At 52.6% G+C, this 57,671-nt stretch carries 48 protein-coding genes and 1 pseudogene (1 of these 49 running past the window's edge); 19 read left to right on the forward strand and 30 right to left on the reverse strand.

The genetic code is table 11. The annotated features are described in order from the left end of the window. The 5 genes from ACLJR2_RS18635 to torC form a co-directional block, all read right to left on the reverse strand. A partial coding sequence (locus ACLJR2_RS18635; protein ID WP_024139840.1) for an ATP-binding cassette domain-containing protein occupies window positions 1–288 on the reverse strand: 288 nt, incomplete at its 3' end. 5 nt (window positions 289–293) lie between these two features. Continuing rightward, entirely contained in the window at window positions 294–1,694 is a 1,401-nt protein-coding gene (locus ACLJR2_RS18640) for a cytochrome c peroxidase (RefSeq protein WP_000724480.1), read from the reverse strand. A 189-nt stretch (window positions 1,695–1,883) separates the two neighbouring features. Beyond that, window positions 1,884–2,516 carry a molecular chaperone TorD gene (torD, locus tag ACLJR2_RS18645; RefSeq protein ID WP_000595420.1) on the reverse strand — a complete coding sequence of 211 codons (633 nt, stop codon included), beginning with the start codon at window positions 2,514–2,516 and terminating at the stop codon, window positions 1,884–1,886. Further along, window positions 2,509–5,061: a trimethylamine-N-oxide reductase TorA gene (torA, locus tag ACLJR2_RS18650; RefSeq protein WP_000790672.1), complete on the reverse strand. Its 2,553-nt coding sequence runs from the start codon at window positions 5,059–5,061 to the stop codon at window positions 2,509–2,511. The genes torD and torA overlap by 8 nt, the downstream gene beginning before the upstream one ends. Further along, a complete protein-coding gene (gene torC / locus ACLJR2_RS18655; RefSeq protein WP_001230254.1) occupies window positions 5,051–6,235 on the reverse strand; it encodes a pentaheme c-type cytochrome TorC in 1,185 nt (394 codons plus the stop codon). Before torC ends, torA begins: the two co-directional genes overlap by 11 nt. A 129-nt stretch (window positions 6,236–6,364) precedes the next feature. Here torC and torR point away from each other — a divergent pair, with 129 nt between their 5' ends. Continuing rightward, window positions 6,365–7,057 carry a two-component system response regulator TorR gene (gene torR, locus ACLJR2_RS18660; RefSeq protein ID WP_001562512.1) on the forward strand — a complete coding sequence of 231 codons (693 nt, stop codon included), beginning with the start codon at window positions 6,365–6,367 and terminating at the stop codon, window positions 7,055–7,057. On the opposite strand, the gene torT is transcribed toward torR, so the two are convergent. Then, a complete protein-coding gene (gene torT, locus ACLJR2_RS18665; protein WP_001202037.1) occupies window positions 7,030–8,070 on the reverse strand; it encodes a TMAO reductase system periplasmic protein TorT in 1,041 nt (346 codons plus the stop codon). The genes torR and torT overlap by 28 nt on opposite strands. 79 nt (window positions 8,071–8,149) lie before the next feature. On the opposite strand from torT, the gene torS reads away from it, so the two are divergent. Further along, the gene (torS, locus tag ACLJR2_RS18670) at window positions 8,150–10,885 is read left to right on the forward strand and encodes a TMAO reductase system sensor histidine kinase/response regulator TorS (protein ID WP_000106963.1); all 2,736 of its coding nucleotides are present in this window, start codon (window positions 8,150–8,152) and stop codon (window positions 10,883–10,885) included. A 25-nt stretch (window positions 10,886–10,910) separates the two neighbouring features. Here torS and ACLJR2_RS18675 read toward each other — a convergent pair whose 3' ends face one another. The 6 genes from ACLJR2_RS18675 to yidA all read right to left on the reverse strand — a co-directional run bounded on the left by ACLJR2_RS18675 (window position 10,911) and on the right by yidA (window position 16,749). Continuing rightward, the gene (locus ACLJR2_RS18675; RefSeq protein ID WP_000253524.1) at window positions 10,911–12,248 is read right to left on the reverse strand and encodes an MFS transporter; all 1,338 of its coding nucleotides are present in this window, start codon (window positions 12,246–12,248) and stop codon (window positions 10,911–10,913) included. A gap of 84 nt (window positions 12,249–12,332) precedes the next feature. After that, window positions 12,333–13,481, reverse strand: coding sequence for a galactonate dehydratase (dgoD, locus tag ACLJR2_RS18680; RefSeq protein ID WP_000704735.1), 1,149 nt, complete (start codon window positions 13,479–13,481; stop codon window positions 12,333–12,335). Beyond that, window positions 13,478–14,095, reverse strand: a complete 618-nt coding sequence (locus ACLJR2_RS18685; protein WP_001198744.1) for a 2-dehydro-3-deoxy-6-phosphogalactonate aldolase — start codon at window positions 14,093–14,095, stop codon at window positions 13,478–13,480. The genes dgoD and ACLJR2_RS18685 overlap by 4 nt, the downstream gene beginning before the upstream one ends. Continuing rightward, complete coding sequence (locus tag ACLJR2_RS18690) at window positions 14,079–14,957, reverse strand: 2-dehydro-3-deoxygalactonokinase (RefSeq protein ID WP_001533869.1); 879 nt, start codon at window positions 14,955–14,957, stop codon at window positions 14,079–14,081. Before ACLJR2_RS18690 ends, ACLJR2_RS18685 begins: the two co-directional genes overlap by 17 nt. Continuing rightward, complete coding sequence (gene dgoR, locus ACLJR2_RS18695) at window positions 14,954–15,643, reverse strand: D-galactonate utilization transcriptional regulator DgoR (RefSeq protein WP_000174317.1); 690 nt, start codon at window positions 15,641–15,643, stop codon at window positions 14,954–14,956. The genes ACLJR2_RS18690 and dgoR overlap by 4 nt, the downstream gene beginning before the upstream one ends. Window positions 15,644–15,903: 260 nt before the next feature. Next, window positions 15,904–16,749 (reverse strand): sugar-phosphatase, encoded by an 846-nt coding sequence (yidA, locus tag ACLJR2_RS18700; protein ID WP_000985577.1) that lies wholly within the window; start codon window positions 16,747–16,749, stop codon window positions 15,904–15,906. A gap of 304 nt (window positions 16,750–17,053) precedes the next feature. On the opposite strand from yidA, the gene ACLJR2_RS18705 reads away from it, so the two are divergent. The 3 genes from ACLJR2_RS18705 (at window position 17,054) to ACLJR2_RS18715 (ending at window position 20,534) form a co-directional block, all read left to right on the forward strand. Next, window positions 17,054–18,316 carry an MFS transporter gene (locus ACLJR2_RS18705; RefSeq protein WP_000061248.1) on the forward strand — a complete coding sequence of 421 codons (1,263 nt, stop codon included), beginning with the start codon at window positions 17,054–17,056 and terminating at the stop codon, window positions 18,314–18,316. 13 nt (window positions 18,317–18,329) lie between these two features. Further along, window positions 18,330–19,523, forward strand: a complete 1,194-nt coding sequence (locus tag ACLJR2_RS18710; protein ID WP_000975839.1) for a mandelate racemase/muconate lactonizing enzyme family protein — start codon at window positions 18,330–18,332, stop codon at window positions 19,521–19,523. A 114-nt stretch (window positions 19,524–19,637) separates the two neighbouring features. Then, the gene (locus tag ACLJR2_RS18715; RefSeq protein WP_001054591.1) at window positions 19,638–20,534 is read left to right on the forward strand and encodes a LysR family transcriptional regulator; all 897 of its coding nucleotides are present in this window, start codon (window positions 19,638–19,640) and stop codon (window positions 20,532–20,534) included. 18 nt (window positions 20,535–20,552) lie between these two features. Here ACLJR2_RS18715 and gyrB read toward each other — a convergent pair whose 3' ends face one another. The 4 genes from gyrB to dnaA all read right to left on the reverse strand — a co-directional run bounded on the left by gyrB (window position 20,553) and on the right by dnaA (window position 26,772). Further along, window positions 20,553–22,967: a DNA topoisomerase (ATP-hydrolyzing) subunit B gene (gene gyrB, locus ACLJR2_RS18720; RefSeq protein ID WP_000072047.1), complete on the reverse strand. Its 2,415-nt coding sequence runs from the start codon at window positions 22,965–22,967 to the stop codon at window positions 20,553–20,555. A 28-nt stretch (window positions 22,968–22,995) separates the two neighbouring features. Next, window positions 22,996–24,069: a DNA replication/repair protein RecF gene (recF, locus tag ACLJR2_RS18725; protein ID WP_000059373.1), complete on the reverse strand. Its 1,074-nt coding sequence runs from the start codon at window positions 24,067–24,069 to the stop codon at window positions 22,996–22,998. Between the two features lie 197 nt (window positions 24,070–24,266). Beyond that, the gene (gene dnaN, locus ACLJR2_RS18730) at window positions 24,267–25,367 is read right to left on the reverse strand and encodes a DNA polymerase III subunit beta (RefSeq protein WP_000673474.1); all 1,101 of its coding nucleotides are present in this window, start codon (window positions 25,365–25,367) and stop codon (window positions 24,267–24,269) included. 4 nt (window positions 25,368–25,371) lie between these two features. Next, complete coding sequence (gene dnaA / locus ACLJR2_RS18735) at window positions 25,372–26,772, reverse strand: chromosomal replication initiator protein DnaA (RefSeq protein ID WP_000059093.1); 1,401 nt, start codon at window positions 26,770–26,772, stop codon at window positions 25,372–25,374. 660 nt (window positions 26,773–27,432) lie between these two features. On the opposite strand from dnaA, the gene rpmH reads away from it, so the two are divergent. The 12 genes and pseudogenes from rpmH to ACLJR2_RS18795 all read left to right on the forward strand — a co-directional run bounded on the left by rpmH (window position 27,433) and on the right by ACLJR2_RS18795 (window position 39,434). After that, window positions 27,433–27,573 carry a 50S ribosomal protein L34 gene (gene rpmH / locus ACLJR2_RS18740; protein WP_000831330.1) on the forward strand — a complete coding sequence of 47 codons (141 nt, stop codon included), beginning with the start codon at window positions 27,433–27,435 and terminating at the stop codon, window positions 27,571–27,573. Window positions 27,574–27,589: 16 nt separating this feature from the next. After that, a complete protein-coding gene (rnpA, locus tag ACLJR2_RS18745; protein ID WP_000239725.1) occupies window positions 27,590–27,949 on the forward strand; it encodes a ribonuclease P protein component in 360 nt (119 codons plus the stop codon). Continuing rightward, window positions 27,913–28,170 carry a membrane protein insertion efficiency factor YidD gene (yidD, locus tag ACLJR2_RS18750; RefSeq protein WP_001307474.1) on the forward strand — a complete coding sequence of 86 codons (258 nt, stop codon included), beginning with the start codon at window positions 27,913–27,915 and terminating at the stop codon, window positions 28,168–28,170. The genes rnpA and yidD overlap by 37 nt, the downstream gene beginning before the upstream one ends. 2 nt (window positions 28,171–28,172) lie before the next feature. Further along, complete coding sequence (gene yidC / locus ACLJR2_RS18755; protein ID WP_000378283.1) at window positions 28,173–29,819, forward strand: membrane protein insertase YidC; 1,647 nt, start codon at window positions 28,173–28,175, stop codon at window positions 29,817–29,819. A gap of 140 nt (window positions 29,820–29,959) precedes the next feature. After that, window positions 29,960–31,324 carry a tRNA uridine-5-carboxymethylaminomethyl(34) synthesis GTPase MnmE gene (gene mnmE / locus ACLJR2_RS18760; RefSeq protein ID WP_024134186.1) on the forward strand — a complete coding sequence of 455 codons (1,365 nt, stop codon included), beginning with the start codon at window positions 29,960–29,962 and terminating at the stop codon, window positions 31,322–31,324. A gap of 255 nt (window positions 31,325–31,579) precedes the next feature. Then, window positions 31,580–32,798 (forward strand): annotated as a pseudogene (locus tag ACLJR2_RS18765) (tyrosine-type recombinase/integrase). A 324-nt stretch (window positions 32,799–33,122) separates the two neighbouring features. Further along, window positions 33,123–34,085: a retron St85 family effector protein gene (locus tag ACLJR2_RS18770; protein ID WP_000461379.1), complete on the forward strand. Its 963-nt coding sequence runs from the start codon at window positions 33,123–33,125 to the stop codon at window positions 34,083–34,085. Next, entirely contained in the window at window positions 34,085–35,020 is a 936-nt protein-coding gene (locus tag ACLJR2_RS18775; protein WP_000353755.1) for a retron St85 family RNA-directed DNA polymerase, read from the forward strand. The genes ACLJR2_RS18770 and ACLJR2_RS18775 overlap by 1 nt, the downstream gene beginning before the upstream one ends. Before the next feature lie 801 nt (window positions 35,021–35,821). After that, window positions 35,822–37,009 carry an MFS transporter gene (locus ACLJR2_RS18780; protein ID WP_000819616.1) on the forward strand — a complete coding sequence of 396 codons (1,188 nt, stop codon included), beginning with the start codon at window positions 35,822–35,824 and terminating at the stop codon, window positions 37,007–37,009. Then, window positions 36,978–37,937: an HTH-type transcriptional regulator YidZ gene (gene yidZ / locus ACLJR2_RS18785; RefSeq protein ID WP_000749365.1), complete on the forward strand. Its 960-nt coding sequence runs from the start codon at window positions 36,978–36,980 to the stop codon at window positions 37,935–37,937. The genes ACLJR2_RS18780 and yidZ overlap by 32 nt, the downstream gene beginning before the upstream one ends. Before the next feature lie 157 nt (window positions 37,938–38,094). Next, window positions 38,095–38,850 (forward strand): 4'-phosphopantetheinyl transferase family protein, encoded by a 756-nt coding sequence (locus ACLJR2_RS18790; RefSeq protein ID WP_000190678.1) that lies wholly within the window; start codon window positions 38,095–38,097, stop codon window positions 38,848–38,850. Then, window positions 38,850–39,434 carry an NADPH-dependent FMN reductase gene (locus tag ACLJR2_RS18795; protein ID WP_077905137.1) on the forward strand — a complete coding sequence of 195 codons (585 nt, stop codon included), beginning with the start codon at window positions 38,850–38,852 and terminating at the stop codon, window positions 39,432–39,434. The genes ACLJR2_RS18790 and ACLJR2_RS18795 overlap by 1 nt, the downstream gene beginning before the upstream one ends. Window positions 39,435–39,478: 44 nt before the next feature. On the opposite strand, the gene adeP is transcribed toward ACLJR2_RS18795, so the two are convergent. Continuing rightward, window positions 39,479–40,816 (reverse strand): adenine permease AdeP, encoded by a 1,338-nt coding sequence (adeP, locus tag ACLJR2_RS18800; protein ID WP_001535076.1) that lies wholly within the window; start codon window positions 40,814–40,816, stop codon window positions 39,479–39,481. 168 nt (window positions 40,817–40,984) lie between these two features. Between adeP and yieH the strand changes: the two genes are divergently transcribed. Beyond that, window positions 40,985–41,650: a 6-phosphogluconate phosphatase gene (gene yieH / locus ACLJR2_RS18805; RefSeq protein WP_000078082.1), complete on the forward strand. Its 666-nt coding sequence runs from the start codon at window positions 40,985–40,987 to the stop codon at window positions 41,648–41,650. Between the two features lie 94 nt (window positions 41,651–41,744). Here the strand turns inward: yieH and phoU are convergent, their stop codons facing one another. From phoU to ACLJR2_RS18840, 7 genes are all read right to left on the reverse strand, one after another. After that, the gene (phoU, locus tag ACLJR2_RS18810; RefSeq protein ID WP_000377800.1) at window positions 41,745–42,470 is read right to left on the reverse strand and encodes a phosphate signaling complex protein PhoU; all 726 of its coding nucleotides are present in this window, start codon (window positions 42,468–42,470) and stop codon (window positions 41,745–41,747) included. A gap of 14 nt (window positions 42,471–42,484) precedes the next feature. Beyond that, the gene (pstB, locus tag ACLJR2_RS18815; RefSeq protein WP_000063118.1) at window positions 42,485–43,258 is read right to left on the reverse strand and encodes a phosphate ABC transporter ATP-binding protein PstB; all 774 of its coding nucleotides are present in this window, start codon (window positions 43,256–43,258) and stop codon (window positions 42,485–42,487) included. An 86-nt stretch (window positions 43,259–43,344) separates the two neighbouring features. Further along, window positions 43,345–44,235 carry a phosphate ABC transporter permease PstA gene (gene pstA, locus ACLJR2_RS18820; protein WP_000212197.1) on the reverse strand — a complete coding sequence of 297 codons (891 nt, stop codon included), beginning with the start codon at window positions 44,233–44,235 and terminating at the stop codon, window positions 43,345–43,347. Further along, window positions 44,235–45,194, reverse strand: a complete 960-nt coding sequence (gene pstC / locus ACLJR2_RS18825) for a phosphate ABC transporter permease PstC (protein ID WP_000741630.1) — start codon at window positions 45,192–45,194, stop codon at window positions 44,235–44,237. Before pstC ends, pstA begins: the two co-directional genes overlap by 1 nt. 135 nt (window positions 45,195–45,329) lie before the next feature. Next, window positions 45,330–46,370 (reverse strand): phosphate ABC transporter substrate-binding protein PstS, encoded by a 1,041-nt coding sequence (gene pstS / locus ACLJR2_RS18830; RefSeq protein ID WP_000867131.1) that lies wholly within the window; start codon window positions 46,368–46,370, stop codon window positions 45,330–45,332. Window positions 46,371–46,536: 166 nt separating this feature from the next. Then, entirely contained in the window at window positions 46,537–47,910 is a 1,374-nt protein-coding gene (locus tag ACLJR2_RS18835) for a fructose-specific PTS transporter subunit EIIC (protein ID WP_000162545.1), read from the reverse strand. Window positions 47,911–47,958: 48 nt separating this feature from the next. Further along, complete coding sequence (locus ACLJR2_RS18840; protein ID WP_000166709.1) at window positions 47,959–48,777, reverse strand: shikimate 5-dehydrogenase; 819 nt, start codon at window positions 48,775–48,777, stop codon at window positions 47,959–47,961. A 94-nt stretch (window positions 48,778–48,871) separates the two neighbouring features. On the opposite strand from ACLJR2_RS18840, the gene ACLJR2_RS18845 reads away from it, so the two are divergent. Further along, window positions 48,872–50,629 (forward strand): SgrR family transcriptional regulator, encoded by a 1,758-nt coding sequence (locus ACLJR2_RS18845; protein WP_000235490.1) that lies wholly within the window; start codon window positions 48,872–48,874, stop codon window positions 50,627–50,629. Between the two features lie 149 nt (window positions 50,630–50,778). On the opposite strand, the gene glmS is transcribed toward ACLJR2_RS18845, so the two are convergent. From glmS to atpG, 6 genes are all read right to left on the reverse strand, one after another. Next, window positions 50,779–52,608 carry a glutamine--fructose-6-phosphate transaminase (isomerizing) gene (glmS, locus tag ACLJR2_RS18850; protein WP_000334061.1) on the reverse strand — a complete coding sequence of 610 codons (1,830 nt, stop codon included), beginning with the start codon at window positions 52,606–52,608 and terminating at the stop codon, window positions 50,779–50,781. A 188-nt stretch (window positions 52,609–52,796) separates the two neighbouring features. Continuing rightward, window positions 52,797–54,167, reverse strand: a complete 1,371-nt coding sequence (gene glmU, locus ACLJR2_RS18855; protein WP_000934841.1) for a bifunctional UDP-N-acetylglucosamine diphosphorylase/glucosamine-1-phosphate N-acetyltransferase GlmU — start codon at window positions 54,165–54,167, stop codon at window positions 52,797–52,799. Window positions 54,168–54,486: 319 nt separating this feature from the next. Further along, window positions 54,487–55,185 (reverse strand): Bax inhibitor-1 family protein, encoded by a 699-nt coding sequence (locus ACLJR2_RS18860; protein ID WP_000009900.1) that lies wholly within the window; start codon window positions 55,183–55,185, stop codon window positions 54,487–54,489. A gap of 229 nt (window positions 55,186–55,414) precedes the next feature. Then, entirely contained in the window at window positions 55,415–55,834 is a 420-nt protein-coding gene (locus tag ACLJR2_RS18865) for a F0F1 ATP synthase subunit epsilon (RefSeq protein WP_001251971.1), read from the reverse strand. Between the two features lie 20 nt (window positions 55,835–55,854). Beyond that, on the reverse strand, window positions 55,855–57,237 hold the full coding sequence (gene atpD, locus ACLJR2_RS18870) for a F0F1 ATP synthase subunit beta (protein ID WP_000190499.1): 1,383 nt from the start codon (window positions 57,235–57,237) through the stop codon (window positions 55,855–55,857). A gap of 26 nt (window positions 57,238–57,263) precedes the next feature. Then, on the reverse strand, window positions 57,264–57,671 hold the end of the coding sequence (atpG, locus tag ACLJR2_RS18875; protein WP_000896506.1) for a F0F1 ATP synthase subunit gamma. It continues 456 nt past the right edge of the window; 408 of the gene's 864 nt are visible here — the last part of the coding sequence; the start codon falls outside the window, past its right edge — the gene reads right to left on this strand; the stop codon is at window positions 57,264–57,266.

Here is a 57,671-nt window from a genome sequence, read left to right on the forward strand (position 1 = left end):
GTGCAGGTTCTCCCGCGCCGTCAGGCGGGATTTAATCCCCGGCTGGTGCCCTATCCACAGCAGGCTGCGATGGAAGCTGTCGCGCACGCGGCGCAGGGGCTCGCCCTGCCAGTACACCTCGCCGCCGTCCGGGCGCGCCAGCCCGGTCAGCAGGCGCAGCAGGGTGGTTTTTCCGGCGCCGTTGCCGCCGGTGACCTGCACCCACTCCCCGGCGTCCACGGTGAACGACAGCCCGCGAAACAGCGTCCTCTCGTCCCGCTCGCAGTACAGATCTCTGGCTTCAAGCATCATCGTCATTGCGCATATTCAGGTTGATATGGCGTATAAACACCGGTCAGGCTTTCCAGGAAGGCGACGATATCGTCAATATCGTTTTGCGGCAGATCGGTGCCAACCTGATAACGCAGCATCAGTTTTACCGCGCCATCCAGCGTCGGTACGTCGCCCCGATGGAAATAAGGCGCCGTTAACGCGACGTTGCGTAAGCCCGGGACTTTTTGCCGTAATTTATCGCGAACCTCTTTGGTGACGTTCATACGACCAATATCCGCTGCGGTAATTTCGCCAAAATTAAAGTCTCGCTTTAATCCCAATGGTTCAAAAGAGCGCCCGCCTAAAATGATACCGCCGTGACAGGTTGCACATTTATTTTCTTTAAATAATTGATAACCGTGTTTCTGTTGCGCGGTCAGCGCATTTTCATCTCCACGTAGCCATTTATCAAAGGCGGAATCCGGCGTTATCAACGTTTTTTCGAATTCGGCGATCGCATCAGTAATATTTTCCCCGGTAAATCCTTGCGGATAAACCGCCTGAAAATCTTTTTTCAGGACAGGATCTTTATCAAGCTTGCTAATAATTTCATCCCAGGATTTAGAGGCCATTTCGATAGGATTTAACGGTGGTCCGCCTGCTTGCTCCTGCAGGGTTGCAGCACGACCATCCCAAAATTGTTCGATATTAAATACGGAGTTGAATACCGTCGGCGCATTTATTGGTCCTACCGCACCGCCAACGCCAATTGAGGTTTTTCTGCCATCGACACCGCCCGCATTTAACGCGTGACAATGCGCACAGGATATTGTGCTGTCGCCGGATAAACGTTCATCATGATAAAGACGGAAACCTAAGTCGACTTTTTTCGCATCGACGGGAATATTGCGCGGAATAGGCTGAACGGGTTCATTCCGGTGCGCGGGGTCGGTATCGGCGCTGGCATAGTTGCGCTCACGCTGATCGGCTATCCAGTTCAGGATGTCAGTACGCTCTTTATCGCTGACGCCCCCCGCCCAGTGCAGCGCGACATAGCGGGTTGGCGGCATAGTCTGATGTTGCATAACCCATTCAATTTTATTCAGTTCGCTTTGCGGCACCGGCGTATCCGCAATCAGGGCGGCCCGTACCGCCTCCAGGTTAAACGATTTGTAGCCAAGCTGGATATCGTAATCCATTAGCTGCTTTGCCACCGGAAAAGAGGAATAAAGAGGTAATTCAGCGGAAGGCGTATGACAATAATCACATCCTTTCTCCCTGAAATAACCCAGTATTTTATTATTTTCACCCACAACCGAGGCCTGCACATCGCTTTTTTTACTGCGCTGTTTGTCGTAATACCATACATACCCGGACAAACCTAAATAACATAACAGCCCAACGGTGATAACCGTTGTCGCATAGAGGGTAATTTTTTTCATATCACTATCCTTATGGGGTATTGCGGCATGATTAATTAAATTTTATTTTTTTACTCATGAGGCCCGTCAATACTAAATACAAACCCATCATGGATATTGATTGGTATCAATAATTACAATTGGCTAAACCTATAGATATGATAACCCCCGACTATCGTAAGATTTATTTTGCGATGCCCGTCACAGGGTTTATTCAGCCGCAACAATGGATAAATCCTCTTTTCCGTCATCAAAACGAACGATAGCCAACAATAATTGACTTAACGCAGCATAAAAACCATAGGGATCATGCTTAAGGCAATTATTTGTAAATTCCGGAAGCCATTCCAGTAATGACGACAATGTTTTCTGGCGTAATTTATTCATTCTCCGTTGTTGGAACGATTCACCCAATGAAAAATGTAAATGGCTGAGTAATTCCAGATAAATCGCCAGGTGGTCGTTCGGCTCTTTAAAATCGTCGTTGACTTCCATCCCGGCTTCAAGCAATAAATGTTTAATCATGCCGGGTTCCTGCTGCGGGTATTGCGAGGCGTAGGGCAAGGCCGATTTTTTATCCGTCATGAGGAACAATCCGCAAAAATCTGCGGCCAGCTCCAGCTGCGCATCCTGGCGCAGGCTAAGCGCGGCAATTTTTTGTTCGAGTAACGCCACCGACGCCGCCAGCGCTGGCTGACGCTTTAACAGCGCCAGCCAGTCCGCGATTTCCGCGGACTGTAATTGTATTAACCCTTCATCATCCACTTCCCGGAAAAAGAGTAACGCCAGCCATGCATATACGCAGGCGTACTGTTCCTGAGCAAGCGCTGGCTGCTTAATCATGCGGATTCCCCTGCGATGCGGGTACATATTCACACTGCGCGACCATCTCGACCGGACCGTTAAATGCCGTGACGTTAGCAATAGGGCCGGTATATTTTTCAATTTCCACCAGCGTCGTATGCGCGCTGGTCGCCTGCGCGAGCTGTGATGTACCGATATCCAGCGTTAATACGTTAGGGTTGCCGTACTTACATAACGCGTTGAGATCGCCGCCTTTATCAGGATCGTACCAGGCGCCTTCATGAATTCGCGCCACGCCCGGCGCATAGCGATCGGAAACTACCGCCCCCGCCAGTACCTGCCCGCGTGCATTGAATACCCGCACGATGTCACCGTTGCGGATCCCGCGCGCGCTGGCATCCTGTGGGTTAATAAAGACCGGCTCCTTGCCGCCAACGGCATATTGCTGACGCAGCGTTTCCGACTCGCACAGTTGGGAATGCAGACGGAAATCAGGGTGGACGGATTGTAAGTGCAACGGCCAGCGCTGCGATCCCGGCCCGCCATGCGAGCGTTCGATTTTTTCGAACCACATGGGATGGCCCTGACAATCGTCGTATTGCATGTCGGCGATCGTTTTGGAGTAAATCTCGATCAAACCGCTTGGCGTGCCCAACGGCTCCAGGTCCGGATCTTCACGGAAAGCCTGATGGCGCACAAACATCTGCGGATGATCAAACTCGATGTACTCCTGTTGATTCCAGAACACCTCGAAAGTCGGTAAGTGGATACCGCGACCTTTTCCCTGCTGGCTCCCTTCCTGCCAGATGCGTTTCAGCCAGCCCATTTCATCAAGACCTTCCGTGAATGCCGCTTCACGGTTAAAGCGTCGGCAGAGATCGCGGAAAATATCAAAGTCGTTACGCGCTTCAAACTGCGGCGACACCACCTGTTTCATGGCGATAATCCCGCGGTTAGAGTGATTGCCGAACTGATCGAGGTCGTTACGCTCAAATTGGGTGGTAGCCGGCAAAACGATATCCGCAAAGCGGCAGGTCGACGTCCACTGGTTATCAATGGCGATGACCGTTTCCAGCTTGCGCCAGCCTTCAATTATGCGGTTAATTTGTTGGTGTCGGTGGAACGGGTTGGTCCCGGCGAACACGCACATCTTCAGCGGCGGTAATTTAACCGATTTGCCGTTCCAGTTAATGACCTTGCCCGGTTCAAGAATGGCATCCATAAAACGCGCAATAGGAATGGTGCTGCTGTAGCCTTTGTAATCCGTGCTGTCGTGTACTGGCGGAACGGTCGTCGAACCGGAAAAGCCGCTTAAAATGATCCCTTTACGGCCAGGCGTCCCGGCGCCGTTGTAGTGCCAGCCAAAACCAAAGCCGCCGCCCGGTAAACCAATCTGTCCCAGCATTGCCGCCAGCACGACGACCATCCATGACCACTGTTCGCCATGCTGCATACGTTGTACGCACCAGCCAGCGATGATTTGCGTTCTGTCGCCCGCCATCTGCCGCGCCAACGCGCGGATGGTGTCGGCATCAATACCGCACAGTTTTTCCGCCCAGGCGGCATCTTTGGGCTGTCCATCTTTCTCGCCCAGCAAATAGGGGAGGAACTGGTCAAAACCGACGCAATAGTTATCGAGGAAATTTTTATCGTACAGTTTCTCGCTGTACAGGGTATGCGCCAGCGCCAGTTGTAACGGGACATCCGTCTGCGGGTTAATAGCGATATGTTTGACCTTATCGCGCCCCAGATAATCGTGCGTGGAGGTGACGACCGGGTCGATGCTGATGACCGAGATAGCGCCGCTGGCAACTTTCTCTTTTAATTGTTCATAGTACTGATAGACATCGTGATCCGGGCACCACCAGTTTGCCTGCTGGTTTTTCACCATATCAGAACCCCATAGCACAATCGTTTTACTGTTCTGTAAAACCAGAGGCCATGACGTTTGCTGCTCGTACACTTCCATTGAACCCACCACACGCGGCAGAATCACCTGCGCCGCGCCGGTCGAATAGTCCCCTCCCGTGCTGACGCTATTGCCATGTAGCGCAATCGCGCGCGCCAGCATCCCGGAGGCGTTATGGAACATGCCGGTAGATTGCCAACCGCTCGCCGTCAGTAACGCGCTCGGCCCGTAGGTTTTTTGCACCCGCTCCAGTTCCTGATAGAACAGATCCAGCGCTTCATCCCAGGAGACGCGCACAAAACGATTATCGCCGCGCTGCGAGGTGTCGCTTTGATGACCTTTGCGCATCCAGTCGACGCGCACCATCGGATAGCGAATACGCGCCGCGTTGTGGACGTGATCGGGCAGACCGGCGATCATTTTGGACGGGTATTTATCCTGTTCAAACGGTTTTGCCGCCACAAATCGACCGTCAACCACCGTGGCGCGAATCGCCCCCCAGTGAGAACCGGTAAGGATACCCTCTTTCGTCGCGGCGCCTGGCGCAACGGCATCCGCTGCGCGGGCGCTACGGGGCGTCAGTAGTGACGGCCCCAGCATTCCTGCCACCGTCAAGCCGCCAAGCTGCGCCAGAAAACGTCGACGAGAGACGTGTAACGAGTCCTTATTTTTCATTGTGTTCTCCCTTATCGCTGTGCGGCGTGTTGGTGGTATCAGACGCATTCATCTGGAGATATTTCAACAAGGTACGTTCTTCACGCTTATCCAGACTGGTGAAACCGATCATGCCGTTGAGCGTGCCGATCCAGCCGTTAGCGTCAAAGTGCGCTTTGTCCGGCGCGCCGTGACACTGATTACAGGTGCCGTTATAGAGGGAGTCGGCATAGGCCCAAATCGGTTTAATGTCATTTACCATGTCGCCTTTTTGCATCCACGCAGTTGCCTGTAATTTGCTCCACTGAGTATTAGTCGCCGCGACGGTGGTCTCTTCCAGCGTTTTCACATGCTGTTGCACATCGCCGCGAATCGAGGCGACAAAAATACGTTTACCGGGCAACTGCGTCAGCACGCGCTGGCGACCGTCCGTCTCCGTCCAGCCTTCGATTTGCACTTGCAGCCAGTCACCATCCCGTTTAAGGACTTTCACTTCAGAAGCAGGTAACAGCGAACCTGCCGGTTCTTTATCGCCTTTAGCGGCGTAAATCGGCTTGATATCCAGCGAATAGAGCGTATCGCCGTCATTATGCGTACTGGCGCTGGCACGCAGTTCATCAAACTGTTTGCGGAAACCGCTGCTCATATCCGGTAGCTGGTGGGCAATCCCTTTATGGCAGTCGATGCAGGACTGATTTTCTTTCGCGGCGATTTTCATTTGCCGCGCCGCTTCCGGGTTCTGTTTCGCGTGATCCATCGCATCGTAGTTATGGCAGGAACGACAGGTCGCGGAGTTATTCTCTTTCATGCGCGCCCATTCACGCTCGGCAAGCTCGGCGCGTTTGGCTTCAAATTTTTCCGGGGTATCAATCGAGTGGGCGATAAATGTCTGGTAAAGATCGTTGCTGGCTTCCAGCTTACGTTTCACCATGCCTGGAATATCAGGGGGGATATGGCAATCGTGGCATTCCGCGCGTACGCCGGAAGCGTTCTGGAAATGTACGGACTGTTTATATTCCTGATACACCGGCTGCATACTATGGCAGCTGACGCAAAACTCTGTCGTACTGGTCAGTTTGATACCGACGTGAGGTAACACGATCAGCGCAACGCCGATCACAATCCCGACAATGACCAGCGCCAGTATCGACCAACGGGCGCTTGGCCTGAGTAGCGCTCTCCAGAGTTTTCGCATAATAGCCCCTGTAATTATATGGTTTAATGCGCAGATCTTATTCCGCAAATATGAACAGCGTCACTGGTCAGGATGAACGGGATACGGCAATATATGAACAGATATGAACAGAAAGAGACCGCGCGCAGGATGTCACATCACATTGTTATTGTTGAGGATGAACCTGTTACTCAGGCCAGATTACAGGCCTATTTTGAGCAGGAGGGGTATCGCGTTTCGGTGACCGACAGCGGCGCGGGCCTGCGCGACATCATGGAGCATGAGCACGTTTCGCTGATCCTGCTGGATATCAACCTCCCCGATGAAAACGGGTTGATGCTGACCAGGGCGCTACGCGAACGTTCCACGGTGGGCATTATTCTGGTGACGGGGCGTTGCGACCAAATAGACCGCATCGTCGGACTGGAGATGGGCGCGGACGACTACGTCACCAAGCCGCTGGAACTGCGCGAGCTGGTAGTACGGGTGAAAAATCTTTTGTGGCGCATCGATCTGGCCCGCCCCACGCCGCAAAATGCCAGTGAAAACTGCTATATGTTTTCCGGTTACTGCCTGAACGTGATGAATCACACGCTGGAGCACAATGGTGAAGCCATTAAGCTTACGCGCGCGGAGTACGAGCTACTGCTGGCCTTTGTGACCAACCCAGGCAAAGTGCTGCATCGTGAACGCCTGCTGCGAATGCTTTCCGCCCGCCGCGTAGAGACTCCGGATCTCCGCACGATTGATGTCCTGGTTCGCCGCTTACGCCATAAAATTACGCCGGAACTGTTGGTCACACAGCATGGCGAAGGCTACTTTTTAGCCTCGGAGGTGTATTGATACAGATAGACGGGCCGAAATCCCGGAGGCGATAGCGAACGACGAACGCGCGCGCTGTCAGCGTTGTTATGCGTCAAAATAAGCACCGGCGGGCTGATATTTTCAGGCACCGGCTGCCCCTGTAAGACCTTAATCGACTGCGTTATCGCTAATTCTCCCTGCCAGGCCATCTGATCGCTGAGCGCCATCAGGATATGGCCGCGTTTTAAACCGCGATAAACCTGATGCGTCAGATAAAATGAGACAATCGTGAGCGGAGTCGTCAAATTTCGCCCTTCGCCCATCGCCGCCTCCGCCGCTATCGCCGACCCGGCGACTACATTAGCGTCCGGATGGCGCTCCAGCATTTCCTGGAGTAAGTTTCGCTGCACTTCAATGTCGTTATCGCCCCAGGCGATATCCACAATGTTGATGGCGCTGCCTTTAATTGCCTGACGAAAACCCGCCACCATCTCCTGACTGCCGCCAGCTTCTTCCGGCCCCGGGAAGAGTAAAACGTTAAGCGCTTTTCCTTTGTTCCACTGCACCAGGAAACGTCCCGGCAGATACCCCATCTGAAACCACGGCAGACCAACGCGGGTTGCGACGCTGGCATCGTGAATCATGTTCACCAGTTCAATAACCGGCACATTACCGGCATACCGTTCCAGTTCCGGGAAACGATCGGTACTGCTGCCAAGCAGAATAGCGTCGGCGCCCCACTCCCGGCATTGCATCATTTGCTGTTGTTGCGTCGCCAGTTGCCGATAGCCATTCGCTTCCAGCACTTTTAAATCAACGCCATACAATTTGGCCGCTTTTTGCATCCCGTAGTTGACGGACAACCAGTAAGAATCTTTCAGGCTGGGGTATAATGCGCACAGTTTCCAGGGTTTACTCGCATTGACTGACGTTTGCCGCCAGGGAATCGCCCGATCGGCGCGCGTCCAGTGTAGCAGTCCGGTTTCGGCTGACGCCGTTTCTACATTCGAGACGATGATTATCAAAAAAAAGAACGAAATAAGCGCGCGCATGATAGCCCCACCAGCAACAAGGTTTTATCCTAATGGTTTTTCCGGCGGCAACTCAACCCATTTCACCCGCGGCGCATAAATGTCAACGCCTTCACTGACCCGCAGATTATGGCTGGCCTTCGCCCTGATGGCGGCACTCACCCTGCTCAGCACCGTGATCGGCTGGATAAGCCTGCGCGTCATTAGTCAGGTGGAGCAAACCAATACGCAAGCACTGCTCCCCACGATGAATATGGCCAGGCAGTTAAGCGAAGCCAGCGCTTACGAGCTCTTTTCTGCGCAAAATCTGACCAATGCCGACAGTGAGGGCGTTTGGCTGGCGCAGGGGAAGATGCTGAAAGCGCAAAGCCTTAAAATTAACCATCTTTTGCAGGCATTAAGCGAGCAGGGATTTAATACCTCGGCCATCGCCCGGCAAGAAAAAGAGATTGCGCAAACGCTTGGGCAACAGGGAACGCTGGTCGGTGAAATTCTCACGCTGCGCACACAGCAACAGCAGTTAAGCCGCCAGATTGCGGAGGCGGCGGAAAGCATTGCCGCCCAGGCTCACGGTCAGGCCAATAATGCAGCGACATCTGCGGGCGCCACCCAGGCCGGTATTTACGATCTTATCGAAAGCGGTAAAGGGGATCAGGCTGAACGCGCGCTTGACCGATTGATTGATATCGACCTTGAGTATGTGAATCAGATGAATGAGTTGCGGGTCAATGCCCTGCGGTTTAAGCAGCTCATTGTGACCTTAAAAGACGCGCAAGGGCTGAGCGATGCCGAGGACACCGATGAAAAACTTAATCAGTTGGTTAAAATTTTATCCCGCCGCCAGCAGCGTATAGAAGATCCTACCGTTCGCGCCCAAATCGCCGACGCGCTGGAGACAATAAACCAGTACACCACACTGGTTACCCTGTTTCGTAAGGAAAACGCCATCCGCGACCAGCTTCAAACGCTTATGGCCAATAACCTCTTTCAGTTTACCCGCTTCAGTACGGAAGTGTCGCAGTTGGTGAACGCCATCGAAAAACGAAACGAGGCTGGGTTAGCGCGTCTTACACACGCCAGTCAGCGTGGGCAAATAGGGTTAGTGATCTTAGGCATTCTGGCGCTGTGCTCATTAAGTTTTATTCTTTGGCGAGTGGTTTACCGTTCCGTATCCCGCCCGCTGGCGCAACAAACGCAGGCCTTACAGCGGCTACTGGAGGGCGATATTGACTCACCGTTTCCGGAGGCGGCTGGCGTCAGCGAACTGGATACCATCAGCCGTCTGATGGAAGCGTTTCGCGCCAACGTGCGCAAATTAAACCGCCATCGTGAGGATTTGGCGGAACAGGTGCGTTCGCAAACGGCGGAGCTTCATGCGCTGGTGCTGGAACACCGGCAGGCGCGCGCCGAAGCGGAAAAGGCCAACGAGGCGAAATCGACGTTCCTTGCCGCCATGAGCCATGAAATTCGCACGCCGCTTTACGGCATTCTCGGTACGGTACAATTGCTGGCCGATAAACCGCTCATGGCAAACTACCGCGACGACTTACAGGCCATTAATGATTCAGGCGAATCGCTACTGGCGATTCTTAACGATATTCTTGATTACTCGGCGATTGAAGTAGGCGGCACCAACGTTTCTATTAGCGAGGAGCCGTTTGAACCGCGACAATTGTTGAATAGCGCGCTGCATTTAATGCACAGCCGCGTGCAGGTGGCGCTCATCGCCGACTTTAGCGAGCAACTCCCCTCCACGCTACAAGGCGATCCGCGCCGGATACGTCAAATTGTGATTAATCTTTTAAGTAATGCGGCGAAATTTACCGATCGCGGCAGCATAGTGCTGCGCACGTTTTGCGACGATCAGAGCTGGTTTATTGAGGTTGAAGATACCGGGTGCGGTATCCCTGAAGCGAAGCTGACGGCTATTTTCAAACCGTTTGTGCAGGCGACAGGACGCCGGGGCGGGACGGGCCTGGGGCTGGCTATCAGCGCCAGCCTGGCAGAGGCAATGGGCGGGACGCTAACCGTCACCAGTACGCTTCATGTTGGCAGTTGTTTTCGTTTACAACTACCGGTTCGCCACCCCAAACCCGCAAGCAAAAGTGCGTTCAGGGAACCGATAAATCTTAACGGGCTACGTCTGTTGCTGATTGAAGATAATATGCTGACGCAGCGTATTACCGCTGAAATGCTCACGGGTAAAGGGGTGAAGGTCTCAGTAGCTGAAAGCGCGAATGACGCGCTACGCTGTTTAGCCGAAGGCGAGCCCTTTGATGTGGCGCTGGTGGATTTTGATTTACCGGATTATGACGGCTTAACCCTGGCGCAGCAGTTGATGAGTCAGTATCCCGCCATGAAACGCATTGGTTTTAGCGCGCATGTGATAGACGATAATCTTCGTCAGCGTACCGCCGGTCTTTTCTGCGGGATTATTCAAAAGCCCGTTCCCCGCGAGGAGCTTTACCGCATGATAGCGCACTATTTACAGGGCAAATCTCACAACGCGCGGGCGATGCTGAATGAACATCAGCTTGCCGGCGATATGGCGTCTGTCGGCCCGGAAAAACTCCGGCAATGGGTCGCGTTATTCAAAGACAGCGCGCTGCCTTTAGTCGAGGAGATCGAGGCGGCGCGCGCCATGAATGACGACGTTAACATTAAGCGGCTGGCGCATAAATTAAAAAGCGGCTGCGCCAGCCTGGGGATGACGCAGGCAACCGAAGCCTGTCGGGAGCTGGAATTGCAACCGCTAAGCGATATAGATATTAAAACTATCGTGACGCAGGGAGTGACGGCGCTCGACGCATGGATAGCCGGTCATCCTTCGCCATAATAGCTTCCGGCTCGCCACGGCCAACTTATCCGACGCGTTTCACATCACCCACTAACAGGATGTAAGACAGCGCACCCAGCAGAGCCACAACGGAGATATAGACCAGCGCCGGAGCAAAACCGTAGCTTTGCGCCAGATAACCAATCACTAACGGTACGCTAATCCCGCCCAACCCACCGATAAAGTTAAACATACCGCCGGTAAGGCCAATCAACCGCATCGGCGCAAGGGAAGAGATTAACGACCAGGTAATGGACGCAAATCCATTGCCGAAGAAAGCTATCGCCATCAATGCCATAATCCACAACGGATCGTTAGTGTAGTTAGCGCCCATAATGCACGTGGAGATGAGCAAACCGCAAATAATCGGCGTTTTGCGCGCCACGCCCAGCGAGAAGCCTTTTTTCACCAGTTTATCCGCCAGCCAGCCGGAGAGCAGTACGCCAAAAAAGGCAGCCAGGAACGGTACGGTCGTCATAAAGCCCGCTTTTAGCGCGGTAATGCCTTTTTCCTGGGTCAGATAATTAGGGAACCAGGTCAGAAAGAACCATAGCGTAGAGTTTACGGCGAACTGACCGAGGTAGACGCCCACCAGCTTACGATGGAACACCAGTTTCCAGTCGGCTTTCGTCAACGGCTGGCGGGCCTCTTTTTTCGCTGGCGCATCGCCATCCACCAGACCGCCGCCATCGCGAATATACTCCAGCTCCGCCTGGCTAAGGCTTTTCGTCAAACGCGGCGGTTGATAAACCTTAAACCAGACCAATGACCAGATAATCCCGATACCGCCGGTGACGATAAAGACCCAGTGCCAGCTCAGCATTTCCTGAATCCAGATCAGCAGCGGCGTAAGGAATGCCAGTCCGACGAACTGTCCGGAGGTGTAGAACCCGACTGCGGATGCGCGCTCATGCTCCGGAAACCAGCTAGTGACCATCCGGTTATTTGCCGGAAAGGCTGGTGCCTCGAAAATCCCGGTAATAGCGCGCAGGCCGATAAGCGACAATAGTCCCGTCGCAAACCCCTGCAATAGCGTCGCGACTGACCAGCCGAAGATAGCGATAAAATAGGTCAGCCGGGACCCAATACGGTCGAGAAACCAGCCGCCAGGGATCTGGCATAACGTATAGAGCCAGGCAAAAGCGGAGAAGACATAGCCCATTTCCGCTTTGGTAATGCCGAATTCTTTTTGAATATGCATGGAAGCCACGGCAAGGTTGGCGCGATCGACGTAGCAAATTACCACGGTAATAAAGATCATCACCAGCGTCAGATAGCGGCGACGCCCCGGCTGTGCTGCTGTAACTGAAATATCCATCGTCATCTGTCTCCAGATTCTGGGCATAGCGAGGCCGCTCACCATGCCCTGTAAATTACAGAGGGTGTGTTTTTATATTTAAATTGGGTTGCCCGGAGGGCGACGTTTGTTGAGCCTACTGCGTGGCGATCACCACTCGGCTACCGATCCGTCAGCGTGCCGCCACAACGGATTACGCCAGTCCGGCGCGCTTTTGCTAAGTTCAATCACCCTGGCCTCGTCAATGTCTACGCCAAGACCCGGTTTGGTTAAGGGTTTAAAGAAGCCGCCGTCCATGCTGAAGTCTTCTTTGTTTTTCACAAAGTCGAGCAGTTCCGCGCCCTTGTTATAGTGAATGCCCATGCTCTGCTCCTGGAATACCGCGTTGCGCGAAACAAAATCGATATGCAGGCAGGCAGCCAGGGCGATTGGACCCAGCGGGCAATGCGGTGCCAGCGCCACGTCATATGCTTCCGCCATTCCGGCGATTTTATAGCATTCGGTAATGCCGCCCGCGTGGGATAAATCCGGCTGTAGAATCGCCAGCCCGCCCGCGTCCAGCACGCGTTTAAATTCAAAACGCGAGAACATACGCTCGCCTGCGGCAATCGGAATATGCGTTTGCGCTGCCAGGCGCGGATAATATTCCGCCTGTTCCGCCAGCACCGGCTCTTCAATAAACAGCGGACGATAGGGTTCCAGTTCTTTAATCAGCACCTTAGCCATCGGCGCGCTAACGCGACCGTGGAAATCGAGCCCAAACTCAATTTCACTGCCGAAAGCTTCGCGGATTTGCGCCACGGTATTGACCGCCGCATCCACCGCACGGGAATTATCAATCACGCCCATCTCTTCACAGCCGTTCAGCTTGAAGGTGTCAAAACCAATACCGCGCAATTTTTCAATACCGTCAATGACGTCTGCCGGACGATCGCCGCCCACCCAGCTATAGGCCTTGATTTTGTCGCGCACCAGGCCGCCCATGAGCTGCCAGACCGGCGCATTCAACACCTTGCCTTTGATATCCCACAATGCCTGGTCAATACCGGCGATGGCGCTCATCATAATCGGGCCGCCGCGATAAAAACCGGCCCGGTACATTACCTGCCACAGGTCGTTGATACGCGCCGGATCTTTCCCTATCAGGTAATCGGCAAACTCATGTACTGCCGCCTCTACAGTACGTGCCCGACCTTCAATGACCGGCTCTCCCCAGCCAACCACGCCTTCATCCGTTTCGATTTTCAGGAACATCCAACGTGGAGGTAAACGGTACGTGGTGATGTGAGTTATTTTCATTTCACTGCCTCTCGATACGCATTAACAAATGCCGCAGCCTGCTGCGCGGTGCGTTCAACGGATTGCCCGGCGCGATAGAGATCGCTACCCAGTCCCGCGCCCACACAGCCGGCTTTAATCCATTGCGCCAGGTTTTCCGGCGTCACGCCGCCGACGGCAAATAGCGGAACATCCGGCGGAAGTACCGCTTTCAGCGCGCTGATGTAGCCCGGACCAAACGCCGATGATGGGAAAATTTTTAACGCCTGTGCGCCTGCATCCAGCGCAGCAAAGGCTTCTGTTGCCGTGGCGCAGCCCGGACACACGGTCATGCCATAGCTCACTGCCCGGCGGATCACCTCCGGTTGGATATTTGGCGTGACGACCAGCTTGCAGCCCATCCCGGCAAGCTGGTCTACCTGTTCCGGTTTCAGTACGGTACCAGCGCCAATAAGCGCCCTGCCGCCATACGCCTTCACCACGGAAGAAATGCTTTTTTCCCACTGTGGGGAGTTAAGCGGAATTTCTATAGCGTCAAATCCCGCATCCACCACCGCGCCAACGTGCGCCAGGGCATCGTCGGGCGTTATACCGCGTAAGATTGCAATGAGAGGGAGATTAGTTTGCCACTGCATGAGCGATGCTCCTTATTCCAGCCTGAAATGCCATATCGCCATCCACGGTTGAAACATCACGCCCAATAGCACGAAACGCCTGTTGGTAACGTGAGATCAGCGCGGGTCCAGCGACGAGAGTGATAGCCTGTTGCGCCGCGAAGGATTCGCTCATGCTGGCGACTTCCGCGCCAATCAACAGGCCGGAGAGGAAGTCGCTGACCTGCTCACGCGCAAGGTGTCCTAACACGTGCGAGGCGCGAACCTCAAAAAGAGAAGGCAGGACGGCAGGAGAATTAAGACCGCGCTCCAGCCCCGCGGCATAGGCGTCGCCAGAAGCTTCCTGTTCCGGCAAACCAGCCCCGACCAGCGAGTGACGCAGCAACAAGTGATGGAGTTCGCCTGTCATCACAGTACGAAAATCATGAATTTGTTGCGTATCAGTCTGTACCCATTTGCAATGCGTGCCGGGCATGACATAGACAGAAGAAGGAGAAAGTTCGCGGGCGCCAAGCAGTTGCGTCTCTTCGCCGCGCATCACGTTGTGGTTATCCTCGCGTGAGACACACAATCCGGGGATGATCCAGATGTTGTCGCCAACGGCGGTTAACTGTTCGCCAATAGCGGAGAACAGGGCGGGAACCGGCAGATAAGGCGCATTTTGCCAGCCTACGTTACTGCCGATCATGCCCGCCATTACCACGGGGGTGGCGCTGTTGCGCCAGTGTGTTGTGATTTCTGCTAACACCGCGTCAGGAGATTTACCGTTCAGGCGTGTAACGCCTGCTTCTGATTGCCTGCTCTCCAGGCATTTGTCGCCCTGGTAAAGCCAGGCGCGCAGATTGGTCGATCCCCAGTCAATTGCGATGTAGCGAGCTGTCATGTGATTTCCTTTAACCTTCGTGTCGAGCTGGCGATCATGGTTAATGCCGCCTGCTCTGCCGCATCGCCATCCTGATGCCGTATCGCATCGAATAGCGCCTTATGTTCCTGGAGCGTTTTCGGCATGTTGGCCGCATCGCCCATCCAGGTCCGTTCAAATACCGCTCGCTGTAGCGAGCTGATCGCTACATTTAACTGTTGCAGCACCGGGTTATGCACCGACTGCAACACTGCCTCGTGATAGCGAATATCCGCCTCGTTAAACGCTTCCCGATCCTGGTTGTTGGCAATCATGTCGTTTAGCGCCGACTCAATTTCAGCCAGATCGCTTGATGTTGCCCGTTCCGCCGCCCAGCGTGCTATTGCTGGCTCCACCAGGTTTCGTATTTCACTCATCGCGCTGATAAGCCTCGGGTCGTAGTCGTTTTCCAGCACCCATTGCAGCACGTCGGTATCGAGATAATTCCACTGGTTACGCGGTGCGATAAACGCGCCGCGATAGCGCTTCATTTCAATTAGCCGCTTCGCCATAAGCGAGCGAAACACTTCGCGAATGATGTTGCGCGACGTTTCAAACTCCTCGCACAGATCCGCTTCCGCTGGCAGCGCCGAACCGGGTACGTATTTACCGCTGACAATCTGTTTGCCCAGCGTGATAACGATGCGATCGGTTTTATTGAGAGTCATAGAGAGTCCTTGTGCTCGATGTGAACTCTCTTACTTTACCGCGATAGCTGAATTACGCCGCAATTTTGTAGTACTAGCGTGATATCAACCGTCGTTATCATGTCAACAATGTAGTACAACACAATTATATTGTACTACAATTTAGATCACAAAAACGACAATTGGTTATGGGGACGTTATAAGACGTAAACGAAAGATATAAAAAAACCCGCAGCAAGTGCGGGTCGTTAAGCGCGTATTTGCCCGATGGCGACTATGCCTTATCGGGCGGGGAAATGGCCGGATGAGTGATCGGGGTTCAGCACAAATTTTTCAATCGCCCAGGCAACACCATCTTCAAGGTTCGATTTAGTCACAAAGTTAGCCACCTCTTTGACCGACGGAATGGCGTTGTCCATTGCCACGCCCATGCCGGCGTATTCGATCATCGCAATGTCGTTTTCCTGATCGCCAATCGCCATCACCTCCTCTGGCTTAATACCCAGCGCCTCGGCCAGTGATTTTACGCCAGTGCCTTTATTAACCCGTTTATCGAGGATTTCAAGGAAGTACGGCGCACTTTTCAGCACGGTGTACTTTTCCTTCACCTCTGCCGGTATACGCGCAATCGCCCGGTCGAGAACGGCAGGCTCATCGATCATCATAACTTTCAGGAACTGGGTGTTCGGGTCCATCTTCTCCGCTTCACAAAATACCAGCGGAATGGTCGCCACATACGACTCATGCACCGTGTAGTAGCTGATATCGCGGTTAGCGGTATAAAGCGTATTTCGGTCTAATGCGTGGAAGTGAGAACCCACCTCACGGGACAGTTTTTCCAGGTAACGGTAGTCATCATAGCTGAGCGCCGTTTGCGCCACCGTACTGCCATCCCCTGCTTTCTGCACCAGCGCCCCGTTATAGGTGACGCAATAATCGCCGGGCTGTTCCATGTGAAGTTCTTTCAGGTAACTGTGCACACCCGCATACGGACGGCCTGTGGTCAGCACCACATTTACCCCTTTTTCACGCGCAGCGGCAATCGCGTTTTTAACCGCCGGAGAAATGGTGTGATCGGGCAGCAGAAGGGTGCCATCCATGTCGATAGCAATAAGTTTGATAGCCATGAAATCCCCGCATTAAATGAGTCCTGACTCATGCTAACGCGATTCCGCTCAAAAAACAGCAAAGAATCCGAGAGAAAGGGGGATAAGATTCACAAACGGGATTCCCCTTTTCAGGCCGTATTCTCCCTCCTGATGTATTAGATAACCTCATTAATCAAACAGAAAATACCGTTTTTCTAAAAGAATGTGTATTGCTACTTTGGACATCATCACTTAGAGCCTAATGGGATTGGTTCTTAATCAGTAAAAATCAACAAAAACTTATATTTTAAAATAACCTTATCCGATGAGAAGGAGATCGCTAATGTCGATGGCCCTTACCGCCCCCCCAACCAGGAAAAGATTTTTAATCGTTGCCTGTCTGTTTATTGGAATATTTATTGCTTATCTCGATCGCGTTAATGTTTCGGTATTAGCCGCGAATGAACCCTTCTTAGCCTATATGGGTATTGAAGGTATACCATTGCAAATCGGCATGATGATGACCGTCTTTCTGGCCGCTTATGGTATCGCTAACGTTGTATTATCACCGCTTGGTGATTATCTCGGCCCCAGAAAAGCAATGATGCTTTGTATTCTGATCTGGACTATCGCTTTAATGATTGGCGGAGTCGCTACATCATTCGCTCTAATTATTATTTGCCGTATATTACTGGGCATCGGAGAGGGATTTTATTATCCACTGCAAAGCGTATTTATTAAAAACTGGTTCCCGAAGCAGGAACGCGGCAGAGCAAACGCGGCGTGGATCGTCGGCCAGTCAGTCGCTCCCGCCATTGCGATGCCTTTTTTCACCTGGTGGATAGGCACCCACGGCTGGCGCTCCAACTTCTTTTTATGCGCCGCTCTCGGGTTAATCCCTCTTTGGCTACTTTGGCGATATGTTGCTGATAAACCAGAACAACATAAAAGTATCAGCGAACAAGAACTGGCTTATATCAAAGCTGGACAGGAAACGGAAAGCGCAGGCAACAGCGAAAGTTTTATGTTGCGGGTCAAACCGGTGATTACCAACTACAGCTATTGGCTGCTGGTGCTGTGGTATCTGTGTCTGCAATGTTTATATTGGGGAATGATTACCTGGCTACCGACCTATCTAAAATCAGCCAGAGGTTTCAGTTGGGCGGAAATGGGTTGGCTGGCGTCGCTTCCCTTTGTCCTGTCGATATTTGCCAAAGCGGCCGCAGGCGTCTTCGTCGATAAAATAGGACGCAGCGCCCCCATATTAATGGTATTAATGTTTTTCGCTGGCGTCAGTATCTATTTCGGTACCATAACCGAACATAAATATATGTCAGCAGTACTCCTCTCCTTTGCTGTGGCTTTCTGTACGATGGGCACCCCCGTTGCCTGGACGTTATTACAGGGAATGATACCAGGAAAATCCATATCCGCCGCCAGCGGCGTAATGAACGGCGTCGCCAACGGACTCTCTTCATTATCTCCTGTATTTATCGGCTTATTTATTTCTATCACTGGAACTTATACCGGCGGCTTACTATGCCTGGTTTTTATCAGCGCTATCGCCGTGGTATCGGCATTAATCTTAACGATTAAAAAATATTAATTACGAGGAGTAAATGATGAAAATTACCAGCGTTGATATTATTGATGTGGCGAACGATTTTGCGTCCGCCACCAGCAAATGGCGTCCGGTGGTGGTAAAAATTAATACCGATGAGGGCATTTCCGGTTTTGGCGAAGTCGGGCTGGCTTACGGCGTCGGCGCTTCTGCGGGCATCGGAATGGCGAAGGACCTGTCGGCCATTATCATCGGCATGGACCCGATGAATAACGAAGCTATCTGGGAAAAAATGCTCAAAAAAACCTTCTGGGGACAGGGCGGCGGCGGCATTTTTTCCGCGGCGATGAGCGGCATCGATATCGCGCTGTGGGATATCAAAGGCAAAGCGTGGGGCGTGCCGCTGTATAAAATGCTTGGCGGCAAAAGCCGCGAGAAAATAAGAACCTACGCCAGTCAGCTACAGTTTGGTTGGGGGGACGGCAGCGATAAAGATATGCTGACCGAGCCGGAGCAGTATGCACAGGCGGCGCTGACCGCCGTCAGCGAAGGCTATGACGCAATAAAAGTGGATACCGTCGCAATGGATCGCCACGGCAACTGGAACCAGCAAAACCTCAACGGGCCTCTCACCGATAAAATCCTGCGTCTGGGCTACGACCGTATGGCCGCCATTCGCGATGCAGTCGGCCCGGACGTGGATATCATCGCCGAAATGCACGCCTTTACCGACACCACCTCGGCGATTCAGTTTGGCCGCATGATCGAAGAACTGGGCATCTTCTACTACGAAGAGCCGGTCATGCCGTTAAATCCCGCACAGATGAAGCAGGTTGCCGATAAGGTCAATATTCCACTGGCGGCTGGCGAACGTATTTACTGGCGCTGGGGATACCGTCCTTTCCTGGAAAACGGCAGCCTGAGCGTTATTCAGCCCGATATCTGCACCTGCGGCGGCATCACCGAAGTGAAGAAAATCTGCGATATGGCGCACGTTTACGACAAAACGGTGCAAATCCATGTTTGCGGCGGGCCGATTTCCACAGCGGTGGCGCTGCATATGGAAACCGCGATCCCTAACTTCGTCATCCACGAACTGCACCGGTATGCGCTGCTGGAACCGAATACACAGACCTGTAAATACAACTATCTACCCAAGAACGGCATGTACGACGTTCCGGAGCTTCCCGGCATCGGCCAGGAGCTGACCGAAGAAACCATGAAAAAGTCGCCGACCATTACCGTAAAATAAGCCAACAGTCTGCCTGCGCCGCAGGCAGACACCCTGTATTTGCGAGTCGTATCAACGCGACCTTATCCAGCCTGAGATAAAATCCTCTCAGTAAAGGGGTAACACAGGTGGCAAATGAATTTAACTATCCGGCAATTTCGCGCGTTTCTGGCCGTCGCGGATTTGCGTAGTTTTACCGCCGCCAGCAAATATCTGTGCATCACGCAGGGAGCTGTTAGCGGTTTAATCAACGAAATGGAAAGCCAGATGGAGGTTTCCCTTTTCGACCGCACTTCGCGCGTGGTGAAGCTATCGCCCGACGGCGAAAAGTTTTTACCCGCCGCCATGCGGGTTGTTGAAGAGTTTCAACGGGCCGAAAATTATGCCCGCGACCTGAAAGAGATCAAAAAATCCCTGGTGCGGGTTGTTGGCGCGCCGCTGATCGCCTGTGCTTTTCTGCCGCAAATCATCCATGCCTTTAAGCGGCAGCATCCGCATACCCACGTACAGCTTATTGATAAGCCCATGTCGCAATTACAAAAAAGCATTATGTTGGGAGAAGCCGATTTTGGTATCGGCCCGGAGCGGCCGCTGGAACCGGAAATCGACAAACAAACGCTGTTCACAACGGAAATCGCCCTGTACTGCCATCCGGACTATCGGCTGCATAAAAAAACGGTTCGCTGGGAAGAGATTCAAAGCGAAGAGCTGATCGCCGTTGGCAACGAATCCATTCCGATGATCTCCGCAACCGCTGGCGTGCGCATTAAGCCCAAAATGACGGTGGAACATATGGCGACCGCCATGTCGCTGGCGGCGCAGTGTGAAGGCGTGGTGATCGCCGGAACCTTTTCCCGCCATTACGCCAAAAGCTACCAATTAGCGACCTGTTCGCTCACGCCTCCGCTGCGGCGCAATATGAACCTTTATTTCCATGCGTGGCGCGTACAAACGCCCGCCACTCAGCGCTTTAGAGATTTTTTATTCAGCTATGTCGATGAACATCATGATGCCCCGGCCAACCAGCGGTAGGCCGGGGATTAAGGCAGGTTAAATATCGATATTCGCTGCTTTCAGGGCGTTCTCTTCGATAAAGGCACGACGCGGCTCAACGGCATCACCCATCAGCGTGGTGAACAGCTGGTCGGCAGCAATCGCATCTTTAACGGTCACACGCAGCATACGGCGGCTTTCCGGGTCCATGGTGGTTTCCCACAGCTGATCCGGGTTCATTTCACCCAGACCTTTATAACGCTGGATAGCCAGACCGCGACGTGACTCTTTCACCAACCACTCCAGCGCCTGCTCGAAGCTGGTTACCGGCTGGCGACGCTCGCCGCGTTCGATAAACGCGTCCTCTTCAATCAGACCGCGCAGCTTCTCGCCCAGCGTGCAGATACGACGATATTCCGCGCCGGTCACAAACTCGTGATCCAACGGATAATCGGTATCCACACCATGCGTACGCACGCGAACGATAGGCTCGAACAGATTCTGTTCCGTATTAGTATGAACATCGAACTTCCACTGACTGCCGTGCTGCTCTTTCTCGTTCAGCTCGGTAATCAGCGCATTCACCCAGCGCGTTACAGTCTGCTCATCAGAAAGATCGGCTTCGGTCAGAGTTGGCTGATACACCAGCTCTTTGAGCAGCGCTTTCGGGAAGCGACGCTCCATACGACCAATCATTTTCTGCGTGGCGTTATATTCAGAGACCAGTTTTTCTAACGCTTCGCCGGATAGCGCCGGCGCATGAGCGTTCGCGTGCAGAGTCGCACCGTCAAGCGCGATGGAAATCTGGTACTGATCCATCGCTTCATCGTCTTTGATGTACTGTTCCTGCTTGCCTTTCTTGACTTTGTACAGCGGCGGCTGGGCAATGTAGACGTGGCCGCGTTCAACGATTTCCGGCATCTGACGATAGAAGAAGGTCAACAGCAGCGTACGGATGTGCGAGCCGTCGACGTCCGCATCGGTCATGATGATGATGCTGTGATAGCGCAGCTTGTCCGGGTTGTACTCGTCGCGACCGATACCGCAGCCCAGCGCGGTGATCAGAGTCGCCACTTCCTGAGAGGAGAGCATCTTGTCGAAGCGCGCTTTCTCGACGTTGAGGATTTTACCTTTCAGCGGCAGAATCGCCTGGTTCTTGCGGTTACGGCCCTGCTTCGCAGAGCCGCCCGCGGAGTCCCCTTCCACCAGGTACAGTTCGGACAGCGCCGGGTCGCGTTCCTGGCAGTCCGCCAGTTTGCCCGGCAGACCGGCTAAATCCAGCGCGCCTTTACGACGGGTCATTTCACGGGCGCGACGCGCCGCTTCACGCGCACGCGCGGCGTCGATAATTTTGCCGACGACGATTTTCGCGTCAGATGGGTTTTCCAGCAGGTATTCGCTCAGCAGTTCGTTCATCTGCTGTTCTACCGCCGATTTCACCTCGGAAGAGACCAGCTTATCTTTGGTCTGTGAGGAGAATTTCGGGTCCGGTACTTTTACGGAAACCACCGCAATCAGACCTTCACGGGCATCATCGCCAGTGGCGCTGACTTTAGCTTTTTTGCTGTAGCCTTCTTTGTCCATGTAGGCGTTCAGCGTACGGGTCATCGCCGCACGGAAGCCTGCCAGGTGGGTACCGCCGTCGCGCTGCGGAATGTTGTTGGTAAAGCAGTAGATGTTTTCCTGGAAACCGTCGTTCCACTGTAGCGCTACTTCCACACCGATACCGTCTTTTTCGGTGGAGAAGTAGAAGATATTCGGGTGGATCGGCGTTTTATTCTTGTTGAGATATTCAACAAACGCCTTGATGCCGCCTTCGTAGTGGAAATGATCTTCTTTACCATCGCGCTTGTCGCGCAGGCGGATGGAAACGCCAGAATTCAGGAATGACAGTTCACGCAGGCGTTTCGCCAGGATCTCATATTCAAATTCAGTGACGTTGGTGAAGGTTTCGTGGCTCGGCCAGAAACGTACCATCGTGCCGGTTTTATCGGTATCGCCAGTGACGGCCAGGGGTGCCTGCGGCACGCCGTGCTCGTAGATCTGACGGTGAATTTTGCCATCTCGCTGGATAACCAGTTCCAGTTTTTGCGACAGAGCGTTGACTACCGAGACGCCCACGCCGTGCAGACCACCAGAGACTTTATAGGAGTTATCGTCAAATTTACCGCCCGCGTGCAGAACGGTCATGATCACTTCCGCCGCCGAGACGCCTTCTTCCGGGTGAATCCCGGTCGGAATGCCACGGCCATCATCCGTTACGGACACGGAGTTATCGGCGTGAATAGTCACGACGATATCTTTACAGTGACCTGCGAGCGCTTCGTCGATAGCGTTATCTACCACCTCGAATACCATGTGGTGCAGACCGGTGCCGTCATCCGTGTCGCCGATATACATACCCGGGCGCTTACGCACCGCATCCAGCCCTTTCAGGACTTTGATACTGGAGGAGTCATAAGAATTCGACATCAACGTTTCTCGCTCATTTAATCTTGGGTTAATCCGTTATTTTACCCTTTTCCACGGTAAACATCTTCGAATTTTCATCCGACATGTCTATAACGTGTTCAGCGCTAATTGCGCTGACAAAGACCTGCGATTGCGTGGCTTTTAAGCGGCTGGCCAGCAGTCCGCGACGCGCATCGTCAAGTTCAGAGGCAAAATCATCTATCAGGTACAGGCAGCGCCGCCCGCTTTCGCGGGTGAGGAACTCGCCCTGCGCCAGACGTAAGGCGCACATCAATAACTTTAGCTGCCCGCGCGACAGGGTATCTTCCACCGGCGCGCCGTCGGCGCGAATGCGAAAGTCCGCTTTATGCGGCCCGTGCGCGGTGTAGGTCAACATACGGTCACGCTCAAAGCTTCGCTCCAGCACGTCCGCATAGTCTGTCTCTTTCTCCCAGCCGCGCTGGAAAGAGAACGTCAGGGAAAATTCAGGTAAAAACTGCTGACAGGTATCCGCCATGTCCTGTGCGATAGCGCTACTGTACTCCGCCCGCCAGGTACTAATTTGTTCCGCCAGCGGAATCAGCTCTTTATCCCACGGGCGCAATTGCTCATAACGACTCACCTGGCGCAGCGCAGCATTACGCTGTTTCAGTAATCGTTTCAGGTTGCTCCAGGCGGTGAAGAATCCGGCTTCGTTGTGAAAGCATCCCCAGTCAAGGAACGCTCTTCTGTATTTGGGGCCGCCGTTGAGTAAAGTAAACCCCTCCGGCGTAATCAACTGCATCGGCATTAAATGCGCCAGCTCCGCGATCTTGTGACCGTCGGTACCGTCGATACGGACTTTGCTGTCGCCCTGCTTATCTTTGGTTAAACCAATCGACGTCTCACGCTCTTCGCCCTGTAATCGCCCGTGAAGAACAAACGCTTCCTGCTCATGACGAATCACGCGGCCAGGCTGCAAACTGCGAAACGCCCGACCATGGCCAAGCGTATAGATAGCTTCCAGCACGCTGGTTTTGCCGCTGCCGTTCGCGCCAACCAGGAAGTTAAAGCCGGGGGATAAAGCGAGATCCGCATTTTCTATGTTGCGGAAGTCTTTGATTAGCAGTCTGGATAGCGACATATCAACTCATAACCAGGGCGTTATCGGCGCAGTTAGTCTGGTTACGGCCAGCGCACAGCAACCGGAGCGTACTGGAGTACGTGAGGATTGCTCGCTGCGCTCGCCCTTCGGGCCGTCCATAAGACGTCCAAAATACTTCGTATTTTGTGCGAGCACTGCCCGAAGCCAGAATAACAAGTAAGATAGCCCGATATTCTTTACAAGCGCATTGGCATAACAACATAGGCAGCCGACTGTGACGCCGCATCCTCAATCTGTACGCTGGATACGGAATCCGTCAGCATAATGCGCACGGTTTCGCACTTCAGCGCATTGAGCACGTCCAGCACGTAACTGACGTTAAAGCCGATTTCCATCTCCGTCCCGCCGTAGCTCACGTCCAGAATCTCTTCCGCTTCTTCCTGCTCCGGGTTATTGGCGGTGATTTTGAGCTGATTCTCACTGACGTACAGACGAACGCCGCGGAATTTCTCATTCGAGAGGATTGCCGCGCGGGCAAACGCCTGCTTGAGGATATCGCAGCCCGCTTCCAGATGTTTATCCGGATTCTTCGGCAGAACGCGACGGTAATCCGGGAAGCGCCCATCCACCAGCTTCGAGGTAAAGATAAAGTCGCCGACGTGCGCGCGGATATTATTACTGCCGATCTGCACGCGCAGCGGGTTTTCGCCGCCGTCGAGCATACGCATCAGTTCAATCACGCCTTTACGCGGCACAATCACCGAGTGGCTGGGTAAAGACGCTTCCAGCGGCATTGAGCACACCGCCAGGCGGTGGCCGTCGGTCGCGACAGTGCGCAGTTCGCTACCTTCCGTTTCAAACAGCATACCGTTTAAGTAGTAGCGCACATCCTGATGGGCCATCGAAAACTGGGTCGCTTCAATCAGGCGCTTCATCGTGGCCTGCGGCAGCGTAAATTCAACTTCGCTTTGCCAGTCGTCAAGATTCGGGAAATCGGCGGCAGGCAGTGTAGACAGCGAGAAGCGGCTACGGCCAGAACGCACCAGCATCCGATCGCCTTCCAACTGAACGGCAATCTCCGCGCCCTCCGGCAGGCCGCGGCAGATATCAAAGAATTTCCGCGCCGGCACAGTAGTAGCACCCGGCTCATGCGGCTGAGAAAGCGTAACGCGCGCGACCATCTCCATTTCAAGATCGGTGCCGGTCAGAGAAAGCGTACCGTCCGCTACCTGGAGGAGCAGGTTACCGAGAATCGGCAGCGTAGGACGACCGCCCAGCGGGCCGCTGACCTGCTGAAGCGGTTTTAATAAATGTTCACGTTCAACGGTAAATTTCATAGGATCACGACGACAATGTTCTGATTAAATTCGAAAAATCTTCTTTGATATCGTGGCTTTCTTCACGCAGTTGCTCAATTTTACGACAGGCATGAAGTACGGTAGTGTGGTCGCGCCCGCCAAACGCATCGCCGATTTCCGGCAGACTGTGGTTGGTGAGCTCTTTTGCCAGCGCCATAGCCATCTGGCGCGGACGTGCTACCGAGCGAGATCGACGCTTAGAAAGCAGATCCGCAATTTTGATTTTGTAATACTCGGCCACCGTCTTCTGAATATTGTCGATGGTGACCAGTTTTTCCTGCAACGCCAGTAAATCGCGCAGCGCTTCGCGCACAAAGTCGATAGTAATCGCCCGGCCGGTAAAGTTGGCATTGGCGATCACCCGGTTCAGCGCGCCTTCCAGTTCACGTACGTTAGAGCGTAGACGCTTGGCGATAAAGAACGCGACCTCGCCTGGCAGACGAATATCATTTTCGTCCGCTTTTTTCATCAGGATCGCCACGCGGGTTTCCAGTTCTGGCGGTTCGATCGCCACTGTCAGCCCCCAACCAAAGCGGGACTTGAGACGATCCTCAACGCCGTTGATCTCTTTCGGATAGCGATCCGACGTCAAAATGATCTGCTGATTGCCTTCCAGCAGAGCGTTAAAGGTGTGGAAAAACTCTTCCTGGGATCGTTCTTTATTGGCGAAGAATTGAATATCGTCGATCAGCAATGCGTCAACGGAGCGGTAGTAGCGTTTAAACTCTTCGATGGCGTTATTTTGCAGGGCTTTTACCATGTCCTGCACAAAGCGCTCGGAGTGCATATACACGACTTTCGCGTTGGGTTTACGCGCCATAATGCCGTTACCCACCGCGTGCAGCAGGTGAGTTTTACCCAGACCGGTGCCGCCATAGAGGAATAACGGGTTATAAGCGCCGCCTGGATTATCCGCCACCTGACGTGCCGCCGCGCGCGCCAGTTGGTTGGATTTACCTTCGACGAAGTTATCAAATGTATGCTTAACATTGACGTTGGAGCGGTAGGTCGGCTCCGCCGGCGCTGGTACGTTATCCCAGCCCGAACGGGCCGCAGGCGCTACGCGCTGCGGCTGCGCCGTTGTTGTCTGCGCAGGCGCGACAACGTTATGCACAGGCGTTTTTAGCGTTTGCGTAACGGGCTTTGTTCCCACTTCAAAACGCAGTTGTGGGGCATCCGCGCCGCAGAATGTGTTGAGTAATCCATTGATATTGTTGAGGTACTTATCTCTTACCCAATCGAGCACAAAACGGTTTGGCGCATACAAAGCCAGCGTGTTATCGCTCAGTTCCGCCTGCAACGGGCGTATCCACATACTGAATTCTGTGGCTGGTAACTCATCCTGCAATCGGGCAAGACACTGCTGCCAAAGCGAAAGTGACACGGCGGACTCCACTCGAACAAAAGTCGATAAATGACAAAGGCTGATACATTAATGATTGTTGGCGCACGTCGATAAGACCCTGCATGAAGGGTGACGCACGAACCGCTGTCTGCGGTTTTCACGGATCTTTCAAACGATCGCGACTTCACGCAGTCTGAAAGATTTCGTGTTCATGCCTGACCAGGATCGTTTGAAACGATCAGGACCGCGGATCATAGCCTAAACTGAGCAAGAGATCTTCTGTTTCTCACAGATTCTTCCCGATTTATCCACAGGACTTTCTAGGAAAGGATAAGTGTAATCGATCCTGGGGAACTCCTGTACGCTTTCGCGCGCATATTGAAAAAATTAATAGGTAAAGGTGAGCAGACGCCTAAAAGATCGCATAAAGATCCAGGGCGATCCTTGCGCTTTACCTGGCAGTCCGTATAATTCTCCACCCGTCGCGCAATGCCCGTCATATGGCGTCAACGCTGCTTATTTTCCGCACAAAAAGGCGTGGAAAATCGCGGGAAAATAAGGAAAGAGAATTGACTCCGGAGTGTACAATTATTACAATCCGGCCTCTTTAATCACCCACACTGTGGCGTAAGTCGTTCAAAGTTTGTTCGGGTATACGCAAAAGTCAGTGAATTTATTCAAGTTTAGGTAGAAATCGCCATGAAACGCACTTTTCAACCGTCTGTACTGAAGCGCAACCGTTCTCACGGCTTCCGTGCTCGTATGGCTACTAAAAATGGTCGTCAGGTTCTGGCACGTCGTCGTGCTAAAGGCCGCGCTCGTCTGACCGTTTCCAAGTAATAAAGCTAACCCCTGAGTGGTTAAGCTCGCATTTCCCAGGGAGTTACGTTTGTTAACTCCCGCTCATTTCACATTCGTCTTCCAGCAACCTCAACGGGCTGGCACGCCGCAAATCACCATCCTCGGCCGCCTGAATTCGCTGGGGCATCCCCGTATCGGTCTTACCGTCGCCAAGAAAAATGTTCGACGTGCGCATGAACGCAACCGGATTAAACGTCTGACGCGTGAAAGCTTCCGTCTGCGCCAGCATGAACTTCCTGCAATGGATTTCGTGGTGGTGGCGAAAAAAGGGGTTGCCGACCTCGATAACCGTGCTCTCTCGGAAGCGTTGGAAAAATTATGGCGCCGCCACTGTCGCCTGGCTCGCGGGTCCTGATAGCCCTTATTCGGGTCTATCAACGCCTGATCAGTCCGCTGCTTGGGCCGCATTGTCGTTTCACGCCAACGTGCTCAAGCTACGGAATTGAGGCATTGCGCAGGTTTGGAGTGATAAAAGGCAGTTGGTTGACGGTGAAACGCGTATTAAAATGCCACCCTTTACACCCTGGTGGTGACGATCCCGTCCCGCCCGGACCATTTGATACCAGAGAACACTAACGATGGATTCGCAACGCAATCTTTTAGTCATCGCTTTGCTGTTCGTGTCTTTCATGATCTGGCAAGCCTGGGAGCAGGATAAAAATCCGCAACCTCAGACTCAACAGACCACGCAGACAACGACCACCGCAGCGGGTAGCGCCGCCGACCAGGGCGTACCAGCCAGTGGCCAGGGGAAAATGATTACGGTGAAAACCGATGTGCTTGATTTGACTATCAACACCCGTGGTGGTGATGTCGAGCAGGCCTTGCTCCCGGCTTACCCGAAAGAACTGGGTTCCAACGAACCGTTCCAGCTGCTGGAAACCACCCCGCAGTTTATCTATCAGGCGCAAAGCGGCCTGACAGGCCGCGACGGCCCGGATAACCCGGCGAACGGCCCGCGTCCGCTGTACAACGTCGAGAAAGAGGCGTTTGTACTGGCCGACGGTCAGAACGAACTGCAGGTTCCGATGACTTATACTGACGCCGCAGGCAACACGTTTACCAAAACGTTTGTCTTTAAGCGTGGCGATTATGCGGTTAACGTGAACTATAGCGTGCAGAACACCGGCGAAAAACCGCTGGAAGTATCCACCTTTGGTCAGTTAAAACAATCCGTCAACCTGCCTCCTCATCGCGACACCGGCAGTAGCAACTTTGCGCTGCATACGTTCCGCGGCGCAGCGTACTCCACGCCGGATGAGAAGTATGAGAAATACAAATTCGACACTATTGCCGATAACGAAAACCTCAACGTCAGCTCCAAAGGCGGTTGGGTGGCAATGTTGCAGCAGTATTTCGCTACCGCATGGATTCCGCGTAACGACGGCACCAACAATTTCTACACCGCCAATCTGGGTAACGGCATTGTCGCTATCGGCTATAAAGCGCAGCCGGTACTGGTACAGCCAGGTCAGACTGGCGCGATGACCAGCACCCTGTGGGTCGGCCCGGAAATTCAGGATAAAATGGCGGCTGTTGCACCGCACCTGGATTTGACCGTGGACTACGGCTGGTTGTGGTTCATCTCTCAGCCGCTGTTCAAGTTGCTGAAGTGGATCCACAGCTTTGTGGGCAACTGGGGCTTCTCCATTATCATCATTACCTTTATCGTTCGCGGTATCATGTACCCGCTGACCAAAGCGCAGTACACGTCAATGGCGAAGATGCGTATGCTGCAGCCGAAAATTCAGGCGATGCGCGAACGTCTTGGCGATGATAAACAGCGCCAAAGCCAGGAGATGATGGCCCTGTACAAAGCGGAGAAGGTTAACCCGCTGGGCGGCTGCTTCCCGCTGATCATCCAGATGCCTATCTTCCTGGCGTTGTACTACATGCTGATGGGTTCCATTGAACTGCGTCATGCGCCGTTCGCGCTGTGGATTCATGACCTGTCCGCACAGGACCCGTACTACATTCTGCCGATCCTGATGGGCGTAACGATGTTCTTCATTCAGAAGATGTCGCCGACCACCGTGACCGACCCGATGCAGCAGAAGATCATGACCTTTATGCCGGTCATCTTTACGGTGTTCTTCCTGTGGTTCCCGTCAGGTCTGGTGTTGTACTATATCGTCAGCAACCTGGTCACCATCATTCAGCAGCAGCTGATTTACCGTGGTCTGGAGAAGCGTGGCCTGCATAGCCGCGAGAAGAAAAAATCCTGATTCGGTGTAGGCCGGATAAGGCGAATCCGCCATCCGGCAAGGCGCGCCGGTCAGCCTGATGGCGCTAACGCTTATCAGGCCTACAATCAAAAGGCGGTCATATGACCGCCTTTTTTATTGCAACAAAGTTGAGACTAACCATGAGCCATAACGACACTATCGTCGCCCAGGCAACCCCACCGGGACGCGGTGGCGTGGGTATCCTGCGTATCTCTGGTCTGAAGGCGCGCGACGTTGCGCAAGAGGTGCTGGGCAAACTGCCAAAACCGCGTTATGCCGACTATCTGCCGTTTAAAGACGCGGATGGCAGCGCGCTGGATCAAGGAATAGCCCTGTGGTTCCCCGGTCCAAACTCCTTTACCGGTGAAGACGTTTTAGAACTGCAGGGTCACGGCGGTCCGGTGATTCTCGATCTGCTGCTCAAACGTATTCTGACCATTCCCGGGCTGCGCATTGCCAGACCCGGTGAATTCTCCGAACGCGCGTTTCTCAATGATAAGCTCGATTTAGCCCAGGCGGAAGCCATTGCCGACCTGATCGATGCCAGTTCCGAACAGGCGGCGCGTTCGGCGCTAAACTCGTTACAGGGGGCATTTTCCGCCCGCGTTAACCACCTTGTGGAAGCACTTACTCACCTGCGAATCTACGTCGAAGCGGCTATCGATTTTCCGGATGAGGAGATCGACTTTCTCTCGGACGGCAAAATCGAAGCGCAGCTCAATGGCGTCATCGCCGATCTTGACGCCGTGCGCACCGAAGCGCGCCAGGGCAGCCTGCTGCGCGAAGGGATGAAGGTAGTGATTGCCGGACGCCCGAATGCCGGGAAATCCAGCCTGCTGAATGCGCTGGCAGGCCGTGAAGCGGCCATTGTTACCGATATCGCCGGTACCACGCGCGACGTGTTGCGCGAGCATATTCACATCGACGGGATGCCGCTGCATATCATCGATACCGCCGGACTACGCGACGCCAGCGACGAAGTTGAGCGTATCGGCATCGAACGCGCCTGGCAGGAGATTGAACAGGCCGATCGCGTGCTGTTTATGGTGGATGGCACCACGACGGACGCCGTTGACCCTGCCGACATCTGGCCGGACTTTATCGCCCGTCTGCCCAAAAATCTACCGATTACCGTGGTACGTAACAAGGCGGATATCACCGGCGAAACGCTGGGTATTAGTGAAGTAAATGGTCACTCACTGGTTCGCCTCTCGGCGCGTACCGGCGAAGGCGTCGACGTGTTGCGTAACCACCTCAAGCAAAGCATGGGGTTTGATACCAATATGGAAGGCGGCTTCCTGGCCCGTCGCCGTCACCTACAGGCGCTGGCGGAAGCCGCTGAACACCTTGAGCAGGGCAAAGCGCAGCTATTAGGCGCATGGGCAGGGGAACTGCTGGCGGAAGAGTTGCGCCTGGCGCAGCAAAGTTTAAGCGAGATTACCGGCGAATTTACCTCCGACGACCTGCTGGGACGGATTTTCTCCAGCTTCTGTATTGGTAAGTAAGTTTTAGTCCACCCTCGTCAGTGAACGTTCACTAACCCGCATTAACTGCCTGTTAACGCGGGTTTTTACTTTCCATACTCGTCCATAGTCGTGCGGGTTCATCCGCGATTTTTGTGTCCTGAATTGTCCCCATCTTTAAATCCCTCGTGTACCATTGTTTACTTTTTGATCTAAAAATTACATCAAATGAACACAAAAAACGGTATAAAAAACGCTCAAATATCCCTTCTCATGGACACACTATAGAGGTGAGATATGGCACTTTCAGATACCAAATTACGCACACTTGCTCCCAGAAACCGCCCCTGGCAACTTGCCGATCATGACGGGTTGGTGATTGAAGTTCTTCCCACCGGACGAAAAATCTGGCGTTTCCGCTACCGCTTTGACAACAAATCGCAACAGATCACGCTGGGCGAATACCCAGCTTTCTCACTTGCAGAAGCGCGGCTCTGGCGTGAAAAGTGCCGCTCACTGGTTGCCCATGGCATCAATCCCGCGCAGAAAAAGCAGGAAGAAAAGCTTAAACAGAAAGACCCAACGACAGTCAAAACATTCGCCAAACGCTGGCTGACCGATATCGTTGAAAAAAGTAACCGCGATCCACGCAACATCACTCGCGTTATCGAGAAGGACATCATTCCCATCATCGGGAAGCTGGAACTCGAAGAACTCACAACTGCCCACATTCAGGTCGTGCTCGACCGCATCAAGCAACGAGGTTCGGATCACGTCGCATTACTGACGTGAAACGTGCTTAAACGCATACTGGCCTATGCAATTTCCAGGGGAATCATCTTCAACAACCCGGCAGCGGCTATCGAGGCTCGTTATATCACAAGCAACAAGTCGTGATGTGGCACTGACCGCAGAAGAGATCGGCATCCTGTTACGGGGGATCTACACCTCTAACATGAACCGACGCCACAAGCTGGCCCTGCACCTGCTGATCATCTGCATGGTGCGTAAATCGGAATTGATTGAAGCAACATGGAGTGAAGTTAACTTCAACGCGCTGGAATGGCGTATCCCCGGCGAAAGAATGAAGATGGATAATCCACATATTGTTCCGCTGTCAAAGCAGGCGCTGGCGATGTTCGAAGAGCTAAAATTTCTGGCCGGAGATTCCCCTTACGTCTTCCCCAGCCGACACGGCTACCGACGTCCGATCTCCAAAACAACGCTGAACTGTGCGGTGCGTACGCTGGATCTGAACGTCAGGGATTTTGTTATTCATGACTTCCGGCGTACTGCCAGCACATTGCTACATGAGCAGGGCTACAACTCGGATTGGATAGAGAAATACCTGGCGCATAAGATCGGCGGCGTTCACGGTGTCTACAACCGTGCGGAGTACCTGAATCAGCGCCGGGAGATGCTTCAGTCTTGGGCTGATTTTGTTGATGCGCAGATTGAGACTGGAAGGAAGGTTATCATTGGACAATTCGGGAAGTCTTACAATGTAACCGTATGAATAATATGGAAAATATAACAATAATAGTTTCTGATTAGAATATACTATCTAACCGGTTGAAAAAGATGCACTTCTCAACCATAATAACATCACTCTTTAGCGTTAGGCTTTGATTTATAGCCTTGTCGAGCGTTTCGCCAGACACTAACTTATTGAGTACTTTTAGGGTTGCGCTAGAAAGTTTTCTACCGATCCTAGAAGTCTCTAGGATCGGTAGAAAACTTTCTAGCGCCTCCTCTAGTAAAGAGTAAAAAACGAGCAAAAAACATTGCTCGTTTTTTTCATCAACGGAAGACAAATCAAAAATACATAACGTTTAAATCAATGTTTGAAGAAACTATTAAAAAACAATTTGAATTGTTAGACATAAGTAACTTCAATGTTGATATATCTCATCGTCTCCTTTTCGTGTGTGGTGGCAAAGTCGATGTACGTGCACCAATTCCCCCCAGTTTTAGGGATAGACTACTCACTTACACAGCAAAACATGCCTCTGAACTTCACGAACATTTCATTCTAGCTGAGACATTCAAGGATTATTTTAAAGAGAATGCCTATCCGGACCTTCTGGTGTTTGAAGATGATATAGCCAGTATTTCATCTCTTATTATCATTTTTTTAGAAAGCCCAGGATCATTAGTTGAGTTAGGTATATTTTGCAACAAATCAGAACTATTTAAAAAAATACTGATTGTTGCTTCAGCGGAAGAAGTATACGGTGAGGACTCATTCATTTATTTAGGCCCACTAGAGTATATTAAGAAGAAAGTCTCATCCTCTGTTGTAATCTATCCTTGGCCGGATCCTGAAGTCTTAAAATACGATAATGATTTTCTTGATGATTTATGTGTAAATATAAAAGAAAAACTTTCATCAATCCCAAAAACAGAACAATTCAGTAAGGATAATTCTGGACATATAGCACTTCTAATTACTGAAATTATATCTCTTTGCGCCCCAATACAACTTAGTGAAATAGAATCAGCCCTAAACTCATTAGGGATTAATATTTCAACAAAAATTATTAACAGATCAATTTATTTACTTCAGAAAGTTGGTTTTATAGACGTTTTATCATATAGCTCAAACAAATATTACTTTCCATTAAAAGAGCGCAAATGGGTAAAATTTGGTAAAACTAAAGATAATAAACTCATAGATAATCAACAATTAAAAATGAAGGTTAGACAATCTTTTGTAACATTAACCGATCCATTATCAAAACGAAGAATTACAGCGCTGCGTCAAATAATAGCAAAAAAAGAAATGGCTGAGGAGATTAATTAATGGACATATTACAGCATATTTCAGATTTACTATTAACCAAGAAAAGTGAAATCATTTCCTTTTCATTGACGGCACCTTATCGCTATAAAATATATAAAATTGCAAAAAGAAACTCAGATAAGAAGAGAACTATTGCTCATCCTTCGAAAGAACTAAAATTTATACAACGTGAAATTACTGAGTATTTAACCGATAAATTACCCGTTCATGAATGCGCATTTGCATATAAAAAGGGCAGTAGCATTAAGACCAACGCTCAAGTTCATCTTCATACAAAATACTTGTTGAAGATGGATTTTGAGAATTTTTTCCCTAGCATAACACCACGTCTATTTTTCTCAAAGTTACGACTTGCAAATATTGATTTAACTGCAGATGATAAAGTACTACTTGAGAATATATTATTCTTCAAATCCAAGAGAAATAGTAATTTAAGATTAAGTATTGGAGCACCAAGCTCACCTTTAATATCAAATTTTGTGATGTACTTTTGGGATATTGAGGTTCAAGAGATATGCTCTAAAATAGGCGTTAACTATACTCGTTATGCTGATGATTTAACCTTTTCAACAAATAATAAAGATGTTTTGTTTGATATACCTGACATGCTTGAAAACGTACTGCCTAAATATTCTTTAGGTAGGATTAGAATCAATCATGAAAAAACAGTGTTTTCTTCAAAAGGACATAACCGTCACGTTACTGGTATAACTCTAACAAACGATAACAAATTATCCATAGGTAGAGAAAGGAAAAGAAAAATCTCTGCCATGATCCATCATTTTATAAATGGGAAATTATCTACTGACGAATGCAATAAATTAGTCGGGCTACTTGCATTTGCTAAAAATATTGAGCCTTCGTTTTATAAAAGCATGGTCATTAAATATGGATCTGATAATATTTATAAATTACAAAAACAAAAACACAAATAATTTCTGCTGCACTTTTATAGACACCAGTGTTTTGTTGATTATGCCCAGAACAACTTGGAATAAGTTTTCCTAAGCGTATTACATTATACGCTTGGCCTAACTTAATCATAGATTTTCCAGAAAAATAAATTTTTCAAATCCCATAAACAATTCCCCACAGCTTCCCTACGCCCCCGGTCAACCAGGGAACGAAGCGTGGCCTGAAACTGACCTCCTGTCTCGATACAGGTGACCACACCCTTTATCGCTACCCTGTTGCAAGCGTAGCGGCAGACAGAACGCTGTAGAGAAGTCGGACGGCATTGCCGAAGGCTTTCCGTCCGTACTTCCTGCTGAATGTGCAAAACGCGGCGTCACTTTTAAGAGCGTAAGAGAGTGAAAGTGACGCCAGCGCGCAGATCAGCTTCAACCCGGCTACTGCCTGCAAATCCACTGCAACAAACTGGCTGACACTCAAACAGATGTCAGAAATTCACTTACCAGGGTCAATCTGGCCGGGATCTCAAAAAATGCATGGAACTAAAACGGGTCTATTTACAGTTTCACCAGCTACTTGGTTTTTGTGTCCTTTAATGTGCCCATAGCCATGTTTTCAAGGCAAATTATAGATTATATATCAACGAATTATCTAGATTTTCCAGTTTCTGTATTGGTGTCGGGTGACGGCTGACGCCATCCGGCTTACGTCACTGCCGGGGTGATATCTCATTGCCTCATAGGAAATAACTGTTGTCCAAATGGCAACTCGTCTCGCGCAACATCGCCCCGTATTCTTAGCGCCACACTTTTCGTGAGGCCGCTATGAAACGTTTTCTACTGTGTAGTTTTGCCCTGGTTTTACTCTATCCTGCCGGTATTGATATGTATCTGGTCGGTTTACCGCGTATAGCCGCCGATCTGAACGCCAGTGAGGCGCAGTTGCATATCGCCTTCTCCGTTTACCTGGCCGGAATGGCGACGGCCATGCTGTTTGCCGGGAAGATAGCCGACCAGTCAGGCCGCAAGCCGGTCGCGATCGTCGGCGCGCTCGTCTTTATGATGGCCTCACTGCTTTGTTCACGGGCGTCGGAAGGCTCGCTATTTCTGAGTGGGCGTTTTCTTCAGGGAGTAGGCGCAGGCGGCTGCTATGTGGTGGCGTTCGCCATTCTGCGCGACACGCTCGACGAGCATCGCCGGGCGAAAGTGCTGTCATTATTGAATGGGATTACCTGTATTGTGCCGGTACTCGCCCCGGTGGTGGGGCATTTGATTATGCTTCGTTTCCCCTGGCAAAGTCTGTTCTATACGATGTCCGCGATGGGCATTATTGTGGGCCTGTTATCACTGTTTATCCTGCGCGAGACGCGCCCGGCAAGGCTGACTCCACGCGATTTATCACGATCGTCGCCCGCCGCCGAGTCGCTGGTTAACCGTTTTTTCGTTAGTCGACTGGCGATCACCACCCTTAGCGTGTCGGTGATCCTGACCTTCGTCAATGCCTCTCCAGTGCTGCTGATGGAGGTGATGGGATTTAGTCGTGGCGACTATGCCATTACCATGGCGCTCACCGCAGGCGTCAGTATGGTCGTCTCTTTTTCTACCCCTTTTGCGCTTGGGTTATTTAAGCCGCGAACCTTAATGCTCGTCTCACAGGGGCTGTTTTTGACGGCTGGCGTGACGTTAAGCCTTGCTCATACCAATACCGTCACACTCTTTGGCCTGACGCTTATCTGCGCCGGATTCTCGGTTGGTTTTGGCGTCGCGATGAGCCAGGCGCTGGGGCCGTTTTCGCTGCGCGCCGGAGTGGCCAGTTCCACGCTGGGTATCGCGCAGGTTTGCGGTTCATCACTGTGGATTTGGCTGGCGGCAATACTCGGTATCAGCGCGATGAATATGCTGATCGGGATTCTGATTGGTTGTAGCATAGTGAGTATTCTGCTGATCTTCTCCGTCACGCCCAACAGGTCCGTAGCCGAGCATGAAGAAATCCCTTACCAATCTCGACCTTAATTTGCTGTTATGCCTACAGTTACTCATGCAGGAGCGCAGCGTCACTAAAGCTGCAAAACGGATGAACGTAACGCCCTCGGCGGTCAGCAAATCGCTGGCGAAACTCCGGGCATGGTTTGACGATCCGCTGTTCGTCAATACGCCGCTGGGCCTGGCGCCGACGCCGCTGATGGTCAGTATGGAGCAAAGTCTGGCGGACTGGATGCAGATGGGGAATCAACTGCTTGATAAACCGCATCATCAAACGCCGCGCGGTTTAAAATTTGAGTTGGCAGCAGAGTCGCCGCTGATGATGATTATGTTTAATTCACTGTCGCAGCAGATTTATCAGCGCTATCCGCAGGCTACCATTAAGGTTCGCAACTGGGATTATGACTCGCTGGAGGCGATTACGCGTGGGGAAGTCGATATCGGATTTACCGGACGCGAAAGCCATCCCCGCTCGCGAGAATTACTCAGTCTGTTGCCGCTCGCGATTGATTTTGAGGTACTGTTTAGCGATTTACCGTGGGTCTGGCTGCGGGAAGATCATCCGGCGCTGCGCGAAGCGTGGGATCTTGACACTTTTCTGCGCTACCCGCATATCAGTATTTGCTGGGAGCAAAGTGATACCTGGGCGCTGGATGATGTCCTGCAAGAAATGGGACGCAAACGCCATATCGCGTTGAGCCTGCCGGGGTTCGAGCAGTCGCTCTTTATGGCCGCCCAGCCGGATCACACCCTGATAGCAACCGCGCCGCGCTATTGCCAGCACTACAATCAGCTCCACCAGCTACCGTTAGTGGCGCGCCCCCTGCCTTTTGATGCGCAACAGCGGGAAAAGCTGATGGTGCCGTTTACCCTATTATGGCACAAACGTAATAGTCATAATCCCAAGATTGTGTGGCTACGACAGGCTATCAACACGCTCTGCCGTCGCCTTATCTGACCACCTGTGTTGATAAATTAACCTTACTCTTACCAGAAATGTCACCGTCTGATTAAAGAACCTTCTGAAATTGAATATTTAGCGCGTAAAACCTGTCCATAATTTACGTTAATGTTACTCTCGTCATTATCACGGCCCATTAATCACGGAGCGAAAAATGGCGACTCACTTTGCCAGAGGGATACTTACGGAGGGACAGTTGGTTTCAATTCGTCTCTCTTCGTCTTGCCATATTGAAGCCAGAAACCTGCCTGCTCACCGACGAACGCGTTTTCTCGCCTCCAGAGGCCTTCTTGCCGAACTGATGTTTATGCTGTACGGAATTAGCGAGCTGCCGGAAATCATTATTCAGGCGAAAGGTAAACCCGCGTTTCGTGACAAAAATCTGCCAGGCTTTTCTATCTCCTACGCCGGAAATATGGTTGGCGTGGCGTTGACCACCGAAGGAGAGTGCGGGCTGGATATGGAATTACAGCGCACCTCCCGCGGCTTTCACCATCCGCATTCGCTCGAACGCCACCCTTTCTCCCGTAATGAAAACTTATGGGTAGCCAATCAAAACGATCCCAACGAAGCGCGAGCGCAACTCATTACATTGCGCCAGAGCGTGTTAAAACTCACCGGCGATGTCATGAATGACGATCCGCGGGAGCTGCAACTTTTACCCGTTGCCGGACGCCTGAAGTGCGCGCATGTCACACAGCTTGAAGCCGTATGCGATGCGGAAGATGTACTGGTATGGTCCGTAACCGTTACGCCAGCGATAGAAAAATTAAAAGTGTGGGAGTTCGATGGCAAACTGGGCTGGAAAAGCCTGCCCGATATCCAGACGCGCGCCAATGAGCCAACCGGGCGTCTGATGCGATTCGCCCAACTCCCCGCCGCCAAATCGTATACGCTTAATCGTTCATAATGAAAAAAGGGGCACGTATGTCTGAAACGCTGAATGTGGTTACATTGCTGGGAAGTTTACGCAAAGGTTCCTTTAACGGGATGGTGGCGCGTACGCTGCCTAAAGTCGCGCCGGCAGGAATGACGGTATCGCCGCTGCCTTCAATCGGGGATATTCCGCTGTATGACGCCGATATCCAGCAGGAAGAGGGATTTCCAGCCAGCGTAGAGGCGCTGGCGGAGCAGATTCGCAACGCCGACGGCGTCGTCATTGTGACGCCGGAATATAACTATTCCGTTCCCGGCGGCCTGAAGAATGTCATCGACTGGCTATCCCGTCTGCCTGAGCAGCCGCTGGCGGGTAAGCCCGTTCTTATCCAGACCAGTTCAATGGGGGCGATTGGCGGCGCGCGCTGCCAGTATCATCTGCGCCAGATTCTGGTGTTCCTTGATGCGATGGTGATGAACAAACCGGAGTTTATGGGCGGCGTGATTCAGAATAAAGTCGACCCGCAGACTGGAGAAGTGGTGGATCAGGGAACGTTAGATCATTTGACCGGTCAGCTGACCGCATTTGGCGAGTATATTCAGCGCGTTAAAGCGTAAGTTCGTTAAAAACCCTCACCCCGATGGGGCGAGGGTTCATTTCATCAGTGTCCGTCAATAAACACAATCTTCAGCACAAATAACAGCGCGACAATCACTACGCACGGGCTAAGGTCGCGCAGGCGACCGGTACCGATTTTCATCACGCAGTAAGAGATAAAGCCCAGCGCGATACCTTCGGTGATCGAGAAGCTAAACGGCATCATTACCGCCGTAATAAACGCCGGGACCGATTCGGTTAAATCCTGCCAGTTTACCCGCGCCAGGCTGGAGGTCATCAGCACGCCGACGTAAATTAGCGCGCCCGCCGCCGCGTAAGGCGGCACCATGCCCGCCAGCGGCGACAGGAAGATAACCAGCAGGAACAAAATACCGACCACCACCGCCGTCAAACCGGTGCGACCGCCCACCGAAACGCCGGAAGAGGACTCAATATAAGCGGTCACAGAAGACGTTCCGACAAATGCGCCAGTGACGGAAGAGATACTATCAACAAACAGCGCCTGCTTCATGCGCGGGAATTTGCCTTTCTCATCCGCCAGCCCGGCTTTATCGGTCACGCCAATCAGCGTACCGGAGGAGTCAAACAGGTTTACCAGCATGAAGGAGAAAATAACCCCCGCCAGGCCAAGATTGAACGAGCCTGCCAAATCGACATGCCCTACCACGCTGGTGACGCTTGGCGGCGCGGAGACAATGCCGTTGTAGTGTACATCGCCCATCATCCAGCCAAGCAGCGTCGTGACGATGATGGACACCAGCACCGCCGCATGAATGTTGCGCGAAGCGAGAATCGCAATAATAAAGAATCCGAGAACCCCCAGCAGCACGCTGTGCGAGGTCAGGTTGCCGATGCTGACCAGCGTTTCCGGGTTAGCGACGATCACGCCGGCGTTTTTCAGCCCCATCATGCCGATAAACAGGCCGATGCCGCTGGTGATGCCCACGCGCAGGCTGACCGGAATGTTGGCGATCATCCAGTAACGCACGCGGAAGATAGTCAGCAATAAAAGACCAACAGCGCCCCAGAAAATGGCGCCCATGCCTACCTGCCACGGCAGTCCCATTGCCTGCACAACCACGAAGGCAAAGAACGCGTTCAGCCCCATCGCGGGCGCCAGCGCCACCGGCAGGTTAGCGAACAGGCCCATCAGAATACTGCCAAAGGCCGCAATCAGACAGGTGGTCACAAAGACGGCGCTGGTGTCCATGCCAGCTACGCCCAGAATTTGCGGGTTAACAAAAACGATATAAACCATCGTCAGGAAAGTGGTAAAACCGGCGATCACTTCGGTTCGTGCCGTCGTGCCATGTTCGCGCAGTTTAAACACGCGTTCCAGCATACCCTGACCAGCAGCCTGGGTGGTGTGTTGTTGACTCATTATCAATTTCCGGAGAAAGGAGGGAAAATTCGCCGTTATCCTATACCAAAATGCGACACCTGGCGCAGTTGTGTGGTAATTTTTTTCACTCAATTTGTTAGTACGGCAACGATTGCGTCCCCTCATTCAGCATTACGTAAACGTTAAACTTGTTAAAATGGAAATGACATGTCCCAAATCGAAGCGGTGTTTTTTGACTGTGACGGCACGCTGGTCGACAGTGAAGTGATTTGCTCGCGCGCCTATGTCACTATGTTCCGGCAGTTCGGCATTACGCTTGAGCTCACGGAAGTATTCAGACGCTTTAAAGGCGTAAAGCTCTACGAAATTATCGATACCATCAGTAAAGAGCATGGCGTTGCGCTGGCAAAGGCGGAGCTGGAGCCGGTGTACCGCGCCGAGGTTGCGCGTCTGTTCGATACCGAACTGGAAGCGATCGCGGGCGCAAATACCCTGCTGGAGAGCATTAAGACGCCTATGTGCGTGGTATCCAACGGACCGGTCAGTAAGATGCAGCATTCGCTGGGTAAACTGGGCATGTTGCATTATTTTCCCGATTTGCTGTTTAGCGGTTACGATATTCAACGCTGGAAGCCCGATCCGGCGCTGATGCTCCATGCGGCGAACGCCATGAAGGTCAATGTTGAGAAGTGTATTCTGGTGGATGATTCCAGCGCAGGCGCGCAGTCAGGAATTGCGGCGGGAATGGAAGTGTTTTATTTCTGCGCCGATCCGCATAACAAGCCGATCGATCACCCTAACGTGACGACTTTTACCGATTTGGCGCAGTTGCCGGGATTGTGGAAAGCACGCGGGTGGGAGATTACGCGTTAACTGAAATGCCGGATGGCGCTAACGCTTATCCGGCCTACAGCATCTGTACCTGTAGGCCCGGTAAGCGCAGCGCCACCGGGCAAAAGAATGAGATTTACTCTTTCGGATCTTTCCCCGCCAGCAGCTTATCCAGCTCATCGCCGCCGACGTGACGGAAGTCTTGCCCCTTCACGAAGTAGAAGATGTATTCGCAGATATTCTGGCAACGGTCACCGATACGCTCGATAGAGCGCGCGCAGAATAACGCGGTCAGCACGCTGGGAATCGTGCGCGAGTCTTCCATCATGTAGGTCATCAGCTGACGCACGATACCTTCGTACTCCTGGTCAACTTTCTTGTCTTCACGGTAGATACGCACCGCTTCGTCGAGATCCATGCGCGCGAACGCATCCAGCACGTCGTGCAGCATCTGCACGGTGTGGCGGCCCAGTGACTCCAGACTCACCAACAGCGGCTGGTGCTGCTGGGAGAATTTCTCCAGCGCGGTACGGCAGATTTTATCCGCCACGTCGCCAATGCGCTCCAGTTCGGCGATGGTTTTGATAATCGCCATTACCAGACGCAGATCGCTCGCCGTCGGCTGGCGCTTGGCGATAATACGCACACAGGCTTCATCGATGGCGACTTCCATCATATTAACCTGATGATCGCCTTCTACCACGCGCTTCGCCAGCTCGCTGTCCTGGTTGTGCATGGCGGTGATAGCGTCAGAAAGCTGCTGCTCCACCATGCCGCCCATGGTCATTACCTGAGTGCGGATGCTTTCCAGTTCGGCGTTGAACTGGCCGGAAATATGTTTATTAAGGTTCAGACTGTCCATTACGCACTCCTGAATTAACCGTAACGACCGGTGATATAGTCTTCTGTTTGTTTCTTCGCGGGCTTGGTGAACAGATCGTCCGTGTTGCTGAACTCAATCAACTCGCCCAGGTACATAAACGCCGTATGATCGGAACAACGTGCCGCCTGCTGCATGTTGTGGGTCACGATCACCACGGTGTAATCCTGTTTCAGCTCGGTGATCAGCTCTTCAATACGCCCGGTAGAGATCGGGTCCAGAGCTGAACATGGCTCATCCAGCAGCAACACTTCCGGGCGAATGGCGATACCGCGCGCAATGCACAGACGCTGCTGCTGACCACCGGAGAGAGAGTACCCGCTCTGGTGCAATTTATCTTTGGTTTCGTTCCATAATGCGGCTTTGGTCAACGCCCACTGCACGCGCTCGTCCATATCGGCGCGAGACAGCTTCTCAAACAGACGCACGCCAAAGGCGATATTGTCATAGATGGACATCGGGAACGGCGTCGGCTTCTGGAATACCATCCCCACTTTTGCGCGCAGTAGCGCGATATCCTGGGTGTTGGTGAGAATATTGTCGCCATCCAGCAGAATTTCACCTTCCGCGCGCTGCTCCGGATAAAGCGAATACATTTTATTGAAGGTACGCAGTAGCGTTGATTTACCGCAGCCGGATGGCCCGATAAATGCCGTTACCTGATTCTTCGCGATATCCAGATTAATGTTCTTCAGGGCATGGAATTTGCCGTAGTAGAAGTTCAAATCACGAACCTGAATCTTACTCGGGGCAGTTTCAACCATACTCATTTCACTCTTTTCCTCATCCAGCGCCGCATCCGCCACGCCGTAAAATAATGCCTGATGGCGCTACGCTTATCAGGCCTACAATGTCTTTAACCGTGTTTTTTCTTCGCGAAAACAACACGCGCCAGAATATTCAGCAGCAGTACGCACAGGGTAATAATCAGCACGCCCGCCCAAGCTAATTGTTGCCATTCGGCAAACGGGCTCATCGCGAATTTAAAAATGGTCACCGGCAGGTTGGCGATCGGCTGCATCATGTCGGTGCTCCAGAATTGGTTGGAGAGCGCGGTAAACAACAATGGCGCCGTTTCCCCGGCAATACGCGCAATAGCCAGCAGGATACCGGTCATAATGCCGGAGATAGAGGCTTTCAGCGTAATCGCGGAAATCATCTTCCACTTCGGCGTACCCAGCGCATAAGCGGCTTCACGCAGGCTATCCGGCACCAATTTAAGCATGTTTTCAGTGGTACGGATAACGATCGGTACCTGCAACAGCGCCAGCGCAATCACCCCTGCCCAGCCGGAGAAGTGCTGCATCTGCGCCACCACGATGGTGTAAACAAACAGCCCCACAACAATTGACGGCGCGGAAAGCAGAATGTCGTTAATAAAGCGAATGATTTCCGCCAGCCAGGATTTACGGCCATACTCCGCCAGATAGATCCCGGCCATAATCCCCAGCGGCGTACCCAATACGGTAGCCCAGAGAATCAACAATCCACTCCCCGCCAGGGCGTTCGCCAGCCCGCCGCCCGCCGTATTCGGCGGCGGCGTCATTTCGGTAAACAGCGCCAGCGACATACCATCAATACCGCGCGTGATGGTGGACATCAAAATCCAGATCAGCCAGAACAGGCCAAATGCCATCGTCGCCATTGAGAGCGTTAGTGCGATACGGTTCTTCATGCGGCGACGCGCCTGCATCTTGCGACGGGATTCCGCGAGCTGCGCGGTGTTCTGCATATCAAGCGTAGCCATTAACGTGCTCCCTCGTTCTTCGCCAGACGCATAATCATGAACTTAGACGCCGCCAGGACGATAAAGGTGATCACAAACAGGATCAGCCCCAGTTCCATCAACGCTGCCACGTGCAGACCCGATTCCGCCTCAGCGAATTCGTTGGCCAGCGCGGAAGTGATGCTGTTGCCCGGCATATACAGCGACGCGCTGTCGAGCTGGTAGGTGTTGCCGATGATAAAAGTGACCGCCATCGTTTCACCCAGAGCACGGCCCAGCCCCAGCATAATGCCGCCGATCACGCCATTTTTGGTGAACGGTAGCACGATGCGCCAGATAACTTCCCAGGTAGTACAGCCGATACCGTAAGCGGACTCTTTCATCATTACCGGCGTTTGCTCGAAGACGTCGCGCATAACCGCCGCAATGTAGGGGATGATCATGATGGCGAGGATGACGCCCGCCGCCAGAATGCCGATACCAAACGCCGGGCCGGAGAACAGCGCGCCGACAAACGGAATGTTGGAAAGAATATTGCCGACCGGCTCCTGGAAGTACGTCGCAAACAGCGGCGCGAAGATAAACAGCCCCCACATGCCGTACACGATACTGGGGATCGCCGCCAGCAGCTCAATGGCGATGCCGAGCGGACGCTTTAGCCAGCCTGGCGCCAGCTCGGTTAAAAACAGGGCAATGCCGAAACTGACCGGAACAGCGATCAGCAGTGCGATAAAGGAGGTCACCAGCGTGCCGTAAATGGGCACCAGCGCGCCGTAGATATCGTTTGGCGCGTCCCATTCCTTAGTCCAAAGAAATGAGAAACCAAATTTCTGAATACTTGGCCAGGAGGAGATGATCAATGAGACGATAATACCGCCCAACATCAATAGCACAATCAGCGCAGCCAGTTTTACCAGCGCGCTGAAAATCATGTCGCCTTTTTTACCCGGCGGGTTAAAAGCAGGCTTGGTTGCAGCCATAAATTACTCTTTCCATTAAACGCGTTTTACGACGTTGCCCCTGCCGGATGGCGCTACGCTTATCCGGCCTACAACGTGGGCCTGCGGTCGAAACCGTAGGGCGGATAAGCGTAGCGCCATCCGCCAATTCGTTAATTAATACAGCGCCTTACCGTTGCTGTCTTTTATGCTGGTCTTCCAGGCGGTACGAACCTGCTCAACAACGTTATCCGGCAGGCTGGCGTAGTCCAGATCATTCGCCTGCTTAGCGCCATTTTTGTAGGCCCAGTCGAAGAACTTCAACACTTCAGCACCCTGCTCAGGTTTCTTCTGCGCTTTGTGGACCAGGATAAAGGTGGTGGAGGTGATTGGCCACACATCGTCACCTTTCTGGTTGGTCAGATCCTGCGCGAAGGTTTTGCTCCAGTCTGCGCCTTTCGCCGCATTAGAGAAGCTCTCTTCCGTCGGGCTTACCGGTTTGCCGTCAGCAGAAACCAGTTTGGTGTAGGCCAGGTTGTTCTGCTTGGCATACGCATACTCAACGTAGCCGATAGCGCCTGGCAGACGCTGTACAAATGCCGCGATGCCGTCGTTACCTTTACCGCCCAGGCCGGTTGGCCAGTTCACGGTAGAACCCGCGCCCACTTTCGATTTCCACTCGTCGTTGACTTTCGCCAGGTAACTGGTGAATACGAAGGAGGTACCGGAACCGTCAGCGCGACGCACCACAGCGATGTTCTGAGAAGGCAGCTTCACGCCTGGGTTCAGTTTAGTGATGGCTTCATCATCCCACTTCTTGATTTTACCGAGGTAGATGTCACCCAGCGTTTTACCATCCAGCACCAGTTCGCCGGATTTGAGGCCTGGAATATTCACCGCCAGCACCACGCCGCCGATCACCGTCGGGAACTGGAACAGGCCTTCCTGATTCAATTTTTCGTCAGACAGCGGCGCATCGGAAGCGCCAAAATCAACGGTATTCGCGGTGATTTGTTTCACGCCGCCGGAAGAGCCTATCCCCTGGTAATTGACTTTGTTACCGGTTTCTTTCTGGTAGGTATCCGCCCATTTGGCATACACCGGCGCAGGAAACGTTGCACCGGCACCTGTCAGGCTTGCTGCTGCAAAGGCAGAGAACGCGCTCATCGATAAGGTCGCGGCGACAACAGTTGCGACAGTGGTACGCATAACTTTCATAATGTCTCCTGCACGGTTTCGGTAAATCGTTGTTTGAGTTGCTACGATGAGCAAAATAGGACAAATTGATGACAGTTATATGTCTTGATTATGACGGTTTGATGACAATGGAAATAAAAAAAGCTGGCCCGGGGAGACACCAGACCAGCCTGCAGGGGGAGATGAATTAGACTGTTTGCGCAACCGCAGACGGTTTCAACAGCGCGTACATCAGACCGCAGACAATCGTGCCCAGGGCAATCGAGAGCAGGTACTGCATCACATGTTCTACCGCATGTGGGATCGCCAGGACAAAGAGGCCGCCGTGTGGCGCCATCAGTGTACAACCGAAATACATGGATAGTCCCCCGGCGATTGCGCCACCGACCATCGTGGAAGGGATGACGCGCATCGGGTCACGCGCGGCGAAGGGAATCGCCCCTTCAGAGATAAAGCACAGCCCCAGGATAAAAGATGCATTACCCGCTTCATGCTCAGCGGCATTGAATTTCGCTCTGGCCGCCCAGGTTGCGACGCCCATTCCTAATGCCGGTACCATCCCTGCCGCCATAATGGCCGCCATTGGCATATAAGAATGAGAAGCCAGTAAACCGACGCCGAAGGTATACGCAGCTTTATTCACCGGCCCACCAAGGTCAAAACCTTGCATTGCGCCCAGCAACATTCCCAGCAAGATAGCATTCGTAGAGGTCATATTCCCCAGGAACGTCGTCAGCCCTTCCATCACCGCAGAAACGGGGCCACCCACCACGTAAATCATGATTAGGCCGGTAATCAGCGTAGACAGTAGCGGCAGAACCAGCACAGGCTTAAGCGCTTCCATTGACGCTGGCAGCTTAATATTTTGCGCCAGAAACCGTACGCTGTAACCGGCCAGAAAACCGGCCACAATCCCTCCCAGGAAACCAGCACCGCACAGGCTGGCCAACATCCCGCCAATAAGCCCCGGGGCCAGACCCGGACGATCGGCAATTGAGAAGGCAATAAACCCAGCCAGTACCGGCACCATCAGCGCAAAGGCCGCCTTACCACCGATTTGAAATAACGCAGCCGCCAGCGTGCCCGGCTCATTGAAGGCCTGGATACCGAAGACAAAAGAGAGCGCGATACATAACCCTCCCGCCACCACCAAAGGAAGCATATGGGATACGCCGGTCATTAAATGCTTATAAACGCCGGGTAGCTCTGTTTTACCAGCTGAAGAAGAGCGCCCGGCACTCCCCTGATAGACCTCGGCGCTATTGAAAGCATTATCCATTTCCTGCGCACTCTTTTTTAGCGCCGCGCCGGTACTGGTGCGATAGAGTCTTTTGCCAACAAAGCCTGACAGATCCAGCTCAATATCCGCCGCGATAATCACCACATCCGCCTGCGCTATCTCTTCCGCGGTCAGCGTGTTCTTCGCCCCGACGGAACCGCGGGTTTCAACCTTGATCCAGTCACCACGCTTGCGGGCTTCAATTTCCAACGCTTCTGCCGCCATAAAGGTATGGGCGACGCCCGTCGGACAGGCCGTCACAGCAACAATTTTTTTAGTCATAGTAGGGTACCCTGTTCTTTTAATTTAAAGAAAAAGCGGGAAAAAATGTTACAGACGTGACCAGGCCGCTGCTTTCTGGAATAGCGCGTCATCCGGGCGAATCCCGGTATAAAGGACAAATTGCTCCACGGCCTGAATAGCAAACACTTCGGAACCGGTAATCACGGTTTTACCGCGTTCACGGGCGTAGCGGATCAGCGGCGTGACGGGCGGTAGCGCCACCACATCAAAGATAACGCTCGCCTTATCCACTTCCTGTTCGGAATAAGAGAGTTTGTCGGCATCATTACCGCCAGCCATTCCGATAGGCGTGGCGTTAATTAACAAATCGGCTTCAATACCGTCGGTATCCGGGCGCCATTCATAGCCATAGAGTTCGGCCAGTTGTTTACCTGACGCTTCATCAATCGCGACAATATAACCACGGGTAAACCCCGCATCCTTCAGCGCGCAGGCCACCGCCTTTGCCATACCACCGCTGCCACGCAAAGCAAACACCAGGTCGGGAGAGACCTTGTAATTCGCCAGCAAGCGAGCTATTGCAATGTAATCGGTGTTGTACGCCTTCAGATGGCCATTGGTATTCACAATGGTATTAACTGAGTGAATGGCCTGAGCGGAAGCATCCAGTTCATCCACCAGCGGAATGCAGGCTTCCTTAAATGGCATAGAGATCGCGCACCCACGGATCCCCAGACCGCGCACGCCGCTAATGGCCTGCGTAAGATCGGTCGGCGAAAAGGCTTTGTAGAGATAATTGAGATCCAGCGCTTCGTACAGATAGTTGTGAAAGCGTGTACCGAAGTTACTCGGGCGTGCCGCCAGGGACATGCAGACCTGAGTATCTTTATTAATGCGCTTTGTCATGATGAATCCTCATAGAAGTTGCGATAGAGAAAATCATCGGCTAAAAAGGGGATATTAAAAATTGCTCATTCCCGTTAGGGAAATTTCACCTTTTATGGCAACCCGGCACACTGAACAAAAATACTTAAAGCTACTCCAGCACTATGGCGACAAGCCTGTTAGCGTGACGCTACAGGAGCTGGCGGATGTGTTGTTCTGCACCCGGCGACATATGCGTAATCTGTTGCTTCAGATGCAGGAGGCAAAGTGGCTCATCTGGCAATCACAGGCCGGACGTGGGCATCGCGCCCGGCTTCACCTGCGCTATAAACCAGAACAGCTGTTAAGCGAAAAGGCGGAGCAGTTGCTGGAGTCTGGTCATGTTGATCAGGCCATTCAGCTGCTGGGTAAAAATAAGCACCAGGTGGCGCAACTGCTGCGTTCAAAGCTGGGCTATAGCGTGCGGGCAGACTATCAGCGGCTGTGCATCCCCTATTACCGGACAATGCCGTCGCTGTGCCCCGGCATACCGTTGCGTCGCTCTGAGCAGCATCTGGTCAGGCAGATTTTTAGCGGCCTGACGCGCATAAATGAGGAAAAAGGTGAAATCGAAGCCGATCTTGCCCACCACTGGCGGCAGATTGATCCACTGCGCTGGCGTTTTTATCTGCGCCCCGCCGTCCTCTGGCATGATGGTCAGGAGCTGACGATCGACGCGGTTATCGCTTCACTAACTCGCAGCGCTAAGCTGCCGCTGTTCTCGCACTTGCAGACCATTCAGGCCACCGGGCCGCTGAGCCTTGAAATTACGCTGGCGCACCCGGATAACCGACTGCCGCTGCTGCTCAGCCATATTGATGCCATGATCCTACCGCCTGACCATACACAACGCGCTGATTTCCCGGCACATCCTGTGGGAACTGGCCCTTATGAGGTGGTGGAAAACAATGGCTTTCATCTGCAAATGAAGGCCTTTGACCACTACTTTGGTCTGCGCGGGCTGCTGGATGAAGTGGAGGTCTTTATCTGGCCGAATTTAACGGAGACAGACAACCTGGCGGAATCGCTGTCGGATAACGACACGGCAGCCTGGCTCAGCTCCAGCCTGAGCGATGAGGATTACGTTTCCGGACGGCTTAGCCAGGTATCAGGCAAACCTTCTGACAACCTGCGCGAGATGTTTCTTGAGCGTGGAGGATATTTTTTATTATGCGACAGCCGCTCCCCGCACTGGCATACCGCCGAACATCGCCGCTGGCTACGGGAAACACTCAGCCCTTACGCCATACTCCAGCATCTGAGTGAGGCAATTCGCCCCTTCTGGGTACCGGGCGGCAGCCTGCTGTCCTCCTGGTTTCATACTATTGAGGCGGGCCCGGCCTGTTCACCTTTTATCTCGTCGTCGCCCTACGCAAAACTGCGTCTGGCCTATCACGATCAGCACCCTGAATTTCCAATGCTCCTGGATATCATGCAAGAGATCATGCGCCAGCAGGGCATTTTACTTGAGGGCGTTGAGCTGAATTATGATGACTGGGCAAGCGGCAAGGCCGAGGTTGATCTCTGGCTGGGGACGGTCAATTTCCCCATTCCCGAAGAGTGGAACGTCGGTACATGGCTACTGGGCTCCCCTTTACTGCGCCACGCCATCAGCGGTGGGGATGATGCGCTGCTGGCCCAATGGGAAACCCAGTGGCATGCCGAAACCATCAGCGCAGAACAACTGGTCAGGGAAACCACCCGTTCAGGCTGGCTACAACCGCTTTTTCACCACTGGATGCGGCTCAAAAGCCCCGACCGGGCCAGGGGGATCCACCTGAATAACCTGGGGTGGTTTGATTTCCGATCCACCTGGATTGAGCCAGGGCCTTAAAGAAGAGAATGTGACCGGGTGCCCGTAGCGCAGGCAGGCGTAGCACCTCTTAGTCGCTCTTCAGCCACCATAGAGAAAGAACAGCGCCTGTCACAGCACACAAAAAAAGGCCGTCTGTCGACGGCCTTCTGCCTGGTACTACATTTGACTTACTCTACCGTCACTGATTTCGCCAGGTTACGCGGCTGGTCAACGTCGGTGCCTTTAATCAGCGCCACGTGATACGCCAGCAGTTGCAGCGGAACGGTGTAGAAGATAGGCGCGATCACTTCTTCCACATGCGGCATCTCAATGATGTGCATGTTGTCGCTGCTGACGAAACCCGCATCCTGATCGGCGAAGACGTACAACTGACCGCCGCGGGCGCGAACTTCTTCGATGTTGGATTTCAGTTTCTCCAGCAGTTCGTTGTTCGGCGCCACCACAATCACCGGCATATCGGCGTCAATCAGCGCCAACGGCCCGTGTTTCAGCTCGCCTGCAGCATAGGCTTCCGCGTGAATGTAAGAGATCTCTTTCAGCTTCAGCGCGCCTTCGAGCGCTATCGGATATTGATCACCACGACCGAGGAATAGCGCGTGATGCTTGTCAGAGAAATCTTCTGCAAGCAGCTCGATGCGTTTGTCCTGCGACAGCATCTGCTCAATACGGCTCGGCAGCGCCTGTAGGCCATGAACGATATCATGCTCAATGGACGCATCCAGACCTTTCAGACGCGCCAGTTTCGCCACCAGCATCAACAGCACGGTTAACTGGGTGGTGAAGGCTTTGGTAGATGCTACGCCAATTTCCGTTCCGGCATTGGTCATCAGCGCCAGATCGGATTCACGCACCAGCGAAGATCCCGGCACGTTACAAATGGCCAGAGAGCCCAAATATCCCAGCTCTTTCGACAGACGCAGGCCAGCCAGGGTATCTGCGGTTTCGCCAGACTGTGACAGGGTAATCATCAGGCTGTTACGACGCACGGCAGATTTGCGATAGCGGAATTCAGAGGCGATTTCAACGTCGCACGGAATACCTGCCAGCGATTCAAACCAGTAACGGGAAACCATACCGGAGTTGTAAGACGTACCGCAGGCGAGGATCTGAATATGCTCAACCTTCGACAGCAGTTCGTCGGCGTTCGGTCCCAGCTCGCTTAAATCCACCTGACCGTGGCTGATGCGCCCGGTAAGGGTGTTTTTGATCGCGTTCGGCTGTTCGTAGATCTCTTTCTGCATGTAGTGGCGGTAAATACCTTTATCGCCCGCGTCATATTGCAGATTGGATTCGATATCCTGACGTTTTACTTCCGCGCCGGTGTTATCGAAGATATTTACCGAACGGCGAGTGATTTCAGCGATATCGCCCTCTTCAAGGAAGATAAAGCGACGAGTCACTGGCAACAGCGCCAGCTGGTCAGAAGCGATAAAGTTTTCGCCCATACCCAGGCCAATCACCAGCGGGCTACCTGAACGGGCAGCCAGCAGCGTATCCGGATGGCGGGTATCCATGATCACCGTGCCATATGCGCCACGCAATTGCGGGATCGCACGCAGAACAGCCTCACGCAGAGTACCGCCCTGTTTCAGTTCCCAGTTTACCAGGTGTGCAATCACTTCGGTGTCGGTTTCAGAAACGAAGGTATAGCCACGCGCTTTTAACGCTTCACGCAGCGGTTCATGGTTTTCGATGATGCCGTTATGCACCACCACAATGTGTTCAGAAACATGCGGATGCGCGTTAGCTTCTGAAGGTTCACCGTGCGTCGCCCAGCGAGTGTGAGCAATACCGGTGCCGCCATGCAGAGGATGTTCTTCCGCTGCCTGAGCCAGCATCTGGACTTTACCGAGGCGACGCAGGCGGGTCATATGACCTTCTGCATCCACCACGGCCAGACCGGCAGAGTCGTAACCACGGTATTCCAGCCGACGTAAACCTTCGAGAAGGATTTCAGCTACATCACGCTGCGCGATAGCGCCAACAATTCCACACATAGTTTTATTTCCTGATTATGGCATTACGCCATGCGTTGTCGCTGACCTGTATGCCCGTCGTTGCGGGCGCCCCGAGCCTTGTAGAGAGTGGGGTTATTTTTATAAGTACTGCTCATGGAGCGGAGGATTATTTTATCCTCTCATCTCCGGTCTGCCGGATGGCGCTGACGCTTATCCGGCCTACAAAATCACTTTTTCTTCACCGGACGCTGCCAGCCTTGCTTATGCACCTGCGGCACGCGGCTTAATACCAGTTCATTGTCAGCTACGTTACGGGTGACAGTAGTCCCTGCGGCGATGGTGGCCCCTTTACCAACAGTAACCGGCGCCACCAGTTGGGTATCGGAGCCGACAAACACATCGTCGCCAATAACCGTTTTGAATTTGTTCGCGCCATCATAGTTACAGGTGATGGTCCCCGCGCCGATATTCACGTTGTCGCCAATTTCCGCATCTCCCAGGTAGGTCAGATGACCGGCCTTAGAACCTTTACCGAGACGCGCTTTTTTCATCTCAACGAAATTGCCGACGTGAGCGCCCGCTAACAGCTCCGCGCCGGGACGCAGGCGAGCAAACGGACCGATGGTGCAGGCCGCTTCCAGATGCGCATCTTCCACCACGCTGTATGGGCTAATTTCGCAGTCATCGCCAATAACGCTGTTTTTAATAATGCAGCCCGCGCCGATCTTCACGCGGTGACCGAGCGTTACATAACCTTCGATGATAACGTTAGCGTCAATTTCGACATCCATTCCACAATGAAGGGTGCCGCGGAGATCAAAACGTGCCGGATCGCGCAACATAACACCGGATAACAGCAGTTTCTCCGCCTGTTCGGCCTGGTAAATACGCTCCAGACGAGAAAGCTGTAGACGGTTATTCACGCCGTCCGTTTCGCTGATGCGAGCCGGATGCACCGCGGCGATTTCCCGTCCTTCCTGATAAGCCAGCGCAATGATATCAGTGATATAATATTCACCCTGCGCATTATTGTTAGTCAGCTTAGACAACCAGCGTTTCAGGTCCGCGCCGTTGGCGATCAGAATACCGGTGTTAATTTCCTGGATCTGACGCTGTTCATCAGTGGCGTCTTTATGTTCAACGATGCCGGTCACTTTACCGTTTTCACGCGTAATACGGCCATAGCCGCTCGGATCGTCCAGCTTCACGGTTAATAACCCAATACCACCCTGCGGTTTGGCATCGCGCAGGCGCTGTAAGGTTTCAACCGAAATCAGCGGCACGTCGCCGTAAAGCATTAAAATATCTTCATCGTCGCTAAAGAAGGGCGCGGCCTGCTGCATTGCGTGACCTGTTCCCAACTGTTCCGCCTGAAGCACCCAGTTTAGCTTGTCATCTTTCAGGGCCTGTTTTAACAACTCGCCACCGTGGCCATAGACCAGATGAACCTGTGCGGCCCCTAATTTAGTAGCTGCATCAATGACATGCTGCACCATGGGTTTACCCGCCAGCGTGTGCAGCACTTTAGGAATATCGGAATACATGCGCGTGCCTTTACCTGCGGCAAGGATCACTACGCTCATAGCACTATTTAACATACGCGTCCTGACTGTAATTTGAGAACGAATTTATACTGTTTCACGTTGAAAATACTACATTTTTTTCATCGTAAAATGGAAGAAGGATAAAACGCTCACCGGGATAAAATCCCCGCCTGCTAATGAATCATTTTCGTTCATTACCGCGCCTCTTGTCTCCTGAAAAGTAAAAACACCCGCGTATTGGCAACGTAGTCCGATGTTTTTGCTGTTTTTTTACTCCATAAATAAAGAAGATAACGAAATAAAGCGCAGGGGAGTCAGAAAAGCAAAAACCAGCGACAGAGGCCGCTGGTTTTCCGTTGCGCGTATTTTTTACTTAATTACGCGACATAAAAATCCGCAAAATATACCAGAACATGGTCGCGATAGAAGCAAACAGATGTAATGCCGCGCCAGCAGGGCGATCGGTAGGGTAATGGTGAATAATGTTAGAAGTGTCGTAAAGTATAAACCCGGCGCACAGCAGTACCATTAGCGCAGAAAACCAGACGCCCAGCGAGAAGCCGCAGATGACGCTGGCAATAATCGCGCCAAAAGCAATGAACCCAGCCATAGTCAGAAACGAGCGCAGAAAGGAAAAGTCTTTTTTTATGGAAAACGCGGTAAACGTCAGACCGCCAACCAGCAACAGAGTCGTTATTGCCGCCGCGCCAATGCTCGACGGGTTAATATACGCCGCCACCGTTAACAGGGGGGCAAAAATCAGGGATTCTGCCAACACATAAATCCCCAGCCCGATAAGTTGCGTTTGATTATTCCCCGCATTATCCGCCAGACGGGTCGCCAGCATTCCCACCAGCATAAAAGCGCCGAGAACAACCAACCAGCTATATCTTCCACCAGCCAGCAGCACATCAAGCGCATACTCCCCGACCCCTATAAAACTCCACGCCGCGCTCAATACGATAAAACCGACGATGGCGCCGGCGAGATGAAGATAAGCGCGACGAATAAAGGTAGTACGATCAATCCTTGAGTCGGGTTGTGGACCCGCAAAGGATGGCTGAAATGACATAGTAATAATCCCTCATTTTATGCAATAAAAACGCATCCATTCCTTCCTTCTTCGCACAATGTGCAGATGCCAATGACAGAAAGAAGGATTTAATGAAAACAGAGCTGTCGCTGAAAACGCGTCGCCTTCAGCCGCTTGTTTTTGTCGTTGCTAGTTTATCGAATAAAAATTGAGAGGATAAAAAAAAACCAGTCCGCAATCAGACTGGTTTTATGCTTTCAAGCCGGTGTTACATCGCTTTTTTGGTCAACTCGATAACGCGCAGTTTAGCGATCGCTTTGGCCAGTTCCGCAGACGCCTGAGCGTAATCCACGTCACCGTGCGAGCTCTTAATGTGCTCTTCGGCTTTACGCTTCGCTTCCAGGGCTCGCGCTTCGTCGAGATCCTGACCGCGAATCGCGGTATCCGCCAGAACGGTCACGCTGCCAGGCTGCACTTCCAGAATGCCGCCGGACAGATAGATAAACTCTTCATGACCGTGCTGCTTAACGATGCGAATCATACCAGGCTTAATGGCGGTGAGCAGCGGCGCGTGCCCCGGGTAAATCCCCAGTTCGCCTTCGCTACCCGTAACCTGGATTTTCTCGACCAGACCGGAGAACATTTGTTGCTCCGCGCTGACGACATCCAGGTGGTAAGTCATTGCCATATCACCCTCCGATTAAGGCGTTAAAGTTTTTTGGCTTTTTCCACGGCTTCGTCGATGGAACCGACCATGTAGAACGCCTGCTCCGGCAGGTGATCGTATTCGCCTTCCATGATGCCTTTAAAGCCACGGATGGTGTCTTTCAGGGAGACGTATTTGCCCGGAGAACCGGTAAATACTTCCGCCACGAAGAACGGCTGGGACAGGAAGCGCTGAATTTTACGCGCGCGTGCTACCACCAGTTTATCTTCTTCAGACAGTTCGTCCATACCGAGGATGGCGATGATGTCTTTCAGTTCCTGATAACGCTGCAGGATGGACTGAACGCCACGCGCGGTGTCGTAGTGTTCCTGACCAACAACCAGCGGATCCAGCTGACGGCTGGTGGAGTCCAGCGGGTCAACGGCCGGGTAGATACCCAGGGATGCGATCTGACGGCTCAGTACCACGGTTGCATCTAAGTGCGCAAAGGTGGTGGCTGGAGACGGGTCAGTCAAGTCATCCGCCGGTACGTATACCGCCTGTACGGAGGTGATAGAACCGGTTTTGGTGGAGGTGATACGTTCCTGCAGAACGCCCATCTCTTCCGCCAGAGTCGGCTGATAACCTACCGCGGAAGGCATACGGCCCAGCAGTGCGGATACTTCCGTACCGGCCAGGGTGTAACGATAGATATTATCGACGAACAGCAGTACGTCACGACCTTCGTCACGGAATTTCTCCGCCATGGTCAGACCGGTCAATGCAACGCGCAGACGGTTTCCCGGCGGCTCGTTCATCTGGCCATACACCAGGGATACTTTATCGATAACGTTGGAGTCGGTCATTTCGTGGTAGAAGTCGTTACCCTCACGAGTACGTTCCCCTACGCCCGCAAACACAGAGTAACCGGAGTGCTCGATCGCGATGTTACGGATAAGCTCCATCATGTTTACGGTTTTACCTACACCCGCACCACCGAACAGACCGACTTTACCGCCCTTCGCGAACGGACACATCAGGTCGATAACTTTGATACCGGTTTCCAGCAGTTCCTGAGAGTTTGACAACTCTTCGTAGGAAGGTGCTGCGCGGTGAATCGCCCAACGCTCTTCTTCGCCGATCTCGCCTTTCATGTCGACCGGTTCGCCCAGGACGTTCATGATACGACCCAGCGTGGCTTTACCTACCGGGACTTCGATCGGGTGTTCGAGATCTTTTACATCCAGACCGCGACGCAGACCGTCAGAAGACCCCATCGCGATGGTACGCACGATACCGCCGCCAAGCTGCTGCTGAACTTCCAGCACCAGCTTCTCATTACCATTCTGCACCTCAAGGGCATCGTACACGCGTGGTACGGCATCCTGAGGGAACTCGACGTCGACCACGGCGCCGATTACCTGGACAATCTTTCCAGTAGCCATCTTAAATCCTCTACGAAATAACCTGGTTAAACCGCGGCGGCCCCCGAGACGATCTCGGTGAGTTCCTGAGTAATGCTGGCCTGACGAGCTTTGTTGTATACCAACTGCAGCTCTTTAATCAGGCTGCCGCCATTATCGGTTGCGGCTTTCATCGCCACCATTCGTGCGGCCTGCTCGCTGGCCAGGTTTTCTACCACGCCCTGATAAACCTGAGACTCCACATAACGACGCAGGAGAGTATCCAGCAGCGCTTTCGGGTCTGGTTCATACAGGTAATCCCAGGCTTTACGCTTCAGATCATCATCTTCTGACGCCGGCAGCGGCAGCAGTTGAGTGATCGTCGGCACCTGAGACATGGTGTTAATAAATTTGTTGCTGACAATGTAAAGCTTGTCCAGACGGCCTTCGTCGTAGGCCTGCAACATCACTTTAAC

The organism is Salmonella sp. SAL03688 (assembly GCF_046551895.1).
GTDB lineage: Bacteria > Pseudomonadota > Gammaproteobacteria > Enterobacterales > Enterobacteriaceae > Salmonella > Salmonella enterica.

Excerpts from the sequence above, each read along its gene's own strand:
- glmS (WP_000334061.1), bottom strand. The coding sequence starts at position 52,608 with ATGTGTGGAATTGTTGGCGCTATCGCGCAGCGTGATGTAGCTGAAATC.
- dnaN (WP_000673474.1), bottom strand. The coding sequence starts at position 25,367 with ATGAAATTTACCGTTGAACGTGAACATTTATTAAAACCGCTTCAGCAG.
- pstC (WP_000741630.1), bottom strand. The coding sequence starts at position 45,194 with ATGGCTGCAACCAAGCCTGCTTTTAACCCGCCGGGTAAAAAAGGCGAC.
- yidA (WP_000985577.1), bottom strand. The coding sequence starts at position 16,749 with ATGGCTATCAAACTTATTGCTATCGACATGGATGGCACCCTTCTGCTG.
- dgoR (WP_000174317.1), bottom strand. The coding sequence starts at position 15,643 with ATGACTCTCAATAAAACCGATCGCATCGTTATCACGCTGGGCAAACAG.
- yidD (WP_001307474.1), top strand. The coding sequence starts at position 27,913 with ATGGCGCCGCCACTGTCGCCTGGCTCGCGGGTCCTGATAGCCCTTATT.
- ACLJR2_RS18715 (WP_001054591.1), top strand. The coding sequence starts at position 19,638 with ATGAATTTAACTATCCGGCAATTTCGCGCGTTTCTGGCCGTCGCGGAT.
- torT (WP_001202037.1), bottom strand. The coding sequence starts at position 8,070 with ATGCGCGCGCTTATTTCGTTCTTTTTTTTGATAATCATCGTCTCGAAT.
- yieH (WP_000078082.1), top strand. The coding sequence starts at position 40,985 with ATGTCCCAAATCGAAGCGGTGTTTTTTGACTGTGACGGCACGCTGGTC.
- dgoD (WP_000704735.1), bottom strand. The coding sequence starts at position 13,481 with ATGAAAATAACTCACATCACCACGTACCGTTTACCTCCACGTTGGATG.
- atpD (WP_000190499.1), bottom strand. The coding sequence starts at position 57,237 with ATGGCTACTGGAAAGATTGTCCAGGTAATCGGCGCCGTGGTCGACGTC.
- rpmH (WP_000831330.1), top strand. The coding sequence starts at position 27,433 with ATGAAACGCACTTTTCAACCGTCTGTACTGAAGCGCAACCGTTCTCAC.
- ACLJR2_RS18685 (WP_001198744.1), bottom strand. The coding sequence starts at position 14,095 with ATGCAGTGGCAAACTAATCTCCCTCTCATTGCAATCTTACGCGGTATA.
- ACLJR2_RS18780 (WP_000819616.1), top strand. The coding sequence starts at position 35,822 with ATGAAACGTTTTCTACTGTGTAGTTTTGCCCTGGTTTTACTCTATCCT.
- torR (WP_001562512.1), top strand. The coding sequence starts at position 6,365 with ATGTCACATCACATTGTTATTGTTGAGGATGAACCTGTTACTCAGGCC.
- ACLJR2_RS18845 (WP_000235490.1), top strand. The coding sequence starts at position 48,872 with ATGGCAACCCGGCACACTGAACAAAAATACTTAAAGCTACTCCAGCAC.
- torC (WP_001230254.1), bottom strand. The coding sequence starts at position 6,235 with ATGCGAAAACTCTGGAGAGCGCTACTCAGGCCAAGCGCCCGTTGGTCG.
- recF (WP_000059373.1), bottom strand. The coding sequence starts at position 24,069 with ATGTCGCTATCCAGACTGCTAATCAAAGACTTCCGCAACATAGAAAAT.
- phoU (WP_000377800.1), bottom strand. The coding sequence starts at position 42,470 with ATGGACAGTCTGAACCTTAATAAACATATTTCCGGCCAGTTCAACGCC.
- yidZ (WP_000749365.1), top strand. The coding sequence starts at position 36,978 with ATGAAGAAATCCCTTACCAATCTCGACCTTAATTTGCTGTTATGCCTA.
- pstB (WP_000063118.1), bottom strand. The coding sequence starts at position 43,258 with ATGAGTATGGTTGAAACTGCCCCGAGTAAGATTCAGGTTCGTGATTTG.
- adeP (WP_001535076.1), bottom strand. The coding sequence starts at position 40,816 with ATGAGTCAACAACACACCACCCAGGCTGCTGGTCAGGGTATGCTGGAA.
- ACLJR2_RS18690 (WP_001533869.1), bottom strand. The coding sequence starts at position 14,957 with ATGACAGCTCGCTACATCGCAATTGACTGGGGATCGACCAATCTGCGC.
- torD (WP_000595420.1), bottom strand. The coding sequence starts at position 2,516 with ATGATTAAGCAGCCAGCGCTTGCTCAGGAACAGTACGCCTGCGTATAT.
- yidC (WP_000378283.1), top strand. The coding sequence starts at position 28,173 with ATGGATTCGCAACGCAATCTTTTAGTCATCGCTTTGCTGTTCGTGTCT.
- torS (WP_000106963.1), top strand. The coding sequence starts at position 8,150 with ATGTCAACGCCTTCACTGACCCGCAGATTATGGCTGGCCTTCGCCCTG.
- gyrB (WP_000072047.1), bottom strand. The coding sequence starts at position 22,967 with ATGTCGAATTCTTATGACTCCTCCAGTATCAAAGTCCTGAAAGGGCTG.
- pstA (WP_000212197.1), bottom strand. The coding sequence starts at position 44,235 with ATGGCTACGCTTGATATGCAGAACACCGCGCAGCTCGCGGAATCCCGT.
- ACLJR2_RS18640 (WP_000724480.1), bottom strand. The coding sequence starts at position 1,694 with ATGAAAAAAATTACCCTCTATGCGACAACGGTTATCACCGTTGGGCTG.
- torA (WP_000790672.1), bottom strand. The coding sequence starts at position 5,061 with ATGAAAAATAAGGACTCGTTACACGTCTCTCGTCGACGTTTTCTGGCG.
- ACLJR2_RS18790 (WP_000190678.1), top strand. The coding sequence starts at position 38,095 with ATGGCGACTCACTTTGCCAGAGGGATACTTACGGAGGGACAGTTGGTT.
- ACLJR2_RS18710 (WP_000975839.1), top strand. The coding sequence starts at position 18,330 with ATGATGAAAATTACCAGCGTTGATATTATTGATGTGGCGAACGATTTT.
- ACLJR2_RS18770 (WP_000461379.1), top strand. The coding sequence starts at position 33,123 with ATGTTTGAAGAAACTATTAAAAAACAATTTGAATTGTTAGACATAAGT.
- ACLJR2_RS18860 (WP_000009900.1), bottom strand. The coding sequence starts at position 55,185 with ATGTCATTTCAGCCATCCTTTGCGGGTCCACAACCCGACTCAAGGATT.
- ACLJR2_RS18705 (WP_000061248.1), top strand. The coding sequence starts at position 17,054 with ATGTCGATGGCCCTTACCGCCCCCCCAACCAGGAAAAGATTTTTAATC.
- ACLJR2_RS18675 (WP_000253524.1), bottom strand. The coding sequence starts at position 12,248 with ATGGTGAGCGGCCTCGCTATGCCCAGAATCTGGAGACAGATGACGATG.
- ACLJR2_RS18775 (WP_000353755.1), top strand. The coding sequence starts at position 34,085 with ATGGACATATTACAGCATATTTCAGATTTACTATTAACCAAGAAAAGT.
- glmU (WP_000934841.1), bottom strand. The coding sequence starts at position 54,167 with ATGTTAAATAGTGCTATGAGCGTAGTGATCCTTGCCGCAGGTAAAGGC.
- ACLJR2_RS18835 (WP_000162545.1), bottom strand. The coding sequence starts at position 47,910 with ATGACTAAAAAAATTGTTGCTGTGACGGCCTGTCCGACGGGCGTCGCC.
- ACLJR2_RS18840 (WP_000166709.1), bottom strand. The coding sequence starts at position 48,777 with ATGACAAAGCGCATTAATAAAGATACTCAGGTCTGCATGTCCCTGGCG.
- mnmE (WP_024134186.1), top strand. The coding sequence starts at position 29,960 with ATGAGCCATAACGACACTATCGTCGCCCAGGCAACCCCACCGGGACGC.
- pstS (WP_000867131.1), bottom strand. The coding sequence starts at position 46,370 with ATGAAAGTTATGCGTACCACTGTCGCAACTGTTGTCGCCGCGACCTTA.
- ACLJR2_RS18865 (WP_001251971.1), bottom strand. The coding sequence starts at position 55,834 with ATGGCAATGACTTACCACCTGGATGTCGTCAGCGCGGAGCAACAAATG.
- ACLJR2_RS18795 (WP_077905137.1), top strand. The coding sequence starts at position 38,850 with ATGAAAAAAGGGGCACGTATGTCTGAAACGCTGAATGTGGTTACATTG.